This window comes from Virgisporangium aurantiacum, from assembly GCF_016863635.1.
GTDB lineage: Bacteria > Actinomycetota > Actinomycetes > Mycobacteriales > Micromonosporaceae > Virgisporangium > Virgisporangium aurantiacum.
Genome location: NZ_BOPG01000053.1, coordinates 1 through 56749 on the forward strand (window position 1 = coordinate 1; position 56749 = coordinate 56749).

The following is a 56749-nucleotide window of genomic DNA, read 5'->3' on the forward strand; positions in this document are numbered from 1 at the left end:
CCAGGTCGCCGCCCGTGTCCAGGCGACCGACGCGGGCGCGAAGGTCCACTGTGGACTCCGCACCGAGCAGGACGAATTCGGTCGGTGCGGCCGGCATCCGGCGAACGACGCCACCCGGGTACTCCTCGATCGTGCAGTGGAAGTTCGTCCCGCCGAACCCGAAGCTGGACACCGACGCGCGCCGGGGATGCGTGCCGGCCGCGCGTACCCACGGCCGGGCCGCGGTGTTGAGGTAGAACGGGCTGCGCGCAACGTCGAGGTCGGGATGGGGCCGGTCGACCTTGATGGTCGGCGGCAGCACCTTGTGGTGCACCGCGAGCACCGCCTTCAGCAACCCGGCCGCGCCGGCCGCGGACTTGGTATGGCCGATCTGGGACTTGACCGAGCCGAGCGCGCACCACTGCCGGTCGGCCCGGCCCGACGCGTCGAAGACCGCACGCAGCGCGGCGAACTCGGCGGTGTCGCCGGCGCCGGTTCCGGTGCCGTGCGCCTCGACCAGCTCCACCGTCTCCGGACCGTACCCGGCCGCCGCGTAGGCCCGCCGCAGCGCCAGGGCCTGGCCGTCGGGCACGGGCGCGTAGATGGCGGCGCCACGGCCGTCCGACGATGCGCCGACGCCGCGGATGACGGCGTACACGCGGTCGCCGTCGCGCTCGGCGTCGGTGAGCCGTTTGAGCGCGAACAGCACCAGGCCCTCGCCCAGCATCGTGCCGTCGGCGTCGGCGGCGAACGGCCGGCAGTCGCCGGTCGGCGACAGCGCCGGCGTCCGGGTGAAGCACGTGTACATGGTGACGTCGTTCATGGTGTCGACGCCGCCGGTGACCACGAGGTCGGACTGGCCGAGGCGCAGCTCCGCGATGCCGTTGTACACGGCGGCCAGCGAGCTCGCGCACGCCGCGTCGGTCGTGTGGTTCACCCCGCGCAGGTCGAACCTGTTCGCGATCCGGCCGGCCACCACGTTCGTGAGCAGTCCGGGGAACGTCTCCTCCTGCCACGGCACGTAGTGCGCGGCGATCTGGTCGCAGATCGACCGCGCCGCGTCGTCGGGCACGCCGTGCTCGCGCAGCGCGCGCAGCCACACCGGCCGCTGGAGCCGGGCCGACGCCTCCACCATCCGCTCGAGCGACGACGCGCCGACCATGACGCTCACCCGCTCGGGGTCGACCGGTCGGCCCGTGCAGTCGGCGAGCACCCGCTCGGCCACCACGAGCGCGAGCAGCTGGGTGGTGTCGATCGCCGACAGGTTGTTCGGCGGGATGCCGTACCGGAGCGGGTCGAACTCGACGTCGGGCAGGAACGCGCCGCGCCGCCCGTAGGTCTTGTCGACGGCGCGCGGATCGGCGTCGTAGTGGTCCTCGACGAGCCAACGGCTCGCCGGCACGTCCGTCATCAGGTCACGCCCACCGACCACGGCCCGCCAGAACTCAGCGACGGTCGGCGATCCGGGCAGCAGCGCCGCGACACCGACGATGGCCACGGGCTCCTGCATGTTGTCCTCCCGAAATCCTCAGACGAGCCGACGTGGAGCGAACGCGAACGCCTCCGGCGGTACCGGGACGCCGAACGTGCGCGCCTGGTGTGCGCGGGTGACCACGGCCGCGCCCTCCAGCAGGTTCAGCGCGATCTGGGTCACCGTGCGTTCACCCGGCTCGGCCAGGAAGCTGCCGCGCGTCCAGCGGTTGAACGCCCCGACCGCCGGCCCGGCCCAGAGCTGGTAGTCGGTGCGCCGCCCGGTGTCCCCGTCGATCGCCCACCGGCTCGACTTGCCCAGGTACCACCGGAAGAGCAGCGCCATCCGGTGCCGGGGGTCCCGCTCGGCCCGGACGAGCTGTCCCGGGTCGCGCTGCTGCCAGAACGCGCGGGTCTCGGTCCAGATCTCCTCGACGGTCGCGTGCAGGACGTCGCGCTCCAGCGCGGCCAGCGCGGCGGCGGGAACCGCCTCGAGCGACGCGTGGTCGCGGTACACCTCGTACAGCCGGCCCGCCCGCATCGCGTACATGGTTCCGCGCCGCAGGACCTGCACCCGGACGCCCATCTCGAACATGTCCGCGGCCGGCGCCATGGCCACGTCGGCGAGGTCGGCCTGCGCCAGCAACGCCCGGGCGTCGTCGGACACGCCGGACTCGACGGCCAGCTGGTTGACCGAACCGGTCAGCACGTACGCCGCGCCGAGCGCGAACGCACCGGCGACCGCGAGCGGCGTGCCGAGCCCGCCGGCCGCACCGACCCGGACCGGTTGCTGGTATCCGTACCGGTCGCTGAGTTCGTCGCGCAGCGCGAGAACCGCCGGCAGGACGGCCGACAGTGGCCGGTTGTCGGTGTGCCCGCCGCTGTCGGCCTCCACGGTGACATCGGTGGCCACGGGGACCCGGGCGGCGAGCCATGCCTCGTCGGCGGTCAGCTGGCCCCGCCCCACCAGCGCGTCCAGGATGCGCTGCGGCACCGGCGACAGGAACGCCGCCGCGGTCTCCGGCCTGGACACCTTGGCGAACAGCCACACCGGGCGCACGATCGTGCCGTCCCGGTCCACCCGCAGCCCGGTGACCGCGCACCGCGCGACGGCCGGCGTGATGTCGGTGTACGCGGACGCCGAGATCCGCTGGACGCCGTGACGCAGCAGCAGGTCGGCGACTCGCTCCTCCAGCTCTGGCTCGGCCGGCGAGTGGATGAGGTTCACGCCCCAGTTCGACCCGCGGCCCAGCGTCGTCGTCAGCTCGTGGACGGCGCGTTCGACCCGGTCGACACCGAGCCCGGCGGCGCCGAAGAAACCGAGCAGCTCGGCGCGGGCCAGCGCGACGACCATCCGGGTCGTGGCGATGCCGTTGGCCATCTCCCCTGCCACGTAAGGGAAGCGGACGCCGTGCGCGGCGGCGAACGCCCGGTCGCCGAGCCACTCCGGGTACAGCGCGGGCAGTATGCCGGTGAGCCGCCACTCGCCGCCCGACGCGATGGGCTCGCCGCCCGGCGCGATCCCGATGCCACTGTCCGGGCCGGTCACCAGGTGCAGCGGCTCGCGGATGCGGCGCAGGTACGCCCCGATCCGCACCGGATCGAACGCGGGCGCTTCGGTGCCGGCCCGCCACCCGGGTGCCTGAACCGTTTCCTGGGTCACGGCCTTCTGGGTCACGGCCGCTTTTCGCTCTGCACTCGGGCCAGCACGCATCGAAGGATATCCGCCCGTCGACGGCTGCCCTTTGTCCGCTAACCGACGAACCGCCGGCGCTACCAGACCACCTCGGCCATCGAACAGTTCAGACCGGAGCCGATGCCCATCAGTGCCACCCGGCTGCCCCTGCGCAGCCGGCCCGTTTCGGCCAGTTTCGACAGCACCATCGGCACCGAGGCGGGGCCGATGTTGCCGTACTCCGGGTACACCGCGAGCACCCTGGTCGGATCGATGCCGAGGACGTCGACCAGGCCCTCGGTGTGTACCTTGCTGACCTGGTGCACCGCGAACTCGTCGAGTTCGGGCCCGGCCCAGCCGAACGCGTCACGGGCGACCTGGAAGGTCCGCGCGGCGAGCGTCAGTCCCTCGTCGAGCAGCGTCGCGCTGTCGGTGACCATCCGGTCCATGCTGCCGCGGCACAGGTGCGAGAACGCCGTGGCGGCAAGGGACACGCCGCCGCGGAACCGGTGCCCGTCACGCAGCAGGGTGCGGTGCCCGAGCACCATGGCCGCCGCGCCCGAGCCCAGCGTCAACGACGCAAGCTCGCGGCTGAACTGGTCCGCGGTCGCGCCGGGCGAGTTCAGGCGCTCGATCGTGCCGTCGATGATCCCGTTGCTCGTCTCGCCGTCGACGACCAGGGCGTACTCGACGTCGCCGTGCTCGATCATGCGGGCGGCGATGTCCATGCCGGTGAGGAACGCCAGGCACGCGTTGCTGACGTCGAAGTTCTCGCACGTACCGGCCAACCCGAGCGCGCCGTGCACCACCGACGCGGTCGACGGCTCCAGGAAGTCGCGGCACACCGAGGTGTTGATGAGGACGCCGATCCGCTCGGACGGCACACCGGAGCCCGCCAACGCCTTGCGGGCGGCAATGGTCGCGGCCTCGGACACCTGGGTGGACCCGTCCCAGACGCGCCGCGCGCGGATGCCGGCCACGTCCGTCAACACCACGTCGGGGCGGATGCCCAGGCGTTCCCGCGCGGGTCGCAGCCGCCGCGCGATCTCGGCCGAGGTGAGGCGTACCGGTGCGTCGACGTGCGCAACGGCGCCGATCGACACGTGACGGTACAACATCGGGGGCACCCTCCGGACCGGAAGCTACCGCAGCCGGCCGCTCTTCGGGTCGATGGTGAACAGCGCGCCGGTTCCGCGGTGGGAAGTCCATTCTTCGTACCTCGCGACCCGGTGGCCACGGCGCAGCCTGATCGCATGTGGGAACTCGGAAACTACGCCCGGATCGCCGACCTCATCACCGACCTGGGCCGCGATCTCGTGAACGCCGCTGGCGTGCGGCCCGGCCAGCGGGTCCTCGACGTGGCCACGGGCACCGGCAACGCGGCCGTCCCGGCGGCGCGGGCGTCGGCGCGCGTCACCGCTCTCGACCTGTGCCCGGAGCTGCTGGACGCCGGTCGGCGCGCCGCGGGCGACCTGCCCATCGAGTGGGTGGAGGGTGACGCGACGAAGCTCCCGTACGCCGACGGCGAGTTCGACGTCGTGCTCTCCGCCGTCGGCGCGATGTTCGCCGCCGACCAGTCGGCGACCGCCGCGGAACTCGTGCGGGTGTGCCGGCCGGGCGGGCTGGTGGCGTTGGCCAACTGGACGCCGGACGGCGGCGTGGGCCGGTTCTTCGACCTGCTCGGCCGCTACCAGGCCGAGCGACCGGTCGGTCCGCCGCCGACCCGGTGGGGCGATCCCGAGCAGGTCCGCGCGCTCTTCGACGGTCGACCGGTCGAGACCGAACACCGGACGCTCGAGTACGGCTTCACCGGCACGCCGGCCGAGTTGGCCGCGCTGTACCGTTCGTCGTTCCCGCCGGTGATCGCGACGCGGGCCGCCCTCGACGGCGACGGTGCGCGGGCCGCCTTCGACCGCGACCTGGTTGACCTGCTCGCCGCCGAGAACGAGGGACCGCCCGGCGGGCCGGGGCGGTGGCGGTTCGCCTGGCTGCTGGTCCGGGTGCGGGTGTGATGACCGTGCGGCGGTCAGGGAACCACGCGGGCGGGCTCGCGTACGAGGAGCGGGGTGCCGGCGAACCGGTCGTGCTGATCCACGGAGGCGTGTGCGCCGACTGGTTCGCCACCCTGATGGACGAGCCGGCGCTCGCCGGCGCCTACCGGCTCATCCGCTATCACCGGGCCGGCTACGGCGACAGTGACCGCGTCGACGGGCCGGTCACCGTCGCGCACATGGCCGACCACTGCGCCGTCCTGCTGCGGTGCCTCGGGATCGAACGGGCACACCTCGTCGGGCACTCGTCCGGCGCCGCGATCGCTCTGCAGCTGGCCATCGACCGGCCCGACCTGGTGCGCAGCCTCGCCCTGCTGGAGACCGCACTGCTCACCGTGCCGAGCGGACCTTTTGCCGCGGAAGCGATGCTGGCCTACCGCGACGGCGACCCGGCGGCAGCGATCGACCGGTGGATGCGCGGGGTCTGCGGCGCGGGCTACCGCGACCTGTTCGACACGGCGTTGCCCGGCGCGCTCGCGCATGCCGTGCCCGACGCGGACACGTTCTTCGGGCAGGAGCTGCCGGCGGTACGAAAATGGTCGTTCGGCCCTGCCGAGGCCCGAGCCGTCACCTGTCCCGTGCTGCTCGTCGTCGGCGAGCTGAGCAGGGACGTCAGCCCGACCTTCGACGAGCGACACGCCCTGCTGCGCGCCCTGCTCCCCCACGCGGAGTCCTTCGAACTGCCCGGCGCGAACCACCTCATGCACGTCCAGAATCCCGCCGGGCTCGCCGCGCGTCTCGCCACCTTTCTCGCGGCTGGTTCGGCGCCCTGGTAGAAGCTAGAGTCTTACTCTAGAGTTTCAGTACAAGGATGTGGACGGTCAGGGCAGCGAGACCGACGCGGAACCGCGGCAGGCGTGGAAGGACCGACGATGTTCCCGGGTGGCGGCAGCAGGCCGACGACGTGATCGCCGAACTGACGACGTTCCTCGATCGGAGGCCCGCGTGACGGCACAGCAACGGTGGCTGAGCGCCCAGTGGCGGTTCGTGCGGTCACATCTGCCGACCGCACCGAGCCGGGTCCTCGAGATCGGCTGCGGCCCCGACGGTGGGTTCGTACCAGCCCTCGAGCAGCACGGCTACACCGCGACCGGCATCGACCCCGTTGCCCCGGCCGGCCCCGGGTACCGGCAGACCACGTTCGAGGACCACGACGACGCCACCGGGCCGGTCGACGCCGTCGTGGCCTGTACCTCGCTGCACCACGTCGGCGACCTCGACCGGGTCCTCGACCGGGTCGCGACGACCCTCGTCCCCGGCGGCGTCGTCATCGTCGTGGAATGGGCGTGCGAGACGTTCGACGAGGCGACCGCCCGGTGGTGCTTCGCCCGTCTCCCGGCCACCGGCGAACCGGGATGGTTGCACGACCATCGCGACCGCTGGCAGGCGTCGGGCTGTTCCTGGCCGACCTACTTCGACGCCTGGACGCGCGACGAACACCTGCACCGGGGCGACGCCATCCGCGACGCACTGCAGGCCCGTTTCACCACCCGGTACTCCGCCCGCACACCGTATTTCTTCCCCGACCTGTACCCGACCACCGAAGCCGACGAGTGGGCGGCCGCCGACGGGGGCGAGATCCGGCCGACCGGCATCCGGTACGTCGGAACCGCACCGAGCCGGGCCGAGCCGCAGTAGTCGGTTCCGTCCCGGGCTGAGCGCGACCGACGACGTGTCGGCCCGGAAGTCGGCGTGGTTCACATCTTGCGCCGACGACCGCCCCGGCTTTCATTTTGTCGCGAATCGCCAGGTCTTGAAGCCTTCGGACGTCGGGCACACGAGGACCGTGGTGCTCCAGGAGCAGGAACCGGCGACCGCCGGTATCCGGCCGAGGGGCATCCGGGCGCCGTCCTTCGCCGACACCGCCGCGACCTCGACGTCGGCGCCTGCTCCGGTCACGTCGGGCTGGGACAGGAGCAGCAGGGTTGCGGTCCTCACCCACCCCGCGGTGGAGCGTGGGACGCTGAGCAGTAGTTTGCCGTCGCGGTCGTACAGCTGGCCGTTGTTGGTGAGGATCCGGTCGCCGAGCGCGGATGCGTAGAGGATGTTGGACGCCTGACGGCGCCACAGGAGCCGGCCCGTGGCCACGTCGATCACCGCGATGTCGGCCCGGATCGTTCCCGGATCGGCTCCGGGCGACCCGTGGCTGATCACGCAGAGCCGTCGCGGGCCGCACGGCGTCGCGTCCACGATCCGACGGTCGTCGGACGCGACCGTGTAGAGGGCGCGGGTCCGACCCGGTCGGTCGAGGTCGAACCCGCTGATCCGCGTCGGCCGGGTATCGGAGGAGATGCCGTACAGCATTCCGTCGTAGGCCCGGTAGTAGGACCTGCTGTCCCCGACCGCCGGTTCTCCGACCTCGCGGTGCGTCGCGATGAGGTCACCGGTCCGTGCGTCGAGGACCTCCAGCGTGCCGGCCGGATCGATCACCAGCAGCCGATGATCGCGGGGGGCGGTCGCGAGGCCAAAGGGGCCGCGCCCAGCGGGCACCGCCCCGGTCGAGTGGTTGCCGAGCATCCGGGTGCCGTCGCCCGGTTCGATGGGCCTACGCCACCGCTCGGCGCCGGTCTGCCAGTCAAGGCCGCGGATCAGCCGGTCCGCCGAGGACAGGACGACCAGGGCGGAATCGAAGTACTCGAACTGGAGATCATCGACGCCGACCTGCCACCGGAGCGTGCCGCTGGCCGGGTCGACCACCATCGCGACGTGGTCCGGGGTGGTGCCGTCGTCGTGCTCGCCGATCACGATCACGCCCTGCGGCAACGCGATCATTCCCATCCAGTCGCCCCAGCGGCCGAGGTCGCGGGTCGGCCACGCCGGCCCGCCGGTGGCGAGGTCGATGGCGCCGACCAGCAGGTGACCGTCGGGTGTACGACCGGCCCCGAACGCCCGTTGGCCCACGACCGATGCCATTCCGTAGGAACCCGCTTCGCTGGCCGGGTCGAGCGGCATCGGAATGCCCGCCCCGACCGGCTCGACCGATATGAACCGGTCCTGCAGGGCGGGCAGACCCGAGCGGTCCATCATCCAGCCGACCCCGGTTGCGGTGCCGAGAAGGATCACGGTCGCCGCGGCCGCCGCGAGGTGCCGTCCGCGGCTGCGTTGCCGGCCGCGGCTGCGCACCGCGCCGGGATCGGACAGGGGCAGATCGTCGGCGTGGGTGCCGAGCGCCGCGTAGAGCCGGTCGAGATCAACAGGCATCGGGGCCTCCCGCGGTGGCGTCGGTGAACGTTTCGCCCAGCGCCGCGGCCAGCCCGACGCGACCCCGCGACAGCCACGACTTGACCGTGCCGGGGCTGGCACCGGTCTCGTGGGCGATGTCGTTGACCGAGCGGTCCAGGAGGTAGTGCAGCGCCAGCGCGCGGCGTTGCGGCAGTGGCAGGGTACGGAGAGCGGCGACGAGGACGACCACGTCGTCCGAGGGCGGCTCGACCGGTCGCGGTGGCCGGAGCGCTGACGCGGCGGTGCGGCGCACGCCCAGTCGCCGCCACCGGTCGGTAGCCAGGCGGGTGACAACCAGCCGCAGCCACCCCTCGGCGTCGTCGTAGCGGCTCAGCCGTCGCCATCGCTGCCAGGCCCGGGCGTACGCCTCCTGCACGAGGTCCTGGGCGTCCGCGACGTCACCGGTCAGACCGAGCGCGTAGCGCAGCAGGCGGCGGGCGGAACCCAGGTAGAACGCATCGAAGTCGTCCGTGCCCGCCATCCACTCCATCCGATCTGTCGCGGTCATCACATAGGGACACGGGACAGCACGGCAAATGGTTGCAGGAGCACCCGGCCGGCACGCACCGACTCAGATGAGGTCGTCGGAGTGGCCGGCTTCGATGCGGGACCACTGGTCCGGATGTCGAGTCGGCGCCGTCCCCGTTCGTCATCGGTGGGAGGAGGTAGTTCATGTTCGAGGAAGTCTTTCCGATCCTGTCGACGCCCGACCTGGCCCGCTCGCTCCGGTTCTACCGGGACCTGCTCGGTGGCACGGTCTCGTACCGGTTTCCGCCGGACGGCGATCCGGTGTACGTCGGGCTGCAGTTCGGCGGCTCGCAGTTGGGCGTCGGCAGGCAGGACGAGCCGGGTGTGCTCACCAACGATCGGATCACGCTGTGGGTGTACGCGACCGACTGCGACGCGGCCCTGGCCCGGTTGCGCGCCGGCGGGGTGCGGGTCGTGCAGGAGCCGACGGACCAACAGTGGGGCGAACGGATGGCGATCGTGGAGGACCCGGACGGCAACCGGGTGATCGTCGCCACCCGGTCCCCGGAGGAGCGCGCGTGACTCAGGGCGGGTCAAGCGGGCGCCACGCTGCTGGGCGCCCGCTTGACCGGGTCAGCCGTTGTTGTCGATCAGGCTGGCGATCTCGTTCGCGTTGCTCACCGCGCAGGTTGGGCCGTTCTGCGTGTTCTCGAATGATGTTGGCGAAGTTGTTCACCGAGTACAGGGTGTAGTCCAGTTGGTTCGAGCCGCCGCTGCTCACAGCCCGCCGCCGCTGATCAGCAGCCGCGCCACGGCCCGGCCGCGGGCGTACTCGGTGGGGTGGCTGTTCTGGTAGCAGACCACGTCGCGGCGGGCGTCGGTGCTGCAGACGGACATGATGGAGAAGTCGTACCGGGTGATCTCCGCTCGGTCGTAGCCCCGCCAGAAGCGGTCGACGGTGACGGCGTTCGCCCGCTTGCCGTGTACGGTCACCACCGCCGTGTCGCCCTCCGCCGAGAACTGACGTCGGTGTGGTCGCGGCGGCGGTCAGGTGGCCGTGCCGCGGGCGATGTAGAGGTTCATCTCGGTGAAGTCGAGGGTGACGGTGTAGGGCTTGAAGAAGGTGTGGGGGAAGTGGCCCAACTCGTCGAACCCGAGGGGGTTGACGGTCGACCGACGCTTGTTCGCGTAGGAGTAGGCGTCCTTGGCGACGGCCACGCCGAGGCGGATCGCCCTGGGGTAACAGGGGTAGACGTCGGCCGGGTGGCTGTGGGCGAAGGTCTGGATCGGACGGTCGTAGTCGATGCGGATCCGCAACTGCTTGGCCGTTTCTTCGGCCATGCCCGCGGCGATCTCGCCCGTTCCGCCGAAGTTCACGCCCACGACCCGTGGGCCGGAGCCGTCGATGCTGCCCCTGCTGTGGATGCTTGCGCCCTCGCGGCCCAGCCACAGCGGCAGGGGCTTGACGCCCGCCCGGTTGGCGTCGGCGCGTGCGTTCGCGGTGGTTTCGGGGGTCTTGCGCCGCAGGATCAACCATCGGCCCGCGTAGTCGAACGTGGTCAGGAAGTGGTGGAAGACCCACGTGCCGATCATGCCGTCGTGGTCATGTTCATCGAGCGAGACGGTGTCCGACTCCGACCACTCCACGGGGATGTTGCGCAGTTCGATGCCGCCCAGCGTGAACGAGTCCAGCACCCCGAAGTGCATCCACATCCTGCCGTCCAGGAAATCGATCTCCTGGCTGTAGACCGGGGTCAGTCCGGCGTCCTTGGCTACCGTCGAGGACAAGCTCAGGTACGGGGAACCGGTGTAGAACATGAAGCGCTTCGTGGGCCCGCCGTTGACCGAGGCCTCCACCAGCGGAGACGGGTCCAGCCGGAGCCATTTCAGCCGCGCGATGTCGCCGTGGATCTGATACGCCTCGCCGTGGACCGCCGCGAACCAGGTGGCGTAGGCGTCTTCGCCGGCTGCTCGCCAGCACGGTACGGACTGGGCGAGTTTGTCTTGCCGGGTGTAGCAGTCGCCCAGGAACTGGTTGGTTTGCATGTCGTCGGGCGCCAGGTCGAGGGCCATCGTGAGATACTTCTCGGCCTCGGGGAACGTGTTGGCCAGCAGCGCCACGAGGCCGCGCCGGCGGGCCGCGTGCAGGTTCGCGGGGTCTCGCTTCAGGATCTCCTCGTAGGCGCGGCCGGCCTCCTCGAACTTCCCGGCCTGGTACAGCCCGTCCGCGTCACCCGTATCGGCGAGCGCGGTGGCCGCCCCGCCCAGCAGCGGCGCCGCCACCGCGGCCCCGGTCAGCACGGCGACGCCCCGCAACAGCGAGCGCCGGTCCCATTCACCGTCATGAGTCATTCCTCCACTGAAGACGGAGGACTGTTGCGATGACGTATGCGATTTTCGATACGCCCGCGATACACGAGTCCCCGGCACTCAATCTCTGACGCGGTGGCGGGCGGCGTCGAACCAGTTCAGCGTCCGGCGCCATACCTCCGTCGCGGCGTGGGGGTTGAAACGGGCGCCGGTGTCGTTGAAGAAGGCATGGTCGGCCTCGGTGAACGTGAGGAGTTCGTGCTTCAGGCCGGCCGCCTCGAGGGCCGCCTTGGCGGCGGCCCGGGTTGCGTTGACACGGGCGTCGAGTCCGCCGTAGACCCCGAGCACCGCCGCGCGGGAGCCCGCGAAGTTGCCGCCCTCCGGGAATGGTCCGTAGAAGGGAGCGGCCGCGGCGAGACGCGGTTCGTTGGACGTGAGCAGGCGCCACACCATGGCGCCACCGAAGCAGAACCCGATCGCGGCCAGCTTCTTGCCGCGGACGCGACGCTGCAGTTCGGTCACGCTGGCTTTCATGCCGGCGACGAAGCGTTCCGGTGGGATCTGCGCAAGCGCGGCCGCCACTTCGGCCTCGCCCGGGAACGCCCCGGTGCCGCCCTCCTCCGAGAGGAGGTCCAGAGCCAACGCGGAGTACCCGCTGGCGGCCAACCGACCGGCGACCGTGCGGATGTGCTCGGTCAACCCGCGGTTCTCGTGGATGACGAGCACACCACCGCGCGGCTTGGCCGCGGCCGCCCAGGCGGCCATCAGCGGCACACGGGGACCGGTGAACGTGATCGACTCCCGGGCGACGGGCGCCCAGGTCGTCTCCGACGCGGAGCGCCCGTTGTCCTGATCGGCCTCGTTGCCCGGATCGGCCGCAGCCGCTTCGCCGGTGGCGAACGAGGCCAGAAGGCCGGTCGCCGCCGCACCGGTCACACCCAGCAGGCCCAAGCGGCGGATGGCCTCTCTTCGCGTGATGATGCCGTCACCGAGGTCTTCCGCGACTTCCTCGGCGAGGTATCGCTGAAGCTCTGTCATGGATCCTCCTGGGGACTCGAAGCAGCGCCTATGTGCTCGTCACCTGAAGCATAGACCGGCTTCGAATTCCTCCCCGCCGCGATGTCGGTCAGGATTGCAGGCCGTCGCATTGTGGCGCGAGCCGCCCGGTCGTGAGGTACGACAGCAGGTCGTCGGCGCAGTCGGCCGCCTGGTAGACCGAGCCGTGGACGTCGTCGTCGACGGTGAGCAGGGTGCCGCCGGCGACGGCGTGCGCCTGCAGTGCCCACTCGTACGGGGTGACGAGCTCGTGGCGGTGCCCGGCCAGTGCCACCGGGGCGCCCGTGCGCCGGGCGGAGAAGCTGTGTCCGGGCACCGACCAGCCGGCGCACCGGAGGTTCATCTGCAGCCCCCGGCCGGCGACCGGATTGTCCGCGATCCGCCGCTGGAACGTCGCCCACACGGCCGTGAAATCCGGACGGGCGGGATCGTCACCGCAGACCGTCGCCTGCTCCATCGTCTTGTTGTAGAGCTCCGGCATGTCGGCCGGAACGTCGGGCCGCGGATCGCCGCCGAGCAGAAGCTTCCTGACCGCGGGTGGCGCGGTGGGACCGGTCGCGTCCCGCAGTTGCGCGAGCACCTCGGCGAACATCGGCCAGTTGACGGCGAGTTGGCTACCGGCCTGGGCGATCAGGCCCGCGTCGAGCGGCATCGGCAGATCGGTGAACGTCCGGGGATTCGCGTCGTAGTCCCGCTGCATGTCGATGACGGCCGCCCGCACCTCGTCGGTGGTCCGGCCGAAACCGTAGACGTCGTTCCGCTCGGCCATCCACGCCGCCAACCGCAGGAACTGCCGCTCCTGCGCGGCGGCCTGCCCGTCGTCCAGCGCGTCGTTGACGAACCACGTCGGCAGCACGCTGTCGAGGAACATCCGGCCCACGGCGGCCGGGAACAGCGTCCGGTAGACCAGGCCGAGCCGGGTCCCCCACGAGACACCGACATAGCTCAGCCGCCGCTCTCCCAGCGCCGCCCGGACCCGGTCGAGGTCGCGGGCGACGTTCGGGGTGTTCACCTGGGCCAGGAACGCGGGATCGGTCCGCACGCAGGCCGCGTTCGCGTCTGCCGCCGCGTCGTACAGCCGCCGGGCCGTCTCCTCGGTCAGCGGCCCCGGCGGGGTGACGACCGGCGGCGGCATCGCACAGGTCACCTTCGTGCTGTTGCCGACGCCGCGCGGATCGAAGCCGATCAGGTCGTACCGTTCGTTGAGCCGCGCGGTCGACGCGTTGGCGACGGCCACCCGCACCGGCGTCAGGTACCCGCTGCCGCCCGGGCCACCCGGGTTGAAGGCGAGGCTGCCGAGCCGGTGCGCCTGATCGGTCGCCCGGATCCGCGTGACGGCAACGGTGATCTGCCGGCCACCGGGGTCGCGGTAGTCCATCGGCACGCTCACCGTGCCGCACTCCATCCGCTGGACGAGGGCCCGGGTCTGCTCCAGCCGGCCGGGCACGACGGCGTCGAGAACCGCGTCGGAGTACGCCGGACACGCCACCCAGGTGACGGTCGGTGCCGTCGGCTCGATGGCCGACGCCGATCCCGGACCCACCACCGCCCAGGTCGTTCCGGTCGCGATCATCGCGAGGGACGCCGAAACACCGCGCCGTACCCGCGTTCTGCGTTGCATCACCATTGGTTCCCCGTCCTGTCGCCGGTCCCCCGTCAGCGCGGAGGACACCCTCCATCGCCGGGGACGGTATTCAGGAACGTGTATGCGCGACATAAACCGCCGGCCTGACGGTGGACCGTTCGGACCCGGCGAACTCCAGCAGCCGCATGCCTTCCTCTTCCACCGCCGCGCGTTGCGCCGGGGTCAGCGGTCGGAAGGCCTGGACGTCGAGACCGGCCGTCGACACCGTCCAGGTACCGTGCACGAACCCGTCGACGAGAACCGTCGACCTGCCTCCGATCACGATCCCGCGGCGGTAGTCCTCGTCCGAGATGATCCGGGTGCGGTCGTCGTGGGCGAGCAGGACGTTGTCGAACTCCGGCAGGAACCGCACCGGTGCCGGGGTGTCCGGGTCGGGCAGCGCCCCGTCCGGGACGTCGAACAGCTCCCGTCCTCGCCAGTCACGGAGCCGGCGCAGCTCCATCCCCTCGACCACCGGCCGGAGCCTCGTCAGGCCCGACCAGGTCTGGATGTCCCGCACCGAGGCGGGGCCGAACGCGGCCAGGTAGCGACGTACCAGCGACTCGCGATCCGACGCGGCACCGGGCGGTCCGAGCCACGACCCCGCGGTGGTCCACAGTGGACGCCCGGACCGGCCCCACACTCCGCGGGGCGGTACCTGAACGACGGGCAGCAGGTGGGTGACGGCGTAGCCGAGCGACTCCGCGTCCAGCGCGGGCCACCGGCCCGCGAGCAGCGATGCCAGTTCGGCCCGCGAGCGCGGGTTCCCGGTGACCAGCGTCGCCACCGCGGCGCGGAACTCGTCGAGATCGAGGCCGTCGAGCACCGACCGGAACGGTGACGAGGCGAACCGGCGGTGCAGCATCTCGCGGAACAGCGGCTCGAGGCGGCCGTGATCCGCGTCGGTCACGAGGTGGATGGTCGTCCGATGCAGCGGCGCCCGCACCGCCCGGCGGTCGGTGAGCAGCCCCGACAGCTCGGTGGGATCGAACGCGACCAACCGCGACCACAGCCCGTAGTAGGCGGACAGCGGTTCCTGCGCCTGCATCCCGACCAGATGCTCGACCGTGTCGTAGGCGGTCCGGGTCACCCGCTCCAGCAGGAACTGCCGGTGCAGGGTGGCCCGGTTCAGACCGCGGAGCGTGACTACCGGAAGCCGCGGAACCACGTGCGCACGTCCTGCGGGATGTCGATGCGGAACGGTCGAATCTCCGCCGTGCCGCCGGAAACCAACGCGGAGACCGTGACGGTATCTGTTGTCATGCCGTCGATTCTCGGGACGACCGGCGAGCGCGACCAGTGTCCTGAACACCAGCTGAGATGGGTACTGCAGCGCCGGCCCGTGCAAAACGCACATCGTCCGTGACCGTCAGCCGGTGTGTACCCGACCGCCAGAGCCGGCGCGGCTGTCGTAGGGCATGACGCAGTAGGTCTGCCGAATCATTCCGAGAGGACCTACCTGAATGACCGCCATCGACGTCGAGCCGCGCGTGCGCGCAGTGCTCGAGACGCTCACCGATGCCGACCTGTTCGCAGACCCGTTCCTGTTCGCCGACGCGACCGGCGCCCGCCGGGTCTCCCGAGCCGCGTTCCTCGCCAGCCTCCCCCGGCGCGCCCGGATGTTCGCCGATGCCGGCGTCGGCTCCGCCGAACTCACAACGGCGACGCAGCATCGCCTCGACGAGCAGTACCTGCTGGTCCACACCACGTGGTCGGCGCCGAGCCGCACCGGCGGAGACCCCGCGGTGCTCGCGTCGTCCTACCTGCTACGCCACACCGGCGAGGCGATCGAAGTCGTCGCGTACCTCAACCACAGGTCCCTGGCTTGACCGAGTGTCGGTACCCGCTGCCGCCGGTCGACCTCGAGCACTACGGCTCGATCCGAAAGACCGGGTGACGGGCGCCTTCGCGGCCGAATGCCGCCACGCCCTCGCGAGGGTGAGCGCCGAACGCTTCGCGAACGAACGGTATCAACCGGAACCGGCGGCGGTACGCGAGCAGGATCTCCGGCTTGCGGACGTCGTCGACCTCGACGAGGCGCACCGCGCGTGTGCGGCGCCCACGCCGGAGCGTGGCTTCGGCGTCGGCGCGGGCGTTGAGGACCCATGCCGTTTCCCCGAACGGCGCGACGAGCCACTCCCGACCGTCGTGGCGCAGGAGTGCGACGGGCGCGACGCGTTGGCGGCCGCTGCGCCGGCCGCGGGTCACGAGCAGCACCAGCGGTGGCATCGGTAAACCCCAGGTGAGCAGCCGAAGCGGGACCCGGGACATCCGGGCCAGCCGGGGCGGCAGTTCCGCGGTCAACGTGGTCTCCTCAGCGGGTCGGCAGCGGCGCGACCGATCGTCGGCCGGAGGCCTAGACGCGCGGAAACGGGGACGGGGCTTCGGCCGGGCGGAGCGGGCCGCTCAGCTGGAGGTTCGCTATCGCCCAACGATCGTGGTCGCGGACCGCCACCAGGGTGAGCCGGAACGATCCGCTCGCGTCGCGGCCCATCGCGATCGTGCGCTGCCGTTGGACGCCGTTCACGACCGCGACATCGCCGTAGATCCGGACCTGTGGTTCCAGCACCTCGAACTCGTCGTTCTGCAGGCGGTGCCGGTGCCGGTCGGCCCATTGCTGTTTCGTGAGCGTGAAACCGACCGGTCCGGCGCCGACGAAATCGTCGGTGAGCAGCCGGTCGTAGGCGTCCACGTCGCCGTGCAGCTCGGCCTGCGCCCATCGCTCGACGAGGTCGAGGACCTGCTCGCTCATCGCGTCTCCTCAAAGCTCTAACCGGGGGAAGATCCCCCACAACCGTGTCACGCCCGCAAAGCCGACGCAAGGGAAGTGGGGAATCTTTCCCCGGTTCTGGCTTATCCTGTGCCGGGACGGCAGAACGGAGGCAGGTCGATGGCGAGGTCCATGCGGGCCGACGCTCGGCGGAATCTCGACCAGATCCTGCTCGCGGCCCGCGACATGATCGCCGAGCACGGGCCCGACGTGCCCCTCGACGACATCGCGCGGCGGGCCGGCGTCGGCAGCGCCACGCTGTACCGTCGTTTCCCGGACCGGAGCGCACTCCACCGGGCGGTCGCCGCCGAAGCCCTGAGCAGGACCCTCGAGGCGGCCCGGCGCGCCGCCGACACCGAACCCGACGCGTTCGACGCGCTGGCCCGGTACCTGCGCGACGCCCTCGAACTTCGCGCCCCGGCCGTGCTGCCGATGCTGCTCGACGTCGTCGACCTCGAACACGATCCCGAGATCGGCCCGCTGCGCGACGCGTCACGGACCGCGGTCGAGCACCTGATCGAGCGGGTCCACACCGCCGGGGCACTCCCCCACGACGTCGTCTTCGCCGACATCTCGATGATGCTCGTCCGGATCGCCCGGCCCCTGCCGGGACCGCTGTCGGCCGAAGCCAAGCACGAACTGGCCCGCCATCACCTCGACCTGTTCCTGCGTGGACTCCGCGCGCTCGCGCCGTCGGGGAACGACCCGAAGCTCGTCAGATCAACGACACATGACTGTCACTCGCCGTCTCTGGCGGAGTAGCTGTCGCAAGCGTTAACGAGCTGGCATGAGGACGGTATGGGGATTCGACGCAGCGCTTCGACCTTGACCACGACCGAGCTGACCGATCTTCGTGACGCGTTTTCCGCGGCGTACGGGTTGACCGACGAACGCGGGTACGCCTTCTACGCCGGGGTGCACGGCCTGCCGTTGCCGACGTACTGCGAACACGGCACGTCGCTGTTCCTGCCGTGGCACCGTGCCTACCTGTACTTCTTCGAGAGAGCCCTCGTCGACGCGCTGCGCCGCGCCCGCGGCGACCAGACGGCCACGGTGAGCCTGCCCTGGTGGGACTGGACATCAACCCAGGCCCACAGCACCGGCCTGCCCCCGGGATACCGGGCCGGTCCGGGCGGCCCGGCCAACCCGCTGGCCGCGGGTCCGGTGACGTTGAACAGTGCCGACCTGGCACTGGTTCGGGCCCGGTTGCCCGGAGCGATCACCGACGGAGCCAACCCCACCACGATCCGCGATCCGGACCTGCCCGACGAGCTGCCACGGGCGTCCACCGTTTCCCGGGCGCTGCGGTCCACCACGTTCAACAGCTTCAGTACCCTGCTGGAAAGCATTCACGGCGGCGTGCACGGCTGGGTCGGCGGGGCCATGACCGCAGTTCCCGTCGCGGCCTTCGACCCGATCTTCTACGCCCACCACAGCATGATCGACCGGCTGTGGTACCTGTGGCAGATCAGCCCCCGCGGCATCAACCCGCCCGCTCGTCTCCTCGACCGGGTGCTGCCCCCGTTCCCGGTGACGGTGCGTCAAATGCTGGACATCTCTACCCTGGGATACGAATACGCCGTCCAAGTGATCGGCTGAGGAGGGCTCTGATGGTCACCGCGGAAGCCGGCCACGCCGGCGCGTCCGAGCAGACCCTCGTCGTGGGCCTGCCCTTCCCCGGCGACGCCGGCGCCGCAGCGTTCACGCGCGCCGACGTCGTGATCACCGGCGTCCACCACGCCGACACCTCCTACGAAACCCGCCTGTTCTTCAACAACCCCGGCGCCACCATCGACACCCCGCGCACCCCGGACGAGGGCTATGCCGGGCGACTCACCGCGTTCGGCCACGGCGGCTGCTACGGCGACGAAGGCCACTGCGACGTCCCCGAGCCCTCGACCGATCCGACCGACCTGCGCCCGCCACATCCGCTGACCCCATTGGACACCTACGTCACCGTCACCGAGCCACTGCGTCGACTCCTCGCGACCGGCGACACGCTGCAGACCGTGACCCTCGTCCCGGTGTCGATCACCCCCCGCCGGGCCGACCGCAAACCGGCACCTGAACTCCTGCACTTCGCCGACATCTCCGTGCAGACCTATCTCACCGCCACCGAAGCCGACGCTGACACACCACTCTGATCACACGTGATCGGCGTCCGCAAGATCGGCGCAAGGTCCGCGCACAGGCAGCCTCACGACCATGGGATCGCCCATCAGGCGGCCGAAGGAGAAGCCCATGGTCATCAGATCGAGACTCGCTGCCCTCACCACGATCAGCACAATGACGAACATCGCCCGGAACCGGTCATTGTTCCGACGTCTGGGCACGATCCTCCTGGCGTCGGGGATTGTCGTGCCCGGACTGGTCCTCGTGGCGGCGCCGGCGCAGGCGCTGCCCCTCACCGTCGCCGTGACGATCACCAGGGTCGGCGAGTGCTGCCCGGGCGGCCCGATCGACCTCACGAGCGACGCCGACTTCTACGGGCGCACCACGATCGGAACGACGTCGACGTCGTTCGGCGAGATCACCGATCGGTCGCTCATCACCCCGAACTGGCGGGCCACCGCGTCGACCGAGCACACCGCGGCGACCGTCTCCGTCAAGATCGAGATCTTCGACGAGGACGACGGCCTGAACTTCGACGACAACCGGATCGACCTGACCAGCAACGACAGCGACCGGGACGTCAACATCACCGTCGACCTGCATCCGGTCGACCGGGACTGCACGTTCTCCGGCGACGTTTCCGGCAGCTGCAACCAGGTCGTGCAGACCAACGGGAACGCCGACGACGGTGACGTGGCCGGCATCGAGTTCAAGGTCGAGGTGACCGAACCCGCACAGGCACCGGGCAGGCACGTCCGATGCGGCCACGCGCCGCTGTGGCCGCAGGCCGGGCAGCAGGTGAGGATCACCGCGGAGTCGTTCGGCGACCAGCCCGACGGCCAGGCGCTGCCGACGTTGCTGGCCGACCGGGTCGAGGTCTGGTATTCCACCGACGGTGGCGCGACCCGTCAGATCGTCGGCAGTTCGGGACGACAGACCACGTTCAACACCACCCGGATCGCTCCCGGCAACGGAGCGACGATCTCGTACGGCTGCCGCGTCGTGGACGCCGGAGTGCCGGTGTATTCGGGTTGGCGTACGGTGCAGGTCGGCAATCCACCGCAGGGACAGGCGGTGCCGGTCCTGCTCAACAGCGACCGCGAGCACGCCCTGGACATCGTGCTGTTCCCGGCGACGGTGCGCGCACCGCAGAACCCGGCCAACCCGGGCGGCGGGCTGCTGAACTTCCCGGTCTACGCCGCCGGCGCGGCGGACGCCAACTTCCAGACACACGCGGCGGCCGCGATCGCCGAGCTGTACCGGGAACAGATCGTCCTCGACAACCAGCGCGCGATCAACGTCTGGCTTGCCCGGGACGGGGCCTCCACCGGCGGCATCCGCGACCTCGACGGCAACGGCGCGCTGGAAACCTGCCAGCACACGCTGCCCGACAACACCGGCCGCGACTACGGATTCGGCAACGTGAAGGCGATCCTGCACCCGATGACGCCGTTTCCGGGCGACATCAACACGTTGCGCGAGTGCGCGGTCGGTGGGGTGTTCAGCGCCGAGGCGGGTGAGCCGGATGCGTTCATTCACGAGACCGGGCACGCGGGCTGGGGCCTGGCCGACGAGTACCCGTTCGGCGTCGACTACTTCCAGCCGAACCCGTACCCGAACATCTATCTCAGCCTCGACGCCTGCACCGCCGACGTGGGCAACCTCAATGGCGTCGCCGCCGACTGCCGGGGCATGGACACCGCCCGCGACGCCGACACCGACCCGGACATCTGGATCTCGGACCCGGCGACGAACGACCTGATGGCGGACAACCAGTTCGCCCGTCGCGCCGACAGGCGACGCATGAAATACGTGTTCGAGCTCTGTGACCAGGCGAAGTGCTGAGGAGGATGACATGAACCGCCGAATCGCACACACCACACGCCGTCGTCGGGCGGTTGTCCTGTTCGCCGTCGTCACGCTGGTCGTGGGTGGGGGTTTCGCCGCCGCGGCGGCGCCCGGAGGAACCGAGCCGGGCACCGAGCCCGTGCCCCGCCCGGAATACATCGACGACGCCCGCAGTTTCGTCGCCGACGTGGACTTCCGGTCATCGCAATCCGGGACCGGCGCGGGTGCCGTGGTCGCCAACGTCGCCACGCCCGGCACCGAGCACCTTCGGCGCGATCTCGTGGTCACCACCGAAGGGGGCGGCGCGGTACTCCGGTCGGCCACGATGCCGAGCCCGGCGACCGCGTACGCCCACGGCGTCGGGTCCTTCGACCAGCCCGGTCGTTACCCGGTTCTCGCGCCGTACGACAGCAGGGCCGAGATACTGCGGCTCGCGACGCCGGGTGGCGCCACCGTCGCGACGGTTGATGTGACACCCGCGGTCGCCGCCTACTGCCAGCAGCATGCCGACGACGCGAGTTGCGGTCACGACGCGGCGATGAGCCTGACGGCGGCACCCGAGCCGGTGCCCGCGGGCACCACGCTGGTCTACACCCCGTCGGTGCGCAACAACGGCCCGGGACCGGCGTTCGGCACCACCGCCGACCTGACGCTGCCGCTGCCCGCGGCGGCACCGCTTCCCGACGGCTGCACGGGTGAGCCCGGCAGGCCGAGCTGCGCGCTCGGCCGCGTCCACCCGGGCGCGTCGAAGTCGGTGCAACTGGGGGTGCCGGTGCCGCCGGGATTCCTCAACGGACGCGGCCAGCGGGCCACCATCACGGCGTCCGGCGCCGTGCGCACAGTCGGCGGGCGGGACGCCGACGGCGCGAACAACGCGGCGTCGCGGACCGTCGAGGTGATAGCGGTCAGCGACCTGGGCGTCACCAAGACCGGTTCCCGTCCGGGCGCGACGGCCGGCGAGGTGGTCGAGTACACGATCAAGGCCACCAACGCCGGACCATCCGACGCCGACCGGATGACGCTGGTCGACGCCTTGCCCGCCGCCGGGGAAGCCGCGTTCGGCACGGCGACCGCGACCGACGGCGGCGTCTGCGGCCGTGACTCGGCGCTCAACAAGTTGACCTGCACGTGGCCCGCGCCGGTCGGCGTCGGCGCGAGCCGCACCGTGACGGTCCGGGTGACGGTGACCGACACCGGTCAGGCCAGCACCTTCACCGACGAGGCGAGTGTGTCGTCGGTGTCGGTCGATCCGGTACCGGGCAACAACAAAGCGTCGGTGACCACCGGGGTGATCGCCGCGCCGACCAGGGTCACGGCCACACCGATCCTCGTGCGGCTGCTGCCGGGTGTGGACATCTACATCCTGACCCTCACCGGGAAGGTGGAACGCACCGACACGGGCGCACCGGTCGTGGGGCGTTCGGTACGGTTCGTCGCCGACAACGGCATGAATCTGTGCACCGCCACCACCGGCACGGACGGTGTGGCCCGCTGCCCAGGGCTCACCTACACGCTGGCCGCCCTGCTCAGCCTCGGATATACCGTGAACTGGGCCGGCGACACGCGCTATCTGCCGGCAAGCGGTCGAGGGCCGATCATCCAGGTCGGCCGGTAATCGCCAGGGAGGTGCCTGCCCCGGCAACACGTCGGGGCGGGCACCTTCCCACCCGAACGGCACGCATGGCCTACGCCAGACCCTCGGCCGGCGCAGCGGGCAGCAATGCCCGTACCCGGACGAGGACCTCGTCGAGCTGCTTGATCCGGGCCCGCAGGTCGTCCCGTTCCTGCGCCAACGTGTTCTTCCGCTTCGTCCGCTCGGCCTTGTCTTCGGCCATTGCCTTGTCGATGGTCGCGATGTGCGCGTCGAGCTGCTGGAGCCGGCGCTCGATCGCCTCGTCCAGAGCGAGCGTGAGGGCGTGCTGCAGGCCGGTGAACCGGCGCATGATTTCGTCGGACAGCGCCGCACGGGCCTCGCCGAGTACCTCCCGCAGCCATTGTCTGGTGCCCTGCTTGTCGGTCATCGACTTCCGCTTGAAGATCATGTAGGCGCCGGCGGCCAGTCCGATCACGATGCCGATGCCGGGCAGCACCATGTTCGCCGGACTTGTGATCCCTAATGCGGTCGCACCGATCCCCGCGCCGTAGGTGCCGGCCCGGCCGGCCATCATCGCGATCCCGGCGCTCGACATCGCGACCATCGCGCCGTCGCCGGAGCCGCGCTCCGGGCGGGGCCGGGTCTGCAGGGCGTGCCGTAGCCGGGCGTTGAGGTGCCGCAGCACGTACTGCAGCTCGTGCGGCTGGAACACCTGGGCCAGCGCCCGCTCACCCACCATGCGGAAGCACAGCTCCAGGTCGTGCGACAGACGCACGCTCAACGCGTGCAGCGAGCGGTCGACCTCCTGCGGCAGGTACTTCAGCTCGGCACCGCTCGCCTTGTCGATCCTGGTGAGGTAGTCCTCCTGCACCTTCGTGATGTACCGGCGCAGCCGGGCGGTCGCCTCGACCCGGGCCTGCTGCGTCTCGGTGTTCAGTGTCAGCGACCACTGCCGCGACTCGGTGCGCTTGCGGGCGGCGACCTTCACGCGCTCGTCCTTGGCCCGCTGCACGTCGGCCGGGTCCGGGTCGGTGGCCTTCATCCGCTCGCCGATCTCCCGGTCGATCCCGATGACCTCGCTGCGCACCGAGCGCAGCACGTTCGCCAGTTGCAATGTGCGGCCCTTCGCGGCCAGGTCGATCAGCGCGTGTTGCAACTCGGCGATCCGCGATTCCCGGATCAGCTCGGCCCGTGTGTCGTCGGGCATCGACATCGCCGTCTCGGCCAGCCGGGCGGACACCGGGTACCACGGCGCCGACCCGAACCGCGGCACGTGCGCCTGCAACTGGCCCTTGTTGTCGGCCAGGATGGTGCGCCAGCCCGGGTAGGCGTCGCACTTGGTCAGGCCGAAGACGACGAAGTTGACCCGCTTGCTGGCCTCGACGAGGAAGTCCAGCTCGGGCCTGGTGAACGGCGACGACGCGTCGACGATGAACAGCAGCGCGGTGGCCCGTTCGACCGCGTCGAGGGTGATCTGCGTGTGCAGCGGGTCGAGGCCGCCGACGCCCGGAGTGTCGATCAGCGTCAGGTGTTGCAACAGGGGCGCCGAGTGATGTACCTCGATGCGCCGCGGCGGGCGCTGCCCGTCCGGAAGCCGGCCCAGCACCGTGCCCCAGTCGCGGAGGTCGCCGTAGCTGAGCGGGACCGGGTTCTCCCGGCCGGGCAGGTACGCGCGGGCCCCGTGGGTGGCGGAGTGGCGGAACTCGATGAACGCCGAGGTCGCCACCGCGGCGTCGACCGGCGACAGGCCCGGTACCCCGATCAGCATGTTGACCAGGGAACTCTTGCCCCGCTTGGTTTCACCGACGACCACGATCGAGGGACGGCTGACGTCACGGCGGCGGACCCGGTCGAGGTCCGCCGCGGCCTCCGGGTCGATCTTGCGCAGGACCGCCAGGCCGCTGTCGACGGCCTGTGTGAGCAGCTTCTGCAGGGCAGCGTCCGGATTCGGTCTGGTCGCTGCGGGGGGTTGCTGGATCTGGGTCACCCGGTCCTCCTCGATCGCGGCGGCCGCCGGGGCGCTCCTGCGGGCCTGGCCTGCAGGTCCTTGGCTGCGCACCGCCATGGCCGGGACCGTATCGGGCGGTGCCGCCGCGGTGATCTCTCCCACCGCGGTCGGCACTAATTGGGGAGGACCGAATGCCCAGGTCAGCGGAGGATTGCCCGGGGTTCAGCGGTTCGCCACGCCACCGCCGGAGGCCGGTTGGACCCGCTCGAACCGCACCCGGCTCAGGAATCCCGGGAGGTCGCTGAGCACGTACAACTCGCCGTGCACGTCGGTGCCGATCGCGGTCGGCTGGGTGGGGAACGTGCCGATGACGGCGTTCTCGTAGCCGCCGCCGGGTTTGGGGCGGATGGCGAACACGCGGGGCGCGCAGTAGTCGCTCGCGATGTAGACGCCCCGCGCCTCGGGGGTCCGCGACCCTCGGTACACCGGCCCGCCGATCACCGAGCAGCTCTCCGTCATGAAGTGTTCGTACTCGAAGACGGGGTCGGTGTACCGGCTGCCCGGTCGGCACTGCGTCTGGTCGAAGACCGGCGTGCCCTCCTTGCAGGACCAGCCGAGGTTCGCCCCGCGCTGCGACGGGCGGATGTGGTCGACCTCCTCGATCAGGCCCTGGCCGACATCACCGATCCACAGCGAGTTGTCGACCGGGTCGATCGAGAACCGCCACGGGTTGCGCAACCCGTAGACCCAGATCTCCGGCCGCGCGCCCGGCGTGCGGACGAACGGGTTGTCGGACGGCACGCAGTAGGGCTTCGGCCCGCAGGCGCGGTTGACGTCGATCCGCACGATCTTGCCGAGCAGGGTGCCGAGGTTCTGACCGGACTTGAACGGGTCGTTCGCGAAGCCGCCGTCGCCGGTGGACCAGTAGAGGTAGCCGTCGCGGCCGAACGCGACCTGTCCGCCGTTGTGGTTGCCGTACTCGGAGTGCTCCTGGGTGAGCAGAACCTGCAACCGCTCGGGAGCGCCGAGGGGCACCCGGGCCAGGGTCAGGGCGCCGGCCGGCAGGCTCGTGTAGGCCACGTAGAGGATCCCGGTCCGCGCGAAGTTCGGCGCGGGCGTGATGCCGAGAAGGCCGCGCTCGTTGTCCGAGGTGTCGATCCGGGCGGTCAGGTCCAGTACCGGCTCGGCCGCCAGCCCGGTGTCGGGGTGGTAGGCGCGGACGGTGCCATCCTTCTCCGCGATCAGCATCCGGCCGTCCGGCAGCCCGGTGATGGCGATCGGACGCTGCAGACCGAAAGCCACCTGTTCGGATACCACGGTCAGTTCAGTGAGTGGCACCGCGGGGGTCTGTGCCGTGCCGGCCACCGACACCTGGGGTGACACGAGCGCAGACAGAGCCAGGGCGAGCAGGCTGGCCAGCATGGTGGCCGGGCGGCGACGCCGTCGCGACATGGTTCAGCTCCTTGAGCAGAGTGGGGGACGCAATCTGGGGGCGCCGGTCAGAGCCCGGCTGCGGCGTCGTATCGGCGGCGCAGGTTGGCCATTTCCGCGTCGGCCAGGGCTTCCTTGAGCGCCAGCTGCGCATACTTGGGCGGGAACATCTCCTTCAGCCGGTCGACGAACATGACCTCGGCGGTCGCTTCGACGACCTGGATGCCCGGAGGATCGGTGGACAGGTTCACGATCACGGGGCCGGCGAGCTTGACCGCGACGTCCCAGGGACGCTTCGGCTCGGCGACGCCGCACATGTGGAAGCCGTACACGGTCTTCACGTCGGCGACCGTGGTGGCCCCGGCCGGCTCGTAGCCGTAGACGCGGACCCCGCAGATCACCGCCGGCGTCGCCTCCTCGCCGGTGGCCGCCTGTTGGGCGTTGTGTCCGGCGTGGCTGTGTTGGCCCGGGTCCGCCTGTTCGAGCGTGGTACGCAGTCGGGTCATGATCTGGCTCTGCAGGTCCGCCGGCTCCGGCTTCGAGCCGGCCGAGTTGACCAGTGCGACCGCGCCGGCCGTCATCGCCAGGATCACCGCCGCCCATACGAAGCGGTTCCGGTACCACCCCGCGGAACTTCCCCGGGCAATCATGATCGCTTCCACCTCGTGGCAGGTTGGTCGGGCGGGCGGGTACCGGCCCAGGACGTCGGCTGACGTCCCGGGCCGGCCGGTCGTGCCGATCAGGAGAAGGTCACGTCGGCGCACCACATGTAGGCCTGGTCCAGGTGCGAGGCCTGCCAGATGACGAACAGGATGTGGTGTCCGGTGTAACCGGAGGTAGAGATGTTGAACGAGATGTTCTGCGCCGGCGCGTATCGTCCGGTCTGCGTGATGAAATCGAGGTTTCCCCACCCGAGCGACTGCGTGGTCGGGTTGTACCCCTGCTTGCTGACATAGACCCGGAAGTAGTCAGCGCCGTGGCTGGCCTGGTCGTACAGCTGCACGGTGAAGTTGCGGCTGATGGCCGTCGTCTTCCAGGCTCCGATCCGGTTCAGGCTGTCGTTCCGGGCCAGGCCGTTGCTGCACAGCTGCCCGTCGGGGGTACGGGCCTGGAACTGGCCACCGAGCCCGTCCCGGAGCGCGCTCATCCAGTTCCACATGGTGTCCGGGTTCGCCTGGAAGGCCTGCCAGCACATCGGGTCCTGGGTCTGCATGACCGGGTTCATGTGCTGATTTCCCCAGGTCTTCCAGCATTGGTAGGCGCGGCTTTGCGGGTTGATGATGGTGCCGTGTGCCTGGGCCGCGCTGGTCCAGGGCAGCATGCTCACCACCATGGTGAGCAGCACGAACAGCACCCGGACGGGTTGGCGGGCGGCGGAGCGGGATCGCCGACCGGATCGGTCGACCTGGCGTGGACGCACGATACGTCCTCCGTTCTTCGACGGGTCTGGGGGTGGGAGCGCTCCCAGCAAGCATTGCATCCAGATGTCGACATATCAACTGATGTCTATGAAATGGAGGTGAGCCACCCCGGGAAAGTCGGAGGCCCTGATACCAGGATGATCTTCCTGGTGAGCTTGGCAACAGGTCAGACACTAGGCGGGATGGCACCGGTGGCGATCGACGACAACCTCGAACACATCGACGAGTGGCTACGTCACCACGCACCTGCGGCCTTCGCCGATCTGGGTCCACCGGCCGGTCCGGACCACATCGCGGCGCTGGAGAGCACCATCGGTCTCCACCTGCACCCCGACGTGACAGCACTGCTCCGATGGCACAACGGCAGTGGCCGTCACGACCGCGGCTTCCCGTTGAGCCCCGGCTTCCCGATCAACGACACCGCCCAGATCGCAGAAACGTGGCAACGACTCGCAACGCTTGCGACCCAGGTCCGTGACGACGAAGGCATGCAGGGTTGGTGGGAACCGACCTGGATCCCAGTGGCCTCCGACTACACCGGATTCGAACTGGTCGTAGACCACGTGACCGGAGAGGTCTTCCATTTCGACCTGACCGAAGGACGCAGCCGACGGCGGCCGTCCTGGTCCGACCTCACAACGATCGTCTCGGAGATCGCGACTACCCTGCAGTCAGGCAGCCGGTTCGCCGGACTGGCACCCGTCGTCGACGAGGACGGATACCTGGACTGGGGATGATCCTCTCGGCCGATCGCGGTCCGTCAGCGGCCCGGCCACTGCCAGAACTCGTCGGGCAGCTCGGCCACCTCGTTCCCGGACCTCTCCAGGTCCGCGGCCCACGGCAGCATGCGCTGGAAGGTCGGCTCACCGCCGGCGGCGAGTTGCCGGATCATCGCGACGTTGCGCTCGACCCGGCCGATGATCGCGTCGCGGATCGCGGTTCGCTCGCCCGTGTACCCGTACGCGTCCAGGAGCAGATGCAACCGCCGGTGCCGGTCGGCCGCGTCACCGAATCCGGCTTGCTCGGCGAGCTCCGCCGTGAGCAGGGGCACCCAGGTCAGCGCCGAGAACGCGAGGTCATCCTCGCGCCGGGACGGGCTGGCGGTGTCCCAGTCGACGAAGCCGACCAGGGCGCCGTCGGCCCACACGGCGTTCCACGGCGACGCGTCCAGATGAGCGATCAACAGTCCCGGCTGCCACGGCCGGCCGGTGAACCAGACGGCGTCGCCGGCCGGACGGAACGTCGTGGTCGCGTCGTGCAGCCTCCGGAGCCACGCACCGACCTGCCCGAGCGCTTCGTCGGAGCGCAACCAGTCCGGCCATGGCGAGATCTCGCCCAAGGTCTGGCCGGGCAGGAACGTCAGGCGTTCGCGACCCTGCTCGTCGAAGCCGCGGGCTCGCGGGGCGCCGTCGAAGCCGACGTCTTCCAGGTGCCGCAGCACCGAGTGCACGGTCGCTGTCCACCGCTGCGCGGGGCGGCGGACCTCGTCGCCAACGCCTACGGCGCCGAAGCTGCGCCCACCGGGCAGCCGTCGTTCGACCATCCCCCGGTTCTAACGCCTTCCGACGTCCACGGCGACCGAATATCCCACTGGCGCGCACTGGCGCTGGCAACCTGCCGGTTGTGTTGACGCGGCGGTGGCCAGGACGACGCCTGCGGCCAACCGATCGTCGTTTGCTCCCAAGGGGCGATCTGCGCTGGAGGAGCGGACACATCCAGACGCCTTGCGATATAACGGGACTATCCGGGGCGTGGGCGAGTTGGATCGGGCTGTGGACTTGTTGTCCAATGCCGATGCGCTGTTGGTGTGTGCCGGAGCTGGGATGGGTGTGGACTCGGGGTTGCCGACCTTCCGCGATGACCGTGGGTTCTGGCGGGCATATCCGCCGTTCAAGCAGCTCGGCGTGGGGTTCGCTGAACTGGCCACTCCGGCGCCCTTCGTGACCGATCCGACACTTGCGTGGGGCTTCTACGGGCATCGGCTCGATCTGTACCGCCGCGCCGTTCCGCATGCCGGGTTCGAGGTGTTGTGGTGCTGGGGCTCGGCGGTGCCGTCGGGTATGGGGGTGTTGACCTCCAACATTGACGGGCTCTTCCAACGCGCAGGGTTCGACCGCGTCGCCGAGGTGCACGGCTCGATCCATCACCTGCAGTGCGTCCGGCCGTGCTCGGACGACGTCTGGCCCGCTGACGGCCTGGTGGTGGAGGTCGACCCGCAGAGCATGCGCGCGACCGGGCCGCTGCCGTGCTGCCGCAACTGTGGCGGGCTGGCTCGCCCGAACGTGTTGATGTTCGGCGACTCCTGCTGGGTCGGCACACGCAGTTGGGACGGGCTGGACGAACTAACCGCCTGGCGGCGCGGACTGCGCGAGGCGAACCTGGTCGTGCTGGAGTTGGGCGCGGGCAGCGCGGTGCAGACGGTGCGACGGCACGCGGAGTTGGCTAGCACCGCGAATGGTGCACTGATTCGGATCAACCCGCAGGACCCGCAGATCCGCGACGGGCGCGGCGTCTCGCTGGCATTGGGTGCCGCCGAGGCGCTCACCGGCATTGATGCCCGGCTCGTCAGCCTCCGGTAGCGAGGTGCGTCAACACGGCGGACAGCCGCATCGCGGTCACGAACCGGTCTTCGCCAGATCGATCACGACTTCCTTGTCGACCGGCATCGTGATCGGCTCGTCGTTGACGACGATCTCCTCGTGGGCCGTCGTGGGGCCGGACAGCAGGAACGTCGCGGAGGTGTGCCGGACGCGCACCGACAGCGTGTTGCCGTGCCACTTGAGCCGGAAGGCGATGGCGTTCCAGTCCGGCGGCAGCCACGGTTTGAACGTCATCCGCCCGTTCCGCACCCGGAATCCCCCGAAGCCGGCGACCAGGATCTGCCAGGTGCCGCCCGCCGACGCGATGTGGATGCCCTCCTCGGTGTTTCCCTGGTTGTCGAGGAGGTCGACGAACGCAGCCCGGCGCAGGTACTGGACGGCCCGGCTGGGATCGCCGACCTCGATACCCATGATGGAGTGGATCGCCGGGCTCAAGGACGACTTGTGCAGGGTCAGGGGCTCGTAGAAGTTGTAGTTCGCGAGCTTGACCGGATCCGGGAACTCGTCCGGAAGCACATAGGTCAGCATCACCACGTCGGCCTGCTTGAGCAGTGTGGAACCGGCCAGGTTGTAGTGGTGATAGCCGGCCGGGTACTGCGGCATGTCGTTGTCGTCCACGGTCACCGGGAGGTTCTCCAGCCCGAAGTATCCGTCGAACTGCTCGATCACTCCGTCGTCGTTCCCAGCGGGTAGGCGGATCCGGTCGGCGATCGTGAGCCACGCCTCGACCTCGTCGGGTCGGAGCCCGATGCGCTCGGACAGGCCGGCCAGTTCGGGGGGATGGGTGACGGCGAGCCCGGCGTAGACGTGTGCCGCCTGCCGCAGGTGCCACCGCACCAGGTAGTTGGTGTATGCGCTGTTGTCGACGTGCTCGTGGAACTCGTCGGGCCCGACGACTCGGCTCAGGGCGTAGCGGCCGTCCGGCATCGCTTCCAGCCGGTCGACCCAGAAGCGGCTCGTTTCGAAGAGGATCTCCGCGCCGTAGTCGGTCATGAAGGCCTCGTCGCCCGTTGCCGCGACGTAGGCGATCAGGCCGTACGCGACCGCCGACGTGACGTGGATTTCCTCCTCTCCCATCCAGATGCGGTGCGCTCCGTCCACCGTCCACTGTGGAGTCGTCTCGACCCCCGTGTCGGCGGACTCCCAGGCGTAGCGGGCACCACGGAAACCTCCGTCGCGGGCGTTGCGCCGGGCGCCGTCGAGGGTGTGGTGGCGGTACAGCAGCAGCGCGCGGGCCGTCGCGGGTTGGGTGTAGATGTAGAACGGCAGCATGAACACCTCGGTGTCCCAGAAGGCATGCCCCCGGTAGCGCTCGCCGGTGAGGCTGTTCGCGCCGATGTTGACGCGCGGATCCGACGCGTTCGCCGCGATCAGCAGGTGATAGATGTTGAACCGGGCCGCTCGGACGATGTCGGCGTCGCCCTCGACGGTGACGTCGGAGTCGGCCCACTTCTCCCGCCACGCCTCGCGGTTGCGCTCGCGGCACGCCGGGAAGCCGGCCTCGGTATGGCGGTGAAGGTCGTCCAGGCACGCCTGCCGGACGGACGCCGCCGCCACGTCGCGGGAGGTGTAGATGGTGACGAGCTTGTCGACGGTGAGCGTGTCGCCGGGCGGCACCTGCGTGTGGAACACCTGCTCGACGAGCCGGTGCCGCTGCTCGACCGTCGGCGAAACCGGCGGCGACACCGTCGTGCGGGCGGCGTAGCCGATGGTGATGCCGCTGTCGATGGTCCGGGTCTCCAGGTAGACGCCGCCGGCGATCTCCACGCGCGCAACCTCGTCGAGGTGTTTCGACCTGGCCCACTTGTGCCACTTCATCTGCGGATCGTCCGGCGGCGGAGTCGCGTAGACGGGCCGCCGGTCCAGGTTGTAGTGGGTGCCGTCGATTCCGCTGTGGACGGTCATCGACGCCGTGTGGTTCTCCGGCGTGATCCGGGCCCGCAGGCAACACAGGTGCTCGTCGGCGCCGCTGGCGAAGTGGACCGTCTCGATCCGGGTCCGGCGACCGTCGGAGTCCTCGAACACGGTTTCCCGGAACAGCGAACCGTCCCGCATGTCCAGGATTCTCCGGTGCTGGACGACGGAGGCGGATGTCACGTTCAACCTGGTGCCGTCGACGACGACGGCCAGCGCGAGCCAGTCGGGCGCCTTGACCAGCTCGGTGACGGCCGAGTCGTGATGGTCGAACACCCCCCGCAGAAACGTCCCGGGCAGGGCACCCGCATGGCCCTCCGCCAGAGCGCCGCGGGTGCCGAGATACCCGTTGCCGGTGGTGAAGATCGTTTCGTACATGTTGGCGCGCGCGGGGGCGAAGCCGTCCTCGACGACCAGCCACCGGTGATCCGTCTCCACCGGAACCTCCTACCGTCGAGGGCCGTACGTGGCGAGGATCTGTCGCTCGGTGTCCTCGCGGGACAGGTAGACGTCCAGTCCCGCGCCGCTGCACCGCTGGGCGCCCATCGCGTTGCCGTACTGGCAGGCCTTGACGTAGTCGTGATAGGCGAGGTAGCCGAAGGCCAGACCCGCGGCGAAGGAGTCGCCGGCGCCGGTGGTGTCCACGACGTCGGCCACCTCGATCCGGTCGACGTACTCCTCGGCCACCCCGCCGGCACCGTCCCGGAAGAAGGCCACGGAGCCACGCTCGTCGAGGGTCACGCACACCGATCCGACGCCCCGGTCGAGGCAGTGCCGCGCCAGGTCGCGCAGTTCCACCGGGCCCAGCCGCGGCGGGTCGGCCACGATCTCGGCCGCCTCGCCGAGCCACGTCGAGCTCGCCTCTTCCAGGTTCATCTTCAGGATGTCGACGTACGGCAGCCACGCGTCGCGGTCGGCCCATACCCGCGGATGCCGCTCACCGCTGCGGGTCAGCGTCGTCGTCGGGCCGTGCGCGTCCAGCACCACCGTTCCGCTGCTGTTGTCCTTCAGATGCCGCAGCGTGGCCTGGCCGACCTCGTAGTCGGTGATCGGGACGCAGACGAACGCGTCGGCGTCGAGCACCCTGTCGACGTCGGACGGCAGGATCGGGTTCATGAAGTTCGTCTGCCGCTCGACGCGCCGGTTGTGCTCGATGTACCGCAGCTCGATCACGTCGCCCTGGTCGGCGGTCGCCGTTATCCCGGACGTGTCGATGTTCGGGTACGCCCCGAGGATCGCCTTGATCGGACCCTCGTCGCGCTGCCGGACGTGTGAGATCGGGACGATCGTGTCGCCGGGACGCAGCAGCGCCGCGAGGGCGACGGCGGTGTACAGCGCACATCCGTACTTCTCGAATCGTTCACCGGTGTGGGTGACGATCTGATCGCGGGGAATGGGGCCGAGCACGGCAATCTTGTGACCGACCGGTGTCCGCTCGTCGGTGGTCATATACGCCTCCGACACATGTCGCGCAGGCTCGGGTTCGAGGTTGATGGTGCCACGGATGGCGCCTGGTCCGCGCAGCTATTGCATCCATCGGCGGTATGGAGAAATATTGACGTCCAACAAAACCGATCCTCCAGACCCCGGGAGCGGTAGATCCGGCCGGTGCGTGGGAGTCCAGGTGATGTTGGTTGGAGTCGCAATCTAATGGCGTCAATGGCGCCCTTCATCAGTTGACGGCCAACGACACGTAGTCCATTCGTTCCACCGCTGATGCATCACTCTCCAGACCGCAGCGCCGACGTCGTCGCGGTCCGCCCCCGCGCGGGCCGGGAAGGAGATCGCCCATGTTCACCGATCACGCTGACAGGGCACACCCCACCGAGACCGGACGGTCACTCGGCCGTCGCGGGTTCCTGCGATCCGGCGCCGTGGTGGCCGCGGCCGTCGGCGTCGGCGGCCCGGTGGCGGCGCCCGCCGAGGCCGCACCCGCGTCCGCTCCCGCGGGTCATCGCCGGGTACCCGTCGACCGGATCAGCATCCAGCTCTACACCGTGCGCGACGTGCTCGCGGCCGACCCGGCCGGCACGCTCGCCACCCTCGCCGACATCGGTTACACCAGGGTCGAGGTGGCCGGCACCGCCGGCCTCACGGCGACGGCCTTCCGTTCGCTGCTCGACGCCAACGGGATCCGCGCCACCTCGGGGCACTTCGGCATTCCGCAGCCGTTCGACGCGGCGGCGTGGCGGGCCACGCTCGCCACCGCCCGCACGTTGGGCTGTCGCTACGTCGTGCACCCGTTCTTCGGCGCCGACGCGACCGGCGGCGCGGTCCGGGACGCCGCGGTCTGGCGGGCGTTCGCCCAGGACCTCAACCGGGCCGGCGCGCTGGCCCGCGAGGCCGGGTTCCGGTTCGGCTACCACAACCACCACTTCGAGTTCTTCCCGCTGGCCGACGGCTCCGGCCGCAACGGCTTCGACGTCCTCACCTCGACCGCCGACCCGCGCCTGGTGCACCTGGAGGTCGACCTGTACTGGTCGTGGCGCGGCACCGCCGACCCGGTCGACGTGATCCACGCGCATCGTGGCCGGGTGCTCCAGTTCCACTGCAAGGACATGAACCTCAGCAGCGGCTTCGCCGACCTCGGGACGGGCCTGATCGACTTCCGCCGGATCTTCGCGCAGTCCGACGTGGCCGGGGTCCAGGAGTACATCGTCGAGCGCGACGACGCCGGCACGGCTCCCCGGGTGCCCGCGGACGCGCTGGACACGGCGGCCGTCGGATACCGGTTCCTGCGGAACATCCGGTTCTGAGGGGGATTGCCATGAACCCGAGGAGAACCACCGTCGTCGCCGTGCTGACCGCGACGCTGGCCGGGCTCGCCGGCCTGACGGCGACGCCCGCCGCCGCCCACCCCGGCCACGAACCGCCACCGCTGCCCGCCGATCAGACCGCGTTCCAGAAGGTGACCCTCAACGACCGGCCCGGCGAGCCGATGAGCCTCGCCGTGCTGCCCGACCTGCGGGTGCTGCACACCGCCCGCACCGGCCAGGTACGGATCCACGATCCGCGCACCGGGCTGAACCCGATCGCCGCCAACGTCCCCATCTACCAGCACGACGAGGAGGGGCTGCAGGGCGTCGCGATCGACCCGGACTTCGCCCGCAACCAGTGGGTCTACCTCTACTACTCGCCGCCCGGGAACACGCCCGTGGACGACCCGGCCACCCCGAACGTCAACGAGGGTGACGCGCCGACCACCGGCACCCAGGCCGACTGGGACCGGTTCAAGGGTGCGCTGCGGCTGTCCCGGTTCAAGCTGCGCGGCAACACGCTCGACCTGGGTAGCGAGCAGCGGATCATCGACGTTCCGGTCGACCGCGGGATCTGCTGCCACGTCGGTGGCCAGATCGACTTCGACAGCAAGGGAAACCTCTACCTGTCGACCGGTGACGACACCAACCCGTTCGAGTCCGACGGCTACGCGCCGCTGGACGACCGCGAGGGCCGCAATCCCGCGTTCGACGCGCGCCGCAGTGCCGGCAACACGAACGACCTCCGCGGCAAGCTGTTGCGGATCAGGGTGAAGCCCGGCGGTGGGTACACCATTCCGCGCGGCAACCTGTTCGCACCGGGCACGCCCCGGACCCGGCCCGAGATCTACGCGATGGGGCTGCGCAACCCGTTCCGGTTCGACGTCGACCCGAAGACCGACCAGGTCTACATGGCCGACTACTCGCCGGACGCCGACCACCCCGACGCCGAGCGTGGGCCGGCCGGTCAGGGCCGGTGGATGGTCATCGACCGGCCGGGCAACTTCGGCTGGCCGTACTGCGTCACGCCGACCATTCCCTACCGGGACTACGACTTCGCCACCGGGACGGCGGGGCCGGCGTTCAACTGCGCCGCGCCGGTGAACGACTCGCGGTACAACACCGGCCGACGGGTGCTGCCCCGGGTGGAGCAGCCGGAGGTCTACTACTCGTACGATGCGTCCCCGTTGTTCCCCGAACTGGGGACCGGCGGGATCGGCCCGATGGCCGGCCCGGCGTACGACTACTCGGCGCGGAACCGGTCGCCGTTCAAGTGGCCGCAGGCGTTCGACCGTAAGCCGCTCTTCTACGAGTGGACCCGCGACTACGTCAAGGCGTTCTCGCTGACCCACGGCGACGTGACCTCGATCGAGGCCGTCGCGCCCGACATCGTGTTCGACAACCCGATGGACATGGAGTTCGGGCCGGACGGAGCGCTGTACGTGCTGGAGTACGGCGACGGCTTCTTCTCCGAGAACCCGGAGGCCCAGTTGGCCCGGATCGACTGGACCCGCGGCAACCGGACGCCGGTGCCGGTCGTGGCGGCCGACGTCGTGGCCGGCCTGGCGCCGCTGACCGTGCAGTTCAGCAGCGCGGGAACGGCGGACGCCGACGGTGACGCCCTGCGGTACGCGTGGGACTTCGACGCCGACGGCCGGGTGGACTCCCGGTCGCAGAACGCGTCGTTCACCTACACCCGCGACGGCGTCTACGAGGCGACGCTGACCGTCACCGACTCCACCGGCCGGCGGGCGTCGGCGTCGGTGCGGGTCGTCGTCGGGAACACGATTCCGGTGGTGACGCTCACCGCGGAGCCCGCGGGCGGCACGTTCCAGTTCGGCGACGCGGTCACCTTCACGGTGACGGTCGAGGACGACGCGCCGATCGACTGCGCGCGGGTCACCGTGGCCTACATCCTCGGACACAACGAGCACGGTCACCCGCTCTCGTCGACGGCGGGCTGTTCGGGCACGATCCAGACGTTCGTGGACACCGGCCACGCCGGAGCGAGCAACCTGCGCGGCGTCTTCGTCGCCAGCTACACCGACGCGCCGGAGGGCGGGCTGCCGCCGCTCAGCGGGTCCGATGAAGTGGTTCTGACGCCCACCGACGTGGCGGTCTGAGAACGGAAGCCGGGCGCCGTCCGAACGGGCGGCGCCCGGCCGGCACCGCGGCCGTCGCGCCCCGGTCAGGGTGAATCGGAGAGGAGATACCCATGGCGGGTCGTCCCCGATCCGGAATCGTGGGCGCCGGGTTCATCGGCGAGGTCCACGCGCGTGCGGTGCGCGCGGCGGGTGGTGTGCTGGCCGCCGTCGCCGGCCCCAGCGCGGAGTCGTCCGCGGCCGCGGCCACCCGGCTGCTGGCGGAGCGGGCGGCCCCGTCGGGGGAGGAGCTGGTCGAGGCCGACGACGTCGACGTCGTGCACATCTGCACCCCGAACCACCTGCACGCGCCGCTGGCCGAGCGGGCGCTGGCCGCGGGAAAGCACGTGATCTGTGAGAAGCCGCTCTCCACCGACGTGGCCGGCGCCCAGCGGCTCGCCGACCTGGCGGGCGCGGCCCCGGTCGTCGCGGCGGTGCCGTTCGTGTACCGGTTCTACCCCACGGTCCGCGACGCCCGCGGACGGGTGCGCCGCGGCGACCTGGGATCGATGCGCCTGATCCACGGCTCGTACCTGCAGGACTGGCTGTCGCGTACCGAAGATCGCAACTGGCGGACCGACGCGGCACTCGGCGGCGGCTCCCGCGCCTTCGGCGACATCGGCGTGCACTGGTGCGACGTCGTCGAGTTCGCCACCGGGCACCGCATCACCCGGCTCGTCGCCCGCCTGATGAGCGTCCCCCGCGGCGCTGACCGATCCGGGCCGGGCACGGAGGACGCAGCAACGGTTCTGTTCGAAACCGATCAGGGGGCACTGGGCTGCGTCATCGTCAGCCAGGTCTCACCCGGACGGAAGAACCGGCTGTGGTTCTCCCTCGACGGCGCCCGGGCCTCCCTGCAGTTCGACCAGGAACTCCCCGACTCGCTGTGGGTCGGTGGGCGGGAACACAACATCCTGGTCCAGCGCGGCGCGGAGTCCTCGACCGACGACGCCGCCCGGTACAACATCGTCCCGGTCGGCCACCCGCAGGGCTACGTCGACTGCTTCACCGCCTTCGTCGCCGACGTCTATGCCGCCACCGCCGGCGAGCCGCCCGACGGCCTTCCCACCTTCGACGACGGCCTGCGCGCCGCCGTCATCACCGATGCCGTTCTGGCATCCGCCGCCAGCAGCGGCTGGGTGACGGTGCCCCGCACACACATCAACCGAGAGACATCCACGGGGCCGGCACCTCGATGAGGAGGCACACCATGGCCGCTATGACAGGTCCACCGGGGAGCACGATCAGTGGGGCGACCCGGCTCAAGCTCTCCACGATGATGTTCCTGCAGTTCTTCGTCTGGGGCGCCTGGTTCGTCACCATGGGCACGTTCCTGGGCGAAGAACTGGAGGCCTCCGGAAGCCAGATCAGCCTTGCCTACCTGACCCAGTCCCTCGGCGCCATCGCGGCACCGTTCTTCATCGGACTCATCGCCGACCAGTTCTTCTCCGCCCAGAAGGTGCTGGGCATCCTGCACCTCGCCGGAGCCGCCCTGCTGTTCCTCGCGTCGACGATGTCGACCTTCGGCGCGTTCTTCCCGGTCATCCTCGTCTACATGATCCTGTACATGCCGACGCTGGCCCTCGTGAACTCGGTCTCGTTCCGGCAAATGGCAAGCCCGGAGAAGCAGTTCCCGGCCGTGCGCGTCCTCGGAACCATCGGCTGGATCGTCGCCGGAGTGATCATCGGCTGGCTGGCCTGGGAACAGGAGGCACAACTCAGCCAGACCTACCGGATGGCCGCCGTCGCGTCGCTGATCCTCGGCGTGTTCAGCTTCTTCCTGCCCGCCACCCCACCGACCCACCGCGGCGAGAAGACCTCGATCCGCGACATCCTCGGACTCGAAGCGATCGGCCTCCTGAAGAACCGCTCCTACCTCGTGTTCTTCCTCTCCTCCATCGCGATCTGCATCCCGCTCGCCTTCTACTACAACTTCACCAACCTCTTCCTCAACGAGGAGGGCGTGAAGTCCGCGGCGGCGGTCCAGTCGCTCGGGCAGGTCTCCGAGGTGCTGTTCCTTCTGCTCATGCCGTTCCTCCTGATGCGGATCGGCGTGAAGCTGACGCTGGCCGTCGGCATGGCCGCCTGGGCGATCCGGTACGTCTTCTTCGCCTTCGGCGACGCCGGAAGCCTGTTCTGGATGCTGCTCGTGGGCATCGTCCTCCACGGCATCTGCTACGACTTCTTCTTCGTCGCCGGACAGATCTACACCGACAAGTTCGCCGGTGAGCGCTTCCGCAGCGCGGCACAGGGACTCATCACCCTCGCCACCTACGGCGTGGGCATCCTGATCGGCTCGCTCGCGGCCGGCCCCATCGTCGACAACTTCGCCACCGACGACGGTCATGATTGGACCCAGATTTGGATCATCCCGGCCGTCATCGCGGGCGTCGTGATGATTCTGTTCCTGATCCTCTTCAAGGACCGGCGCGTCGACCACGTGACCATGCTGGATGCGGCGAGTACGACGCTCGAGGCACCCGGAATCGCGGTCCCGCGGGAGCAACGGCCACGCTCCGGCACCCCATGACCGAGATCATCCAGCCGTCGGCCCGCCAACAGCGTGGCCGCATTCAGCGCCGGCGCCGCAGGAAGAGGGTCCACACGCCGTACAGCAAGAGGGCGATGCAGAACGCCACACAGAGGAGTCCGAACGTCGTGCTGCCCTGATACGGACGGGCCAGAATCGGGTCGTCAGCCATCCCTACGGCCTTCCGCCTGTCGTCGGTGTGCCGGGCGTCTCGGCACCGTATCAGCCCTCCTGGTGGTGATAGGAGCCGCCGCCGGTTCTAGCACGTGCCCGACACCGCGCAGTACCGGACGACGGCCGTGCGGGCGATGTCGCGCAGCCACGCCGGGTCGGCCTGGAGCGTCGGCGTCACCAGCATCACCATGCTGCCGAGGCGGACGAACAGGAAGGCGTGCGTCGCCGGTTTGCCGGTCGACGCGGTCGCCGGCTCCTCGGTGACGTCGACCTGTACCGAGTCCACTCCGGCGAAGCCCTCGGCGCTGACCGCGAGGGTGTACCGGGCCCGGCCGGCGGTGAACGACGCGCAGTCGACCGCGGTCTGCCGTGCCTCGTCGAGGACCCGCTGGGCCGCCGCGACATCGGTGAACCGGAGCAGGACCTCCTCGACACTGACGCCGTCGAAGTTGCCGGGCTCCGGATCGGCGCGGACACCGACTCCGCCCTCGTGGTGCTGGATGGCGTCGGGCGACTTCGGGTTCGGGCCGTACGGGACCCGCACCGTTTCCGACGCCCGCACCATCCGGGCCGGGCAGCCGTCGAGGGTGGTGGGTGGCCAGAGCAGGACGTAGTCCTCCCTGCGCGTCCCGCCGACGGTGCTGCCGTAGCTGCTCCAGGCGTGGACGTCGTAGCCCGGGCCGACGTCCTCGGTCCGGAGCAGTTCCGGGGCGGGCCGGTCGGGGTGCGGCGGCTGGTCGATCGGCTGCGAGTTGGCCGGCCGCGGTTCGGCGTCCGTCCACATCGGACCGGAGGCCCACGCCAGCGTGGCGACGACGAGCACGACGGCGAGCCCGCCACCGACCACGCGGGCGGCGCGGCGACGCCGGACCCGCGCCCGGATCCTTGCGCTGTCGGGCCAGTCCACAGTGGACACACTGGCCATGACGAGGTCGTGCAGCCTAGTCACCGGATCTCCTCTCCGACGGCGTGGCGAGATAGGGCGCGAGCGTCGAGCGGCCGCGGGCCAGCCGCGCCTTGATCGTCCCGGTCGGGACGCCGGTCTCCGCGGCGATCTCCGCGACGGTCAGCCCGGCGAAGTAGTGCAGGGCGATGGCCGTCCGCTGGTCCGGCGACAGCCGGCGCAACGCGTTGACGAGGTCGACGGTCTCCGGGCCGGGCGGCGGATGCGCCGGCTCCGGACCGTGTCTCAGGTAGGCGCGGGCCCGGCTGCGGAGGCTGCGCCACCGGCTGATCGCGACCCGCGTGGCGACCAGCCGCACCCACGCCTCCGGATCGGCGTCCGGCCCGAACGAGCGCCACCGCTGCCACGCCCGGACGTACGCCTCCTGCACGGCGTCCTGCGCCTCGGCCAGATCGCCGGTGACCAGGAAGACGCACCCGAGCACCCGCTGCCGGCTGCCCCGGTAGAACGCCTCGAACCGCTCGCTGTCACCGGCCACTGATCCTCCATCGTCGACCCTGAATCACGGGGTCATACGCCTGGGCCGCCCCGGCCGGTTGCATCGACGCGGGCCCGATCTCCGCCGGTCGAGCGAGTCTTGAGCAGCGCGAGACGTGCGGCCGTTGGAATGCGGCCATGGCCGCGACCGGCTCACCGGCCGGAGCCGACATCCGTGGAAGGGGCTGTGCGATGACGGTGACCGATCCGACGCTCTCCGACGGGATCAGGATCGCCCGCATCAACGGCGCGTACCGGCAGGCAAAGGTGCTCCACTGCGCCGTGGAGCTGGGCCTGTTCGAGCTCCTGGCGACCCGCCCGGCCGACGAGGACGAGATCGTCGAGCGGCTCGGGCTGCGGCCACGGCTGGCCCGGTCGCTGCTCTTCGCCCTGGTCGCCCTGGAACTCCTGGAGCGCGACGGCCGCCGCTACCGCAACTCCCCCGCGGTGACGGAGTTCCTGTGCCCGGCCGGCGAGGTGAACCTCGGCCCGGCGGTGCGGGTGGCCAGCCGCCGGCACTACCGGGCGTGGGCCGACCTGTCCGACGCCGTGCGCGAGAACACCGGCGCGGAGACCGTCGACGAGGGTCACAACGCGTTCGCGGACCTCTACCGCAACCTCGACGACGCCCGCGGCTTCCTGGCGCACATGGACTCCTTCAACGGCTTCATCGGACCGGCTCTGGTCGACTGCCTGCCCTGGCGGAGGTACCGGTCGTTCGTCGACCTCGGCGGTGGGCGGGGCAACATCGCCGCTCAGCTCGTGCGCGCCTGGCCGCACCTGGCCGGCGGCGTGTTCGAGCTGCCCGCGATCCGGCCGCTGTTCGACGAGTACATGACCCAGCTGGGCGTCGCCGACCGGGTGACGTTCCACGGCGGTGACTTCTTCGTCGATCCGGTGCCGCCGGCCGACGTGCTGCTGTTCGGGCACGTGCTGCACGACTGGTCGGCGGAGCGCTGCCGGGTGCTGCTGGAACGGGCGGCCGAGGCGCTGCCGTCGGGCGGTGCCGTGGTGGTCTACGACCAGATGCTCGACGAGGCCGAGCCGGACCTGCACAGCGCGCTCGCCAGCCTCAACGTCGCGCTGATGACCTCCTTTGGCTCCGAGTACACCGTCGAGGAGTGCCGCGGCTGGCTGGAGAAGGCCGGGCTGCGGGTCACCGGGGGCCGCCGGCTGCACACCGTCGGCAGCGACTACCTGCTCGTGGCGGAGAAGCCCTGACCCGCCGCGCTCACCGGCGGGACTCCACGAACTCCCGGATCGACCCGCTGATGTAGTCGATCATCTCGGTGGTCAGGCCGGGGTACACGCCGACCCAGAACGTCCGCTCGGTGACGATGTCGCTGTTGGTCAGCTCACCGGCGACGCGGTACGTGACGCCCTGGTACGCCGGCTGCCGCGTCAGGTTGCCGGAGAACAGCATCCGGGTGCCGATCCGGCGGGACTCCAGGAACGTCAGGACGGCGGTGCGGTCGAACGGCGCGTCGGGGAGCACGGTCAGCAGGAAACCGAACCAGCTCGGGTCGCTGCCCTCGGTGGCCCGCGGCAGCAACAACCACGGCACACCCTCCAGGCCGTCGCGCAGCCGCTGCCAGTTGCGCCGCCGGGCCGCGCCGAACTCCGGCAGCTTGGCCAGCTGGGACAGGCCCAGCGCGGCCTGCAGGTCGGTGGTCTTCAGGTTGTAGCCGATCCGGGAGAACGTGTACTTGTGGTCGTACCCGTACGGCAGGGTGCCGAACTGCTGGCCGAACCGGCGCTGGCAGGTGTTGCTGCACCCCGGGGCGCACCAGCAGTCCCGGCCCCAGTCGCGCAGCGACTCGACCACCTTGGCCATCCGCACGCTGTCGGTCAGCACGCAGCCGCCCTCGCCGAACGTCAGGTGGTGCGCCGGGTAGAAGCTGACGGTGCTGAAGTCGCCGAACGTGCCGGTGGCCCGGCCCTGGTAGGTGCTGCCGACCGCGTCGCAGTTGTCCTCGACGAAGAACAGGCCCCGTTCGGCGGCCAGCGCGGCGATCTCCGCGACGGGGAACGGGTTGCCCAGCGCGTGCGCGATCATGATCGCCCGGGTCCGCGGGCCGATCGCCGCCTCCACCCGGTCCGGCGTGGTGTTGTAGGTGCCGAGTTCGATGTCGACGAAGACGGGCACCAGGCCGTTCTGCACGATCGGGTGGACCGTGGTGGGGAAGCCGGCGGCCACGGTGACCACCTCGTCGCCCGGGCGCAGCCGCCGCTCGCCGAGTTCGGCCTGGGTGAGCGCGGTCAGCGCGAGCAGGTTCGCCGAGGAGCCGGAGTTGGTCAGGTGCGCCTTGCGCCGCCCGATGGTGCGGGCGAACTCCCGCTCGAACTGCTCGGCGCTGGACCCGGCGGCGATGCGCAGGTTCAGGGCGGCCTCCACCAGCGCGACCCGGTCGTCCTCGTCCAGCACCGCGCCGGAGGGCAGCAGCGGCGTCTCGCCGGGGACGAACCCGCGCCCCTGCTCGCGCTCCCGGTGGAACTTGCGGACGTGATCGAGGATGAGCGACTGGATGTCCGTCATGCGGGTTCCCTTCTCGAGGCCGGGGCGGCCGGCACCGGTGATGCCGCGGCCCACAGGGTGTGCAGCGAATCGAGCAGCGGCCGCCGCGGCCGCCAGCCGAGCAGCCGGCGGGCGACGGTGACGTCGACCGCCTGCCACCGCACGCCGGTGGCGTTGGCCGCGCCGGGGCCGTCGCGGTCGGACAGTTCCGTGGGCACGCCGCTGATGGCGACGAGGTCGCGCACCAGCCGGTCCACCGGCACGGCCTCGCCGCGGCCGATGTTGACCAGCGCGCCGCCGGCCGGTGCCCGGGTCGCCGCCGCGCACACGGCGGCGGCCACGTCGCGGACGTCGACGAAGTCGCACTCGGCGGCCAGCCGGCCGGTGCGCAGCACCGCCGTGGCGCCGGCGCGCGCCGCCTGCGCCAACTCGGCGGCGACCCCGCCGAACAGGCTGGCCGCCGGCATGCCGGCACCGATCGCGTTGACGGTGCGCAGCACGACCGCGTCGACCCGGCCGGCCGCCGCGGCGGCGAGCACCAGCCTGGTCGCGGCCAGTTTCGTCCGCCCGTACGGGGAGACCGGGTGCGGCGGGGTGGACTCCCGGATCGGCGTGCCGGGCGGCACCGGTCCGACCTCGTGCACGGTGCCGAGCTGGACGAGCCGGGTGCGGCCGGGCAACCGTTCGACGGCGTCGACGAGGCGGGCGACCAGCCCGGTGTTGACCGGCTCCACCTCACCCGGGTCGGGCCGCCACACGGCGCCGGCGGCGTTGACGACCAGCGCCGGCCGGACCGCCGCCAGGGCGGCATGGAGCTGTGCCGTGGACGCCGTGGACAGGTCGAGCGCCGGCGCTCGGCCGCGGCCGACCACGGTGACCCGGTAGCCCGCCCGGGCCAGGGCGTCGCACACGTGCCGGCCGACGAAACCGGTGCCGCCGAGCACGACCGCGCGGGCCGTCACGCCCGGCTCCGCACGGCCCGCCGGCGCACCTCGTCCACCAGCTCGGCCTGCCGGACGACGACGTCGCCCTGCAGCCCGCTGTCGGTGCCGTCGCGGACGGCACCGGCGAACGCGGCGATCGCGGCGGCGAACTGGTCGTCGGGCGGCAGGGTCAGCTTCTCCACCCGGTCCTGCCGGTCCAGGCGCACCACCGGAGACAGGGTCGGCGGCGCGGTGAACGCGCGCTCGACGACGATCCGGCCCCGGCTGCCCCACACCTCGTACGCGCACCGGTAGCCGTGCTCCATGCCGAACGCGACCTGTGCGACCACGCCGTCCGGGGTGACGAGCAGGGCCGCGCCGCCGACGTCGACGCCGTACGCCGGGTCGACGCGCAGGCTGGCACCGGCCACGGTGAGCCGCGGCCCGAGGAGCGACTGGGCGAGCCGGATCGGGTAGCCGCCGTTGTCGCCGAGGGCACCGCCGCCCAGCGCCGGCTGGTACCGGATGTCGTCCGGAGCGCGGGGCGGCATCGCGAACACCGCGGTGACGGCGCGGACGTCACCCACCGCGCCGTCGGCGACCAGCTTCCGGACGGCGTCGTGCAGGCCGTGCTTGACGAACATGTAGTTCTCGGCCAGCACCAGCCCGCGCCGCGCGGCCGACGCGACGAGCCGGGCCGCGTCCGCGGGGTCCGGTGCCAGCGGCTTCTCGCACAGCACGTGCTTGCCCGCCAGCAGTGCCCGGTCCACCCACTCGGCGTGCAGCGCCGGTGGCAGCGGCAGGTAGACGGCGTCCACGTCGGCCCGCTCCAGCAGCGGCGCGTAGCCGTGCACCGGTTCGGCGCCGAACCGGCCGGCGAAGCGGGCCGCCCGGCCGGGGTCCCGGCCGGCGACCGCGACCACGGTGCTGTGCGGGCCGGCGGCCAACGCCGGCAGCGCCCGGCGCCAGGCGAACTCGGCACAGCCGAGGACGCCGAACCGCAGCGGCCGGCCGGCCGCGTCGGCGGTCACCAGCAGGCGTGCAGGCACGAGACGAGGCTGCGTGCCTGCACGTTGACGTAGTGGCTGTGCCGTTGCAGCGCGATCAGCTGCCCGACGGTGACCCAGCGGAAGTCCTCCGGCGGTTCCGCCGGGAAGTCGTCGTCCACCTCGACGACGAGGTACCGGCTCTCCGAGTGGTAGAACCGGCCGCCCTCCTCGGACTGGACCGTCTGGTAGCGGACCCGGCCGCGGCCGGAGAGCACGTAGTCCAGGAACAGGGGCCGGTACTCCTCACCGAGCCCGTCGTAGTTGGCCGGCACGCACTTGACGGTGGGACCCAGCTCCACCACGTCCATGTAGCCCGGCTCGACGGTGGCGTGCGCCAGCACGTGCAGCACCCCGTCGATGCGCCGGACGAGGAACGCGATCACGCCGGTGTCGCACGGCGCGAACAGCGGCTGCGTCCACTGGTGCACCTCGCGGTTGCTCGCGTGCACCGAGACGGCCATGACGCTGAAGTACTTGCCGTCCGGGCGGGCGATCCGGTCGGCGGTGCGGTGCCAGCCGGCCACCTCGTCGAGCGGGATCCGCCGGGCGTCGAGGATCTGCCCGGTCTTGGCGTCGTTGAGCCAGGTGAGGATCTCCCCTTCGGTGTACACCGAACCGGTCGCCTCGCCGACGGCGGTCGAGCGCCACAACGCCGCCGCGAAGTCGTCGCCCGGCGCCGGCGTCACCGGCAGCGAGTCGCGCGCCGCGTACTGCAGGCACGACAGCACCGAGCGGGCGTCCATGTTGATCAGGTTGGGCAGCGCGTGCAGAGCGCGGAGCTGGCCGAGGGTGAGCCAGCAGAACCCGTCGCGCAGCGGCACGTCGTCGGTCACCTCGACGACCATGTTGCGGTTGCGCTTGCGGTAGAACCAGGCGCCGTGCTCGGACTGGAGAACGTCGACCAGCACCCGGGCGCGTCCGGGCTGGACGAAGTACTCCAGATACGCGGTTCCCGCCCCGCCGTGCGCCTTGGTGTAGTTGCTGCGGGTCGCCTGGACGGTCGGCGAGAGCTGAAGCCCGTTGACGTTGCCCGGCTCCACCTTCGCCTGCATCAGGCAGTGCAGCACGCCGTCGATCTCACGCACCACGATGCCGAGGATGCCCACCTCCGGCTGGTTGATGATGGGCTGCCACCACTGCGGCACCAGGCCCCGGTCGCGGCGCACGTGCAGCCCCTGGACGCTGAAGAACTTGCCCGTCTCGTGGACGAGGAAGCTCGTGCGCGGGTCGAAGGACCAGCCGGACAACGCGGTGAACGGGATCGGCTCGACCGTGAACGAGGTCCGCCGCGCCTGCTCGGTGAACCACTCGTGGAAGCCTGCCGTGGACAGGGCGTGCCCGTGCCGGGCCAGCACCGAGACGAGGATGCGGCCGGCGTCACCGGTGGTGGCGCCGGCCGCCAGGTCGAGGCCCGCGCGGTGGCTGATGGTCACGCCGACAGGGTCGGCGGGTCCGCTCGATGCGGCATCCACTTCGGCTCGACCTCGGCCGGCTCGAGGCGGGCGAGACCGTGCAGCGAGGGGGCCGTCCTAACCTTCCGGGTCGGCACTGGACGGTCAGGGAGGCGTGCGATGCGGGTGCTGTTCTCGGTCTCGGACTGGTCGTCCCACTACTTCCCCATGGTGCCGCTCGGCTGGGCGTTGCAGGCCGCCGGGCACGAGCTGCGGGTGGCCTGCGACGCGTCCCAGGCGCCGGCCGTCGCACGTGCCGGCCTGACACCCGTGCCGCTGCTGGCGGGCCGGGACCTGATCTTCATGCACCGCATGCACAACCTCGAACAGGTGCACCTGGGCCGCTGGCCGCACGACCGGCTGCCGCCCCACCCGGTGACCGGTGAACCGCTGACCGGCCTGGCCGAGTTCGGCGACCTGGGGACCTACCTCGCCCGCACCCGGGCCGAGGTCGCCGCCGCGCTGCAGCGCAACATGGTCGACGCCGTCGGCTGGACGTGCGACTGGCAACCCGCGCTGGTGGTCTGCGACCTGACCAGCCTCCACGGCCTGCTGACCGCCGCGGTGGCCGACGTGCCCTGCGCCGTGCATCTCTGGGGGCCGGTCGGTACCGTCGAACCGCCCGAGTACGACCTGGTCCCCGACGACCGTGCCGGCACGCTCGGGCGGCTCGGGGTGGACGCCGAGGTGGTCGACCTCATCGAGCACGTGATCGACCCGTGCCCGGCGGACCTGGCGCCGCCCACCACCGCGGTACGGCTGCCCAGCCGGTACGTGCCGTACAACGGCGGTGGCCCGGTGCCCGCCTGGACGGCGCGGCCGGTGCGCGCGTCCGACCGGCCCCGGGTGTGTGTGGTGTTCGGTGACTCGCTGCGCGAGATGGCCGGTGCCGGGTCGTTCGACCTGGCCGGTCTGGTCCGCTCGGTGGCCCGGTTGGACGTCGAGGTGGTCGTCCTGGTCCACCCCGACGACGCGGCGCGGCTGGGCGACCTGCCCGGCAACGTGCGGGTGCCCGGCCCGGTGCCGCTGCATGCCCTGCTGCCCACCTGTGCGGCGGTGATCCACCACGGCGGCGCCGGTTCGCTGATGACCGCGCTCGCCGCCGGCGTGCCGCAGCTGTCCCTGCCCTTCTTCCCGGACCAGCGGGCCAACGCCGCGCGGCTGGCCGCCACCGGCGCGGGCGACACCATGGACGGCAATTCGTTCGATCCGGCCGGGGTGCGCGCGCGGCTGGTGGGCCTGCTGGGCGACCCGCGCTATCGGCGGCGGGCCGCGGCGCTGCGCGACCAGCTCGCCGACCGGCCCAGCCCGGCCCAGCTCGTGGAGCCGCTGGAGGAGCTGGCCCGGGCCGGCCGGCGCGTCCACCACGGGAGCCGGCTCCCCGCGGTTGACGGGGGTCTACCCCTCCAGTGGTCTTCGACGCGACGTTGAGCGCGCTCGGCCACCGTATCTCCCGTGACCGAGGACCCCCGTGCCGGCGACGCCGGCCACGCCCTGATCGAGCGGCTGCTCGCCGCCGCCGACGGCACCCCCGACGAGACCGCGGACCGGCTGGCCGGCGAGGATCCCGACGCGGTGGCCGTCACCACGCTGGCCGAGGTGATGACGCGGGTTGCCCTGGACGAGGTGGCCGGCGCGCCGGTCGCCGTACAGGTCGACCTCGGCGGGCCCGGCGGCCGGCTGGGCTACGTGGTCACCGTCGGCGATCCGGCGGCGAAGGTTGCCCCCGGCTGGATCGCCGACCCGTGGGTCCGGCTCAGGCAGGATCTCACCGAGTTCGTCCGCGCCGTCTTCGGGCCGGCGGTCCCGCCCGCCGGGGCGACCCGCGAGCTGTTCCTCAAGGACGAGCCCGGGCCGCGCAGCTGGCGGCCCGACGACCCGTGGCGGGTCGCGCAGGAGGCCGCCCGGCGGGCCGCGCACCGGCTGGTCCGCGCCTGCACCGCCGCGACGCCGGACCTGGCCGGGCTGGCGGTGCGGTTCGGTTCGGACAAGTGGGGCGGGCACTGGTACACGCCGCACTACGAGCGGCACTTCGCGCCGCTGCGCGACCACCGGGTCCGCCTGCTGGAGTTGGGCATCGGCGGCTACCACCTGCCCGACCAGGGCGGCGCGTCGTTGCACATGTGGCAGCACTACTTCCCGCGTGGGCTCGTCCACGGGCTCGACATCTACGACAAGTCGCGCCTGCCCGTCGGCCCCCGGGTCCGCACCGTGCGGGGCGACCAGGGCGACGCCGCGTTCCTGGACACGCTCGGCCACCGGATCGGGCCGCTGGACATCGTCATCGACGACGGCAGCCACCTCAGCCGCGACGTCATCGTCTCGTTCCGCGCGCTCTTCCCCCACCTGCGCGACGGTGGCCTGTACGTCATCGAGGACCTGGGCACCGCCTACTGGCCGGGATGGGGCGGCAGCAGCGAGCGGCTGGACGACCCGGCCACGTCCGCCGGCTTCCTCAAGACGCTGGTCGACGGCCTCAACCACCAGGAGCTGGTGCCCGGCGGCGGGCGGGCGGCCGCCGACACCGACACCACCGTGACCGGCCTGCACCTCTACCACAACCTGGCGGTCGTCGAGAAGGGCCGCAACACCGAACAGCCCGCGCCTTCGTGGGTCTCCCGCACCGAGGATCCTGGAGCACTGCTGTGACCGACACCGGCGCCGACCTGTACCTGAACCTGATGAAGAAGGTCCTGACCAACGTCATCTACGAGGATCCACCGGTGGCCCTCGGCTCCGTCGTCGACGGTTACCGCGCCGACGCCCGGCAGATCGGCGTCGACTGCCCCAGCGTGGCGCACACGATGGTCGGCCTGAAGCGGCTGGACAACCTGCGGGCCTGCATCGAGACGGCGCTCGCCGACGGGGTCCCCGGCGACGTCATCGAGACCGGTGTGTGGCGCGGCGGGGCATGCATCTTCATGCGCGCGGTACTCAAGGCGCACGGCGTCACCGATCGGACCGTCTGGGTGGCCGACTCGTTCGCCGGCATCCCGGAGACCACCCCGGACAGCCACCCGGACGACTGGCGGATGGCGCTGCACGAGCACAACGACGTGCTGGCGATCCCGATGGAGACGGTGCGGGGGAACTTCGCCCGGTACGACCTGCTGGACGCACAGGTCCGGTTCCTGCCCGGCTGGTTCCGCGACACGCTGCCCGCCGCACCGCTCACGCAACTGGCCGTGCTGCGCCTCGACGGCGACCTCTACGAGTCCACAATGGACGCTCTGACGCACCTGTACCCGAAGCTGTCCCCCGGTGGCTTCGTCATCGTGGACGACTACCTCATCCCGGCCTGTGCCAAGGCGGTCCACGAGTTCCGGGGCGAGCACGGCATCGAGGACCCGATCGAGACCATCGACGAGTGCGGCGCGTTCTGGCGCCGCACCGTCTGAGGCGAAGGGGATGCGGCCGGTGGACACCGTGACGGCGGACCAGGACGTCGAACGGCAACTGGAGACGGTCGAGCGGCTGGTGCGGGCGGCCGACGGCCGGGACGCGGAGCTGGCCAACGTCGTCGACGCGCTCGGGGCCGGCGAGGTCGCGGCGCTGGCCGTGGAGGAGCTCGTCTTCCGCTGCGCACCGCCGGGCAACCCCGTTCCGGTGGACGTCCAACTGGACCTGGTGCACGGCGTGCGGCGGCTGGTCTACACGCTGTCCGTCCGGGCCGGCGAGGCGGTCACCGCCACGCCGGAGGGCTCCGGGACCGCCTGCGCGCGGCTGGAGTTCGAGCTGACCCAGCTGCTGCGGCTGCTGTACGGCCCCGCCGACGGGCGCACCACCGGCACGCACCGCACCGAGCTACTCGTGCACCGGCGCGAGGTGCTCGCCGCTTACGCCTACGTGAAGGACCAGGGCGGTCTCGGTGCCGTCCTCGCCGCCACCAGCCGCGCCACCGCCACCGTGCTGGGCGCCCTGGCCGCCGGCCGGCCACCGCTGGACGAGCTGGCCGTCCGGTACGGCGCCGACAAGTGGGGACCGTGGCACTGGTTCGCTCCCCACTACGAGCGGCACCTCCAGCACCTGCGCGACCGGCCGGTCCGGGTCCTGGAGATCGGCATCGGCGGCTACCGCGACCCGAACGCCGGCGGCGAGTCGCTGCGGATGTGGAAGCGGTACTTCCACCGCGGCGTCATCACCGGTGTCGACGTGTTCGAGAAGCACGGCCTGCGCGGGCCCCGGCTGCGCGTGCTGCGCGGCGACCAGGGCGACCCGGAGTTCCTGGCCTCGCTCGCGGCGTACGGCCCGTTCGACGTGATCGTCGACGACGGCAGCCACGTCAGCGCGCACGTGCGCGCCGGCTTCGCGGAGCTGTTCCGGCACCTGCGGCCGGGCGGCTGCTACGTCATCGAGGACCTGTGGACGTCGTACTGCCCCGGCTTCGGCGGCGACGCCGACCCGGCCGCGGGCACCACGTCGCTGGCGCTGCTGAAGTCGCTGATCGACAGCATCCACTACGAGGAGCGCACCGACGCCGGCGCGACCGGCGGCTACCCGGACGCCGAGCTGGTCGGGCTGCACGTCTACCACAACGTGGCGTTCCTGGAGAAGGGCGTCAACGCCGAGGGCGGGATCCCGTCCTGGATCCCCCGCAGCATCGACGCCCTCGTCACCGACCCCACCGACCGGGCCGGCCGGCGTTAGCCCGGCTCGACCGACAGGGCGTGCCGGAACACGTTGCCGGGGTCGTAGCGGGCCTTGACGCGCCGCAGCCGCGGGTAGTTGTCCTTGAAATACAGGCGCTGCCACGGGACCCCGGACGCGTTCCACGCGGGGTCCTTCACGTCGACGTCCGGGTAGTTGATGAAGCAGCCGTCCTGGTTGTCGTTGGGCGCCGGCACGCCGCCGGTGGCCGCGTAGACGTCCCGGTAGAAGCGGCGCACCCAGTCGAGGTTCAGCGCGTCCTCGGCCGGGTCGCCCCACGTGGCCGCGTACCAGGTCTTGAAGATCGAGTCCCGCTGCGGCACCGCGGTCGCGTCGGCCGCGACGGTGTTCACCCGGCAGCCGTAGGACGCCAGGTACACCAGGCCCCAGCCGTGGAACGTGGGCTCGGTCAGCGCCCGGTAGACCGCGGCGACCTGCGCGTCCGTGAACGGCTTGCGCAGGTACCCGCCCTTGGACTTGGACCGGTCGAAGCCCTCGTTCGCGTTGCGCTGGGCCAGGGTGTTCTCCATCCACAACACGTCCGAGACGTTCACCCAGGGCTGGACGCCGACGCCCGCACCGACCGCCGCCACGTACTCGTCGAGCAGGCGCCGCGCGTCCGGAACGGTGGCGTCCATCCGGATCTGGAGCATGATGTTCTCGGCGGTGGGCGTCTGCAGGTACAGGGTGCTGTGCATGGCGGCGTAGGGCGAGTCGGCGCCGCTGTTCCGGGCGTGCCAGGCGCCGTGGTTGGTCACCAGTCGCGTGAAGGCCGCCTCCGTGAGCCCGTTCCACGGCCAGTACGCGGCGCCGGTGAGCAGCCGCGCCGGCGGCCGGGGCAGCAGCCGGGCCGGGTCGGCGCCGGTGGCACCGGGCGTGCGGAACCAGTAGCGGGTGACCACGCCGAAGGTGCCGCCACCGCCGCCGGTGTGCGCCCACCACAGGTCCCGGTTCGGGTCGTCGGGCTCCCGGGTTGCCAGCACGGTGCGGGCCCGGCCGGCCCCGTCGACCACCACGACCTCCACCGCGTACAGGTGGTCGACGCTGAGCCCGTGCCGGCGCGACAGCGGGCCGTACCCGCCGCCCGCGATGTGCCCGCCGACGCCGACCTCCACGCACAGCCCGGCCGGCACGGTGACGCCCCAGCCCAGGTACAGCGCGCGGTACAGCTCGCCCAGCGTGGCGCCGGCCTCGACCGCGAACGCCCGCAGCCGCGGGTCGTAACCGACGGCCTTCATCTCGGAGACGTCGAGCAGCACCCGGACCGCCGGGTCGTCGACCAGCCCCTCGAAGCAGTGACCGCCGCTGCGCACGGTGACCCGCCGGCCGTCGTGAACGGCGGCCGCCACGGCCCGTTCCACGTGCCCGGCCGAGTACACCAGGCACACCTCGTCCGGTGTCGCGGCGAAGCGGCCGTTGTAGCCGCGGGTGGTCAGCTCGGCGTAGCGGGGGTCGTCGGGGCGCACCAGCACCGCGGGCTGGGCGCCACCCGGCACAGCGGCGTTCGCCGGCGCGGGCGCGACCAGCGGGCCGGACACGGCGGTCAGGGCGGCGGTGCCGAGCAGTCCTCGGCGGGATACGGCCATGCCGTCCATCGCACGCTGCGGCGATCCAGGCCGGCTCGAGGCCGGCTCGACGGCCGTCAGGCGAGGGCGTCGGCCGCCGCGTACAGGTCCCGGCACTGCCGGAAGGTCGGCAGCAGCCCGGCCGCCGCCGCCTCGGCCAGCGTCGGCGCGGCCCGGTCCTTGGCCGACAGGATCGGGTCGGCGCAGCCCCACGGCAGCGCCAGGTCCGGGTCGAGCGGGTTCAGCTCGTACGGCTCGGTGTCCTCGTACGCGGTGGAGCACAGGTAGCCGACGGTGGCCCCGTCGGTGAGCGCGACGAACCCGTGCGCCAGCCCCTCGGCCACGAACACGGCCACGGCCGACCCGGCATCGAGCCGGTTCACCGCACAGGTGCCGTAAGCCGGCGAGCCGACCCGCACGTCCACGACGATGTCGAGCACCGCGCCGCGCAGGCAGCTCACGTACTTGGCCTGCCCCGGCGGCACGGCAACGCCGTGCAGGCCGCGCAGGACGCCGCGCCGCGACACCGAGTGGTTGGCCTGCGCCACCGGGAACCGCCGGCCGGTCGCGGCGGCCAGTTCCCGGGCGCGCATGGTCTCGTGGAAGACGCCGCGCTCGTCGGGCCGCCGGGTCGGCGTGATCCGGTACGCGTCCGGCACGGCCAGTTCGACGATGTCCACGCCGGCTACGCCCGCGTCGCCGCGGCGCCCAGCACCACCGGCAGCTCGTGCAGCCCGCGCATGATGTTCTCGCGCCACCGGGTCGGCCCCGCCAGCCGCATCTCCGGGAAGCGCGACACCAGCGCGCCGATCGCCACCTGCGCCTCCATCCGGGCCAGCGGCGCGCCCAGGCAGTGGTGGATGCCGTGCGAGAAGGCCAGGTGCGGGTTCGGGTCGCGGGTGATGTCGAGCCGGTGCGGGTCGGGGAAGCGGCGCGCGTCCCGGTTGGCGCCGCAGAACGACACCAGCAGGACCTCGCCCTTGCGGATGACCGTGCCCTCCACGTCGACGTCCTCCAGCGCGATCTGCCCGGCGGCGCTGAACGAACTCTCGTACCGCAGGAACTCCTCCACCGCCGACTCGATCAGCTCCGGTCGCCGCCGCAGCAGCGCGTGCTGGTCGGTGTTGGTCAGCAGCGCGTGGATGCCGTTGCCGATGAGGTTCGTCGTGGTCGCGTAGCCGGCCGCGATCAGCGCGATGATCAGCTCGACCAGTTCGGGCTCGGTGAGCCGCGCGGCTCCGTCGCGGGCCGCGATCAGGCCACTGGTCAGGTCGTCGCCGGGGTTCCCGCGCTTCTCCTCGACCAGCCCGACCACGTACCGCTTGGTGCGGTCGTAGACCTCCTCGCGGTTCTCCGCGATCTCCCCGGCGAGGATCTTCTCGGTCGACCGGCGCACCTCGGCCCGGTCCTGCGGCGGCGCGCCGAGCAGCTCGCAGATCACCGCGATCGGCAACGGGTAGGCCAACGCCTCCAGCAGGTCGACCGGCTCGGTCGCGCCCTCCCGGCCGGCGGTGTCGAGCATCGCGTCGACCTGTGCCCGCACCCACGGCCGCAGGCCCTCGATGCGGCGGAACGTGAACGCCTGGCGGATCAGCGAACGGATGCGGGTGTGCTCCGGCGGGTCGGAGTCGACAGCGGCGATCTCGCTGTCGTCGGGGCGGCGGCGGCTGAACCGCGGGTCGGCCAGGAGCGCGCGGGCCAGGTCGTAGCGGGTGACGAACCAGACCTCACCCATGAACGAGGTGGGCACCCGGGTCAGCGGGCCGGCCTCGCGCAGCCGGTCGAGCACCGGGTAGGGGTCCGCGATGCAGACCGGGCTCTCCTTCTCCACCAGGACGGGTTGCTGCGTCACGAGGTCCTCCTAGACCAGATCGTCGCGGGTGACCCGGCGGTGCCGGACCAACCAGCCGGCGCCGTCGCGCACGAGGTCGTCGACGCAGGACGTGCTGGCGTGCACGGTCGGCTTGCCACCGCGCGGAGTGGCGAGGACCAGCGCGTAGCTGTGCACCGACAGCGACGCGTCGTCGGTGCCCGGACGGACGCTGACCATGCCCAGCCAGTGCCGGCGCCGGACACCCGACCGGGCCAGCTCCTCGGCCGCGGCCCGCGCGCCCGCCTCGATGGCGGCCCGGCCCCGGATCGGTTCCGGCAGGGCGTTGGCGGCGAACACACCGTCCTCTGTGAAGGTGCGCGCCCACTCGGCGACGGCACCGCCGTCGAGCAGCCGCATCTGGTCGGCGTAGAACTGCTGAACCTCCTGGTACAGCCCGGTGACCGCGGCGACCGACGCTGACATTCCCCGCTCCTTCCGATGGCGACGCGCACAGGCTGGTCCGGCCGGCTGGAGGCCGGGTAGAGCGCCGATCGACGCCGCCGATCGACCGCCTCCGATCGACGCCGCCGGGCGGCCCGCCCAGCGCGGCTCGAGCCGCGTTCGAGCGCCGCGCGTGAGCCTCGGCCCGATCGGAAGACCGACGACCAAGCGGACGGAGCTGCGAGATGTTGGAAGACGGTCGCGACCTGAGCAACCTCATCACCGTGATCGCGCGGTTCACCACCAAGGGCGACCCGGAGGCGTTCGAACGCTTCTTCCTCGACCACGTCAAGTACATGCGCGCGCAGGAGGGGTTCGGCGCCCACCAGGCGGTGCGGTCGCTGGACAACCCCGCCGTGTACGTGAACTTCGGCTGGTGGCTCGGCCAGGAGGCGTTCCAGAAGGTGGTCGCCAGCGACCAGTTCAAGGCGCACCAGGGCGTGATGCACTCCATGCTGGAGAAGGCCGACCTGGACCTGTGCGTCAACGTGGCCCGGGTGAACGCGGCCGAGTCGGCCGGCACCCGCGGCGAGTTCGACACGCCGCTGATGAACATCACCACCTACCGGGTGACCGGCGACGGCGCCGAGTTCGAGGCGGCGTTCCAGCGGTACGCGGCGCACATCAGGGAACTGCACGGCTTCGGATACACCGACCTCAACCGGTCGCTGCGCAAGCCCGGCACGTACGCGAGCATCGGCTACTGGTGGGACCCGGCCGCCTATCCCAAGGCCACCGGCGGCGAGCAGTACCAGGCGTTGACGAAGCTCGCCGAGGTGAACGTCGAGCCGGTCAAGCACGTCGCGTGGGGCCGCGGCGGCGAGGACGACACGGCCGCGGAAACCGGCTGAGCGCGGAAGCCGACCGAGGCATGACGACCATCGACACCGACGTCTGCGTCGTGGGCGGCGGCCCGGCCGGGCTGACCCTCGCCCTGCTGCTGGCCCGCTCGGGCGTGCGGGTCGCGGTGGTGGAGCGGACCGCCTCGCTGGAGCGCCCGTACCGCGGCGAGATCCTCCAGCCGGGCGGTCAGGCTCTGCTGGCCGAACTGGGGGTGCTGGACGGCGCCCGCGCCCGCGGCTGCCACGAGCACTCCCGCTTCCGGTTCGTCGACCGGGGGCGGGTGCTGCTGGACATCGACTACCGGACGCTGCCCGCCCCGTTCAACTGCCTGCTGAGCGTCCCGCAGCGGCACCTCCTCGCGGAGCTGCAGGCGGCCTGCGGGCGGTACGAGGTGACGCTGCTGGCCGGGCACAAGGTGAGCGACCTCGTCCGCGACGGCGCACGGATCACCGGAGTGCTGGCGACCGGCCCCGACGGCGTCCGGCAGATCCGGGCCCGGTGCGTGGTCGGCGCGGACGGACGCTACTCCAAGACCCGGCGGCTGGCCGGCATCGACAACGACCGGCTGGACGTCTTCGACCACGACGTGCTGTGGTTCCGCATCCCCGACCGGGAGGGCCCGGGCAGCCCGGAGGTGCGCATCCACCGCGGCGGCGGCAACCCGGTGCTGGAGTACCGGTCGTTCCCGGACCAGGTCCAGCTCGGCTGGACGCTGCCGCACCACGGTTACCGGGCGCTGGCCGCCCGGGGCGTCGACCACGTCCGCGCGGAGCTGACCCGGGCGATCCCGCAGTACGGCGACCTGATCGACAAGCACGTGACCGCCCTGTCCGACCTGACGCTGCTGGACGTGTTCGCCGCGACCGCCCGGTCGTGGACCGCCGACGGCCTGGTGCTCATCGGCGAC

General features: G+C 71.3%; 53 protein-coding genes (1 of these 53 cut by a window edge). 23 read left to right on the plus strand and 30 right to left on the minus strand.

Annotation, left to right across the window (positions count from 1 at the left end):
- The 3 genes from Vau01_RS39180 to Vau01_RS39190 form a co-directional block, all read right to left on the minus strand.
- On the minus strand, positions 1-1489 hold a 1489-nt coding region (locus Vau01_RS39180), incomplete at its 3' end, for a beta-ketoacyl synthase N-terminal-like domain-containing protein (RefSeq protein WP_275424002.1).
- Between the two features lie 18 nt (positions 1490-1507).
- Complete coding sequence (locus Vau01_RS39185; protein WP_239152209.1) at positions 1508-3127, minus strand: PfaD family polyunsaturated fatty acid/polyketide biosynthesis protein; 1620 nt, start codon at positions 3125-3127, stop codon at positions 1508-1510.
- 95 nt (positions 3128-3222) lie between these two features.
- Positions 3223-4242 (minus strand): 3-oxoacyl-ACP synthase III, encoded by a 1020-nt coding sequence (locus Vau01_RS39190; protein ID WP_204004500.1) that lies wholly within the window; start codon positions 4240-4242, stop codon positions 3223-3225.
- 135 nt (positions 4243-4377) lie between these two features.
- Here Vau01_RS39190 and Vau01_RS39195 point away from each other — a divergent pair, with 135 nt between their 5' ends.
- The 3 genes from Vau01_RS39195 to Vau01_RS39205 all read left to right on the plus strand — a co-directional run bounded on the left by Vau01_RS39195 (position 4378) and on the right by Vau01_RS39205 (position 6813).
- Positions 4378-5136: a class I SAM-dependent methyltransferase gene (locus tag Vau01_RS39195; RefSeq protein WP_204004502.1), complete on the plus strand. Its 759-nt coding sequence runs from the start codon at positions 4378-4380 to the stop codon at positions 5134-5136.
- On the plus strand, positions 5136-5951 hold the full coding sequence (locus tag Vau01_RS39200) for an alpha/beta fold hydrolase (RefSeq protein ID WP_204004504.1): 816 nt from the start codon (positions 5136-5138) through the stop codon (positions 5949-5951). Before Vau01_RS39195 ends, Vau01_RS39200 begins: the two co-directional genes overlap by 1 nt.
- A 169-nt stretch (positions 5952-6120) precedes the next feature.
- Complete coding sequence (locus tag Vau01_RS39205) at positions 6121-6813, plus strand: class I SAM-dependent methyltransferase (RefSeq protein WP_204004506.1); 693 nt, start codon at positions 6121-6123, stop codon at positions 6811-6813.
- A 90-nt stretch (positions 6814-6903) separates the two neighbouring features.
- Here Vau01_RS39205 and Vau01_RS39210 read toward each other — a convergent pair whose 3' ends face one another.
- Complete coding sequence (locus Vau01_RS39210) at positions 6904-8376, minus strand: outer membrane protein assembly factor BamB family protein (protein ID WP_204004509.1); 1473 nt, start codon at positions 8374-8376, stop codon at positions 6904-6906.
- Positions 8366-8878: a SigE family RNA polymerase sigma factor gene (locus Vau01_RS39215; protein WP_204004512.1), complete on the minus strand. Its 513-nt coding sequence runs from the start codon at positions 8876-8878 to the stop codon at positions 8366-8368. Before Vau01_RS39215 ends, Vau01_RS39210 begins: the two co-directional genes overlap by 11 nt.
- A 191-nt stretch (positions 8879-9069) precedes the next feature.
- Between Vau01_RS39215 and Vau01_RS39220 the strand changes: the two genes are divergently transcribed.
- Positions 9070-9447: a VOC family protein gene (locus tag Vau01_RS39220; RefSeq protein WP_204004514.1), complete on the plus strand. Its 378-nt coding sequence runs from the start codon at positions 9070-9072 to the stop codon at positions 9445-9447.
- Between the two features lie 195 nt (positions 9448-9642).
- Here the strand turns inward: Vau01_RS39220 and Vau01_RS39225 are convergent, their stop codons facing one another.
- The 5 genes from Vau01_RS39225 to Vau01_RS39245 all read right to left on the minus strand — a co-directional run bounded on the left by Vau01_RS39225 (position 9643) and on the right by Vau01_RS39245 (position 15023).
- Positions 9643-9861 carry a hypothetical protein gene (locus Vau01_RS39225; RefSeq protein WP_239152210.1) on the minus strand — a complete coding sequence of 73 codons (219 nt, stop codon included), beginning with the start codon at positions 9859-9861 and terminating at the stop codon, positions 9643-9645.
- A gap of 51 nt (positions 9862-9912) precedes the next feature.
- Entirely contained in the window at positions 9913-11217 is a 1305-nt protein-coding gene (locus Vau01_RS39230) for an aspartyl protease family protein (RefSeq protein ID WP_204004516.1), read from the minus strand.
- A gap of 78 nt (positions 11218-11295) precedes the next feature.
- Positions 11296-12213 (minus strand): dienelactone hydrolase family protein, encoded by a 918-nt coding sequence (locus tag Vau01_RS39235; protein ID WP_204004518.1) that lies wholly within the window; start codon positions 12211-12213, stop codon positions 11296-11298.
- A gap of 88 nt (positions 12214-12301) precedes the next feature.
- The gene (locus tag Vau01_RS39240) at positions 12302-13852 is read right to left on the minus strand and encodes an alpha/beta fold hydrolase (RefSeq protein WP_204004520.1); all 1551 of its coding nucleotides are present in this window, start codon (positions 13850-13852) and stop codon (positions 12302-12304) included.
- Between the two features lie 73 nt (positions 13853-13925).
- Positions 13926-15023 (minus strand): winged helix DNA-binding domain-containing protein, encoded by a 1098-nt coding sequence (locus Vau01_RS39245; protein ID WP_204004522.1) that lies wholly within the window; start codon positions 15021-15023, stop codon positions 13926-13928.
- 295 nt (positions 15024-15318) lie between these two features.
- Between Vau01_RS39245 and Vau01_RS39250 the strand changes: the two genes are divergently transcribed.
- Positions 15319-15684, plus strand: a complete 366-nt coding sequence (locus tag Vau01_RS39250) for a hypothetical protein (RefSeq protein WP_204004523.1) — start codon at positions 15319-15321, stop codon at positions 15682-15684.
- 40 nt (positions 15685-15724) lie between these two features.
- Here Vau01_RS39250 and Vau01_RS39255 read toward each other — a convergent pair whose 3' ends face one another.
- Positions 15725-16159, minus strand: a complete 435-nt coding sequence (locus Vau01_RS39255) for a nitroreductase family deazaflavin-dependent oxidoreductase (RefSeq protein WP_204004532.1) — start codon at positions 16157-16159, stop codon at positions 15725-15727.
- A 52-nt stretch (positions 16160-16211) separates the two neighbouring features.
- On the minus strand, positions 16212-16607 hold the full coding sequence (locus Vau01_RS39260) for a nuclear transport factor 2 family protein (protein WP_204004534.1): 396 nt from the start codon (positions 16605-16607) through the stop codon (positions 16212-16214).
- 138 nt (positions 16608-16745) lie between these two features.
- Here Vau01_RS39260 and Vau01_RS39265 point away from each other — a divergent pair, with 138 nt between their 5' ends.
- The 3 genes from Vau01_RS39265 to Vau01_RS39275 all read left to right on the plus strand — a co-directional run bounded on the left by Vau01_RS39265 (position 16746) and on the right by Vau01_RS39275 (position 18769).
- Positions 16746-17387 (plus strand): TetR/AcrR family transcriptional regulator, encoded by a 642-nt coding sequence (locus tag Vau01_RS39265; RefSeq protein ID WP_204004537.1) that lies wholly within the window; start codon positions 16746-16748, stop codon positions 17385-17387.
- 63 nt (positions 17388-17450) lie between these two features.
- Positions 17451-18224 carry a tyrosinase family protein gene (locus Vau01_RS39270; RefSeq protein WP_204004539.1) on the plus strand — a complete coding sequence of 258 codons (774 nt, stop codon included), beginning with the start codon at positions 17451-17453 and terminating at the stop codon, positions 18222-18224.
- A gap of 11 nt (positions 18225-18235) precedes the next feature.
- Positions 18236-18769 carry a hypothetical protein gene (locus Vau01_RS39275; protein ID WP_204004541.1) on the plus strand — a complete coding sequence of 178 codons (534 nt, stop codon included), beginning with the start codon at positions 18236-18238 and terminating at the stop codon, positions 18767-18769.
- On the opposite strand, the gene Vau01_RS39280 is transcribed toward Vau01_RS39275, so the two are convergent.
- Entirely contained in the window at positions 18770-18922 is a 153-nt protein-coding gene (locus tag Vau01_RS39280) for a hypothetical protein (protein ID WP_204004543.1), read from the minus strand. It lies immediately after the preceding gene.
- Here Vau01_RS39280 and Vau01_RS39285 point away from each other — a divergent pair.
- Complete coding sequence (locus Vau01_RS39285) at positions 18912-20582, plus strand: hypothetical protein (protein WP_204004545.1); 1671 nt, start codon at positions 18912-18914, stop codon at positions 20580-20582. The genes Vau01_RS39280 and Vau01_RS39285 overlap by 11 nt on opposite strands.
- Before the next feature lie 10 nt (positions 20583-20592).
- Positions 20593-22200, plus strand: coding sequence for a DUF11 domain-containing protein (locus Vau01_RS39290; RefSeq protein ID WP_204004547.1), 1608 nt, complete (start codon positions 20593-20595; stop codon positions 22198-22200).
- A 70-nt stretch (positions 22201-22270) separates the two neighbouring features.
- Here Vau01_RS39290 and Vau01_RS39295 read toward each other — a convergent pair whose 3' ends face one another.
- The 4 genes from Vau01_RS39295 to Vau01_RS39310 form a co-directional block, all read right to left on the minus strand.
- Positions 22271-24244 carry a dynamin family protein gene (locus Vau01_RS39295; protein WP_204004549.1) on the minus strand — a complete coding sequence of 658 codons (1974 nt, stop codon included), beginning with the start codon at positions 24242-24244 and terminating at the stop codon, positions 22271-22273.
- Between the two features lie 105 nt (positions 24245-24349).
- A complete protein-coding gene (locus tag Vau01_RS39300) occupies positions 24350-25579 on the minus strand; it encodes a PQQ-dependent sugar dehydrogenase (protein ID WP_204004551.1) in 1230 nt (409 codons plus the stop codon).
- Between the two features lie 47 nt (positions 25580-25626).
- On the minus strand, positions 25627-26208 hold the full coding sequence (locus tag Vau01_RS39305) for a hypothetical protein (protein WP_204004553.1): 582 nt from the start codon (positions 26206-26208) through the stop codon (positions 25627-25629).
- A gap of 89 nt (positions 26209-26297) precedes the next feature.
- Positions 26298-26912, minus strand: coding sequence for a lytic polysaccharide monooxygenase auxiliary activity family 9 protein (locus Vau01_RS39310; protein ID WP_239152211.1), 615 nt, complete (start codon positions 26910-26912; stop codon positions 26298-26300).
- A gap of 159 nt (positions 26913-27071) precedes the next feature.
- On the opposite strand from Vau01_RS39310, the gene Vau01_RS39315 reads away from it, so the two are divergent.
- On the plus strand, positions 27072-27716 hold the full coding sequence (locus Vau01_RS39315; RefSeq protein WP_204004559.1) for an SMI1/KNR4 family protein: 645 nt from the start codon (positions 27072-27074) through the stop codon (positions 27714-27716).
- 23 nt (positions 27717-27739) lie between these two features.
- Here Vau01_RS39315 and Vau01_RS39320 read toward each other — a convergent pair whose 3' ends face one another.
- A complete protein-coding gene (locus Vau01_RS39320) occupies positions 27740-28522 on the minus strand; it encodes a phosphotransferase (protein WP_204004561.1) in 783 nt (260 codons plus the stop codon).
- 208 nt (positions 28523-28730) lie between these two features.
- Here Vau01_RS39320 and Vau01_RS39325 point away from each other — a divergent pair, with 208 nt between their 5' ends.
- Positions 28731-29558, plus strand: coding sequence for an SIR2 family NAD-dependent protein deacylase (locus tag Vau01_RS39325; RefSeq protein ID WP_239152212.1), 828 nt, complete (start codon positions 28731-28733; stop codon positions 29556-29558).
- A 36-nt stretch (positions 29559-29594) separates the two neighbouring features.
- On the opposite strand, the gene Vau01_RS39330 is transcribed toward Vau01_RS39325, so the two are convergent.
- Together Vau01_RS39330 and Vau01_RS39335 are read right to left on the minus strand one after the other, a co-directional pair.
- Positions 29595-31931, minus strand: a complete 2337-nt coding sequence (locus Vau01_RS39330) for a glycoside hydrolase family 65 protein (RefSeq protein WP_204004564.1) — start codon at positions 31929-31931, stop codon at positions 29595-29597.
- A gap of 9 nt (positions 31932-31940) precedes the next feature.
- Complete coding sequence (locus Vau01_RS39335; protein ID WP_204004567.1) at positions 31941-32942, minus strand: carbohydrate kinase family protein; 1002 nt, start codon at positions 32940-32942, stop codon at positions 31941-31943.
- A 341-nt stretch (positions 32943-33283) separates the two neighbouring features.
- Between Vau01_RS39335 and Vau01_RS39340 the strand changes: the two genes are divergently transcribed.
- The 4 genes from Vau01_RS39340 (at position 33284) to Vau01_RS39355 (ending at position 38920) form a co-directional block, all read left to right on the plus strand.
- Positions 33284-34249 carry a sugar phosphate isomerase/epimerase family protein gene (locus Vau01_RS39340; protein ID WP_204004570.1) on the plus strand — a complete coding sequence of 322 codons (966 nt, stop codon included), beginning with the start codon at positions 33284-33286 and terminating at the stop codon, positions 34247-34249.
- A gap of 11 nt (positions 34250-34260) precedes the next feature.
- The gene (locus Vau01_RS39345; protein WP_204004573.1) at positions 34261-36372 is read left to right on the plus strand and encodes a PQQ-dependent sugar dehydrogenase; all 2112 of its coding nucleotides are present in this window, start codon (positions 34261-34263) and stop codon (positions 36370-36372) included.
- Positions 36373-36464: 92 nt separating this feature from the next.
- Positions 36465-37589, plus strand: a complete 1125-nt coding sequence (locus tag Vau01_RS39350; protein ID WP_204004575.1) for a Gfo/Idh/MocA family protein — start codon at positions 36465-36467, stop codon at positions 37587-37589.
- 20 nt (positions 37590-37609) lie between these two features.
- Positions 37610-38920 (plus strand): nucleoside permease, encoded by a 1311-nt coding sequence (locus Vau01_RS39355; RefSeq protein WP_204004577.1) that lies wholly within the window; start codon positions 37610-37612, stop codon positions 38918-38920.
- Positions 38921-39179: 259 nt separating this feature from the next.
- On the opposite strand, the gene Vau01_RS39360 is transcribed toward Vau01_RS39355, so the two are convergent.
- Complete coding sequence (locus Vau01_RS39360) at positions 39180-40043, minus strand: hypothetical protein (RefSeq protein ID WP_204004579.1); 864 nt, start codon at positions 40041-40043, stop codon at positions 39180-39182.
- Positions 40036-40536: an RNA polymerase sigma factor gene (locus Vau01_RS39365; RefSeq protein ID WP_204004581.1), complete on the minus strand. Its 501-nt coding sequence runs from the start codon at positions 40534-40536 to the stop codon at positions 40036-40038. The genes Vau01_RS39360 and Vau01_RS39365 overlap by 8 nt, the downstream gene beginning before the upstream one ends.
- A gap of 191 nt (positions 40537-40727) precedes the next feature.
- On the opposite strand from Vau01_RS39365, the gene Vau01_RS39370 reads away from it, so the two are divergent.
- The gene (locus Vau01_RS39370; protein WP_204004583.1) at positions 40728-41756 is read left to right on the plus strand and encodes a methyltransferase; all 1029 of its coding nucleotides are present in this window, start codon (positions 40728-40730) and stop codon (positions 41754-41756) included.
- A 10-nt stretch (positions 41757-41766) separates the two neighbouring features.
- On the opposite strand, the gene rfbH is transcribed toward Vau01_RS39370, so the two are convergent.
- Genes rfbH through Vau01_RS39390 form a run of 4 tightly spaced genes read right to left on the minus strand, consistent with a single transcriptional unit; the run spans position 41767 to position 46455 of the window.
- The gene (rfbH, locus tag Vau01_RS39375; RefSeq protein ID WP_204004585.1) at positions 41767-43071 is read right to left on the minus strand and encodes a lipopolysaccharide biosynthesis protein RfbH; all 1305 of its coding nucleotides are present in this window, start codon (positions 43069-43071) and stop codon (positions 41767-41769) included.
- Complete coding sequence (locus Vau01_RS39380; RefSeq protein WP_204004588.1) at positions 43068-44012, minus strand: NAD-dependent epimerase/dehydratase family protein; 945 nt, start codon at positions 44010-44012, stop codon at positions 43068-43070. Before Vau01_RS39380 ends, rfbH begins: the two co-directional genes overlap by 4 nt.
- Positions 44009-45022 (minus strand): Gfo/Idh/MocA family protein, encoded by a 1014-nt coding sequence (locus Vau01_RS39385; protein ID WP_239152213.1) that lies wholly within the window; start codon positions 45020-45022, stop codon positions 44009-44011. The genes Vau01_RS39380 and Vau01_RS39385 overlap by 4 nt, the downstream gene beginning before the upstream one ends.
- Complete coding sequence (locus tag Vau01_RS39390) at positions 45001-46455, minus strand: NDP-hexose 2,3-dehydratase family protein (protein ID WP_204004591.1); 1455 nt, start codon at positions 46453-46455, stop codon at positions 45001-45003. Before Vau01_RS39390 ends, Vau01_RS39385 begins: the two co-directional genes overlap by 22 nt.
- A 138-nt stretch (positions 46456-46593) precedes the next feature.
- Between Vau01_RS39390 and Vau01_RS39395 the strand changes: the two genes are divergently transcribed.
- Genes Vau01_RS39395 through Vau01_RS39410 form a run of 4 tightly spaced genes read left to right on the plus strand, consistent with a single transcriptional unit; the run spans position 46594 to position 51120 of the window.
- Positions 46594-47904 carry a nucleotide disphospho-sugar-binding domain-containing protein gene (locus Vau01_RS39395; protein WP_204004594.1) on the plus strand — a complete coding sequence of 437 codons (1311 nt, stop codon included), beginning with the start codon at positions 46594-46596 and terminating at the stop codon, positions 47902-47904.
- A 24-nt stretch (positions 47905-47928) separates the two neighbouring features.
- On the plus strand, positions 47929-49122 hold the full coding sequence (locus Vau01_RS39400; protein ID WP_204004597.1) for a class I SAM-dependent methyltransferase: 1194 nt from the start codon (positions 47929-47931) through the stop codon (positions 49120-49122).
- The gene (locus Vau01_RS39405) at positions 49119-49871 is read left to right on the plus strand and encodes a TylF/MycF family methyltransferase (RefSeq protein ID WP_204004600.1); all 753 of its coding nucleotides are present in this window, start codon (positions 49119-49121) and stop codon (positions 49869-49871) included. The genes Vau01_RS39400 and Vau01_RS39405 overlap by 4 nt, the downstream gene beginning before the upstream one ends.
- A gap of 19 nt (positions 49872-49890) precedes the next feature.
- Positions 49891-51120, plus strand: a complete 1230-nt coding sequence (locus tag Vau01_RS39410; RefSeq protein ID WP_204004603.1) for a class I SAM-dependent methyltransferase — start codon at positions 49891-49893, stop codon at positions 51118-51120.
- Here Vau01_RS39410 and Vau01_RS39415 read toward each other — a convergent pair.
- The 4 genes from Vau01_RS39415 to Vau01_RS39430 are packed head-to-tail and all read right to left on the minus strand — an operon-like array spanning position 51117 to position 54981.
- Entirely contained in the window at positions 51117-52706 is a 1590-nt protein-coding gene (locus tag Vau01_RS39415; protein WP_239152214.1) for an FAD-binding oxidoreductase, read from the minus strand. The genes Vau01_RS39410 and Vau01_RS39415 overlap by 4 nt on opposite strands.
- A gap of 56 nt (positions 52707-52762) precedes the next feature.
- Positions 52763-53365, minus strand: a complete 603-nt coding sequence (locus Vau01_RS39420; protein WP_204004609.1) for a dTDP-4-dehydrorhamnose 3,5-epimerase family protein — start codon at positions 53363-53365, stop codon at positions 52763-52765.
- Between the two features lie 5 nt (positions 53366-53370).
- Complete coding sequence (locus Vau01_RS39425; protein ID WP_204004612.1) at positions 53371-54537, minus strand: cytochrome P450 family protein; 1167 nt, start codon at positions 54535-54537, stop codon at positions 53371-53373.
- Between the two features lie 9 nt (positions 54538-54546).
- Positions 54547-54981, minus strand: coding sequence for a nuclear transport factor 2 family protein (locus Vau01_RS39430; protein ID WP_204004615.1), 435 nt, complete (start codon positions 54979-54981; stop codon positions 54547-54549).
- Between the two features lie 203 nt (positions 54982-55184).
- Here Vau01_RS39430 and Vau01_RS39435 point away from each other — a divergent pair, with 203 nt between their 5' ends.
- A complete protein-coding gene (locus tag Vau01_RS39435; protein WP_204004618.1) occupies positions 55185-55850 on the plus strand; it encodes an antibiotic biosynthesis monooxygenase in 666 nt (221 codons plus the stop codon).
- A gap of 20 nt (positions 55851-55870) precedes the next feature.
- Positions 55871-56749: the 5' portion of an FAD-dependent monooxygenase gene (locus Vau01_RS39440; RefSeq protein WP_204004621.1), read on the plus strand. The gene runs 342 nt beyond the window's last position; 879 of the gene's 1221 nt are visible here — the first part of the coding sequence; it begins with the start codon at positions 55871-55873; its stop codon lies beyond the right edge, outside the window.

Bases quoted from the DNA above. Each gene is read 5' to 3' on its own strand.
- Vau01_RS39300 (WP_204004551.1), bottom strand. From the start codon at position 25,579: ATGTCGCGACGGCGTCGCCGCCCGGCCACCATGCTGGCCAGCCTGCTC.
- Vau01_RS39235 (WP_204004518.1), bottom strand. From the start codon at position 12,213: ATGACAGAGCTTCAGCGATACCTCGCCGAGGAAGTCGCGGAAGACCTC.
- Vau01_RS39230 (WP_204004516.1), bottom strand. From the start codon at position 11,217: ATGACTCATGACGGTGAATGGGACCGGCGCTCGCTGTTGCGGGGCGTC.
- Vau01_RS39195 (WP_204004502.1), top strand. From the start codon at position 4,378: ATGTGGGAACTCGGAAACTACGCCCGGATCGCCGACCTCATCACCGAC.
- Vau01_RS39370 (WP_204004583.1), top strand. From the start codon at position 40,728: ATGACGGTGACCGATCCGACGCTCTCCGACGGGATCAGGATCGCCCGC.
- Vau01_RS39340 (WP_204004570.1), top strand. From the start codon at position 33,284: ATGTTCACCGATCACGCTGACAGGGCACACCCCACCGAGACCGGACGG.
- Vau01_RS39220 (WP_204004514.1), top strand. From the start codon at position 9,070: ATGTTCGAGGAAGTCTTTCCGATCCTGTCGACGCCCGACCTGGCCCGC.
- Vau01_RS39290 (WP_204004547.1), top strand. From the start codon at position 20,593: ATGAACCGCCGAATCGCACACACCACACGCCGTCGTCGGGCGGTTGTC.
- Vau01_RS39320 (WP_204004561.1), bottom strand. From the start codon at position 28,522: ATGGTCGAACGACGGCTGCCCGGTGGGCGCAGCTTCGGCGCCGTAGGC.
- rfbH (WP_204004585.1), bottom strand. From the start codon at position 43,071: ATGACGGACATCCAGTCGCTCATCCTCGATCACGTCCGCAAGTTCCAC.
- Vau01_RS39210 (WP_204004509.1), bottom strand. From the start codon at position 8,376: ATGCCTGTTGATCTCGACCGGCTCTACGCGGCGCTCGGCACCCACGCC.
- Vau01_RS39345 (WP_204004573.1), top strand. From the start codon at position 34,261: ATGAACCCGAGGAGAACCACCGTCGTCGCCGTGCTGACCGCGACGCTG.
- Vau01_RS39275 (WP_204004541.1), top strand. From the start codon at position 18,236: ATGGTCACCGCGGAAGCCGGCCACGCCGGCGCGTCCGAGCAGACCCTC.
- Vau01_RS39240 (WP_204004520.1), bottom strand. From the start codon at position 13,852: ATGCAACGCAGAACGCGGGTACGGCGCGGTGTTTCGGCGTCCCTCGCG.
- Vau01_RS39305 (WP_204004553.1), bottom strand. From the start codon at position 26,208: ATGATTGCCCGGGGAAGTTCCGCGGGGTGGTACCGGAACCGCTTCGTA.
- Vau01_RS39250 (WP_204004523.1), top strand. From the start codon at position 15,319: ATGACCGCCATCGACGTCGAGCCGCGCGTGCGCGCAGTGCTCGAGACG.
- Vau01_RS39355 (WP_204004577.1), top strand. From the start codon at position 37,610: ATGACAGGTCCACCGGGGAGCACGATCAGTGGGGCGACCCGGCTCAAG.
- Vau01_RS39430 (WP_204004615.1), bottom strand. From the start codon at position 54,981: ATGTCAGCGTCGGTCGCCGCGGTCACCGGGCTGTACCAGGAGGTTCAG.
- Vau01_RS39335 (WP_204004567.1), bottom strand. From the start codon at position 32,942: ATGACCACCGACGAGCGGACACCGGTCGGTCACAAGATTGCCGTGCTC.
- Vau01_RS39435 (WP_204004618.1), top strand. From the start codon at position 55,185: ATGTTGGAAGACGGTCGCGACCTGAGCAACCTCATCACCGTGATCGCG.
- Vau01_RS39285 (WP_204004545.1), top strand. From the start codon at position 18,912: ATGACGAACATCGCCCGGAACCGGTCATTGTTCCGACGTCTGGGCACG.
- Vau01_RS39350 (WP_204004575.1), top strand. From the start codon at position 36,465: ATGGCGGGTCGTCCCCGATCCGGAATCGTGGGCGCCGGGTTCATCGGC.
- Vau01_RS39260 (WP_204004534.1), bottom strand. From the start codon at position 16,607: ATGAGCGAGCAGGTCCTCGACCTCGTCGAGCGATGGGCGCAGGCCGAG.
- Vau01_RS39315 (WP_204004559.1), top strand. From the start codon at position 27,072: ATGGAGGTGAGCCACCCCGGGAAAGTCGGAGGCCCTGATACCAGGATG.
- Vau01_RS39295 (WP_204004549.1), bottom strand. From the start codon at position 24,244: ATGGCGGTGCGCAGCCAAGGACCTGCAGGCCAGGCCCGCAGGAGCGCC.
- Vau01_RS39265 (WP_204004537.1), top strand. From the start codon at position 16,746: ATGGCGAGGTCCATGCGGGCCGACGCTCGGCGGAATCTCGACCAGATC.
- Vau01_RS39280 (WP_204004543.1), bottom strand. From the start codon at position 18,922: ATGTTCGTCATTGTGCTGATCGTGGTGAGGGCAGCGAGTCTCGATCTG.
- Vau01_RS39200 (WP_204004504.1), top strand. From the start codon at position 5,136: ATGACCGTGCGGCGGTCAGGGAACCACGCGGGCGGGCTCGCGTACGAG.
- Vau01_RS39215 (WP_204004512.1), bottom strand. From the start codon at position 8,878: ATGGCGGGCACGGACGACTTCGATGCGTTCTACCTGGGTTCCGCCCGC.
- Vau01_RS39415 (WP_239152214.1), bottom strand. From the start codon at position 52,706: ATGGCCGTATCCCGCCGAGGACTGCTCGGCACCGCCGCCCTGACCGCC.
- Vau01_RS39190 (WP_204004500.1), bottom strand. From the start codon at position 4,242: ATGTTGTACCGTCACGTGTCGATCGGCGCCGTTGCGCACGTCGACGCA.
- Vau01_RS39395 (WP_204004594.1), top strand. From the start codon at position 46,594: ATGCGGGTGCTGTTCTCGGTCTCGGACTGGTCGTCCCACTACTTCCCC.